A 57,671-nucleotide genomic window follows, 5' to 3' on the forward strand; every position below is an offset into this window, starting at 1 on the left:
TTAGGGAATGCTGCCTTGAAGGCAGCATTCCTTTTTTTATTTCAACAGGAAATTTCTGTTTCCATTTAAATGTACATTTTGGGCATGATGCAGAAAAAGACGATTTTAACTCAAAAATCCATTGAATAAATCAGTTCGGCTATTTATGATAAGCAAGGCAAACAAATGAGAATAAATATCAGTAGAGGGAGCGAACAAGTTATGGCATTTGGTAGAAAAGGCTTGTCCTTATTTTGCGCTATAATGGTGCTTGTAATGGTGCTTGGAGCATGCGGCGGCGGCGAGACGAAGGGAGAGGCTGGTGCAGTACAGACAGAGCAAGCATCGGCATCGCCTGAAAATCAATCCACAGAGCCGCGTACCGTTGAGCATGTGCTCGGCAAAATTGAAGTACCCGCGCAGCCACAGCGCGTTATTGGATTATTCGTCGAAGACGAAATGAGTACGCTTGGCGTCAAACCGATCATGCAATACTCAAGCGGAGCCTATTATCAGACCTATCTCGAAGATTATTTGAAGGATGTTCCGAAGCTGGACACGAGTGCTTTTAATTTTGAGGCCATCATGGCTGCACAGCCGGATCTCATTATTCTCGGGTTCCAGGGCTGGGCAGAGGAAGGCATCTATGAAAAATTATCAAAAATTGCGCCTACCTATGTATTTACTGGCAGTGAAATTCAATATCCGGAAAACTGGCAAAAAAACCTGCTTATTGTAGCAGATCTGCTCGGAAAGACAGAACAAGCAGAAGCCGTTATTAAAAAGCGCGAAGCGGAAACGAAGCTGGCTAAAGAGCAGCTGCAGGTTGCTGCTAAAGGGACAACGGCAGCTATGGTTCGCATTCATGCCAGTAAAGAGCTTAGATTATACGGAGGTCCTGGAGGTCAGGTGGGAACAGCGTTGTATGGAGATTTTGGGCTGGAGCCTGCACCGATTGTTCGCAAGCTGGCTTGGGGAGAAGATAACGATATCCAAACGATTTCTATGGAAATTATTCCGCAGATTGATGCCGATTATATTTTCCTCGCCGTTGATGAAGGAAGAGAGGAACAGGCTGAGGAGCTTAAAGAAAGCAGCCTGTGGAAGAGCATTCCAGCCGTCCAACAAGGCCATGTCTATGAAGTACGCGGCGATGTATGGATCACCAACGGCCCACTTGCCTATGAGAAAAAGCTGGAAGACGTCATGAAGGCGATTATTCCCAGTAAATAATAAAGAAGAAGCTAGTCAGCCTAATGGTTGACTAGCTTCTTCTTTGTCTATTAGAATGATGATAATAATTCTCAATAAAAGCAGGAGGCATCCGTGACTTCAATGAATAGAAGCACTCCGAATAAAGGCTCTGAGGCCATCCCCTTTCATTCATACTTTTTTAGGCTGGTTGATATGGTATCCATAGCTAACAGCAGGGACAGCCAGATGCTCGCAAGCGTAAGTCTGAGCTACAGGCTGATTGTTGTAACTAGCGGCTCAGGCAGCTTATATATAGACGACAGCTGTTATGCAGCTGCCCTTGGCAGTTGTTATGGAATTGTTCCTGGGGCGAAGCTAGACATCGCTGATGATGAAGAAGAGAGGCAGGACTTGCACTATATGTGCATGACCTTTGACATCGTTTGCGCTCAGCCTCATAGCAGCTTGCCGCATCATTTCCCGAATGGCGAAATGATCATTGAGCCTTTCGTTCGTACGCTTGCGATAATGCGCAAGCTGCTCGCTACGAAAAATCATAAAACAGAGGAAGAACAGCTCAGCTATTATTTTCGTTTCCAGAAGCTGATGCATGCCATTCTAAAGCAAAATACGACCATAAATGAAACGACCACCTCCATGCAGGCCGTGGAACGGACCGTTTCTTTTTTGAAAAACCATTTTTATGAGGAGATAAGCACGCAGCAATTAGCCGAGCAGTGCGGGCTAGGCACAAAGCAATACATCCTTCTATTCAAAAAAATAACAGGCTCTAATCCTCATGAATATATAACGGAGCTGCGAATGCGCAAGGCCAAGGAGCTGCTGCTTGTTTCCAGGCAGCCGCTTTCTGACATTGCAGAGCAGGTTGGATTCCGCGACGCCTATTATTTTAACCGGCGTTTTAAGCAGATAACAGGCGTCCCTCCGCGGGTATATGTGAACACGCGCCAATATAAAATTATGTCCATGAGTTATGCTTGTTCGCTGCTGGCGCTCGGCATAAAGCCGGTTGGCGCACCTGCCTATCATTTGGGCTATTATGCTCAACGTTTAGGAGAGGCCATTGCTAGCATTGGGGATAAGTCCACCTTCTATTATGACAAAATGATTGAGCTAAAACCTGATCTTATCATCAGTTGTGACACACTAGGCAATGAAATGCAGCTAAAGCTGGAGCGCATAGCTCCGGTTGTAACGATTCCTTGGATGGGGCTGCACGCGACTGAGCATTTACAGGCAATCGGCGATTTGCTTGGGATGGGCAAGCAGGCGCAAAGCTGGGTTGACGGCTACGAGATGAAGCGGGAGGGGGCGCAAAAGCGGATCAAGCCCTATTTAAATACGAATGAGACCGTGGGACTTATCGTTATTGAAGGGAAAGAGCTATTTGTGCTTGGGGACCGTAATGCAGGCGAGGTCATGTATCGTTCCTTCGGTTTACAGCCGCCTCCGCTTGTTCAAAATTTGCTTGTGGAACGTCCAAACCAATACGGCAGGAAGGTAGCGGCCGAGCAGCTCTGGCAATATGAAGCCGATCGGTTGTTTATCATTGTATATGGGGCGGAGGCTGCCCTAACGTATAAGCAACTGCAGCACAATCCCCACTGGAGGCAATTGTCAGCTGTCCGTCAAGGCAAGGTGCAGACCATTGATCCCGAAAAATGGATTTTTTACGATGTGCTTTCGCTCTCAGGGCAATTGGATGAGGGGATTAATGTGCTTGCTCACCTATGATATGTAAAATAATATCGCGTATAAAATTGGATCAATAAGGAAACCTATAAGCGCTATTATCATTTAAATAAACGCTTTGGGTGGGATTCGAGATGGTTAAGGCGCTGCATCAAGTAAGCTTTCTGCAAATATGCATGATTCTCATGATGACCGTTGGCTTAACGAATCATGTCGTTGTGAATCCTTTAATTTTGGATGCTTCCGGCAGGGACGCCTGGATTTCCGTCTTATTGACAGGTGTATTATTTTTGCCATGGTGCATCTTGCTGGTGCTATTTATGAAGAGATCGGGCCAACAGAAGCTGCACCCTTGGCTGGCGTCCAAAACAAATCCGGTTTTTGCATGGCTAATGATTATTCCGCTCGGTCTGCAATTGCTTTTCATCGGGGGATTCACCTTGATTGATACGGTCAGATGGACGACTACTAATTATATGCCCAGCACGCCAAGATCGGCTTTAATTATCACCCTATGTCTAGTATGCTGTTATTTTGCAATATCCGGCATTCGCATGATTGCGATTGCTGCCGGGATTATGCTTCCCGTAGTTATTTTGCTAGGCTACTTTGTAGCCATTGCTAATACGCCAGAGAAAGATTACCGTCTTTTGCAGCCTGTCCTTGAAAATGGCTGGCAGCCCGCGATTCATGGCATGATCTATGTCGGTGGCGGATTTGTAGAAATGATTATGCTTTTAGCTATCCAGCACCGGATCAAGTCCCGCGTAAAGGCATGGCAGCTTCTCATTTTGGCCGTTCTCTTAATTTATATTACGCTTGGGCCTATTATCGGGGGCATTACGGAGTTTGGGCATGTAGAATCGGCAAAGCAGATGGAATCCCCTTTTGAGCAATGGAGGCTTGTGAAATTCGGCAACATTGAGCATGTGGATTTTTTATCGGAGTTTCAATGGCTGTCTGGAGCTGTTATTCGTACAAGCTTTGCTATGTTTTTATTGGGAGAGCTCATTCCCTTTCGGAAAAAGGAAGGGACGCGGCGACTCATTCTGTTGCTGACACTTGGCTATATTCTCTTGGGGTTCATTCCGATTAATGGTTATTCCTCTTATCTATGGCTCTATCACTATTACTTCCCCGTCACGCTGGCGACGGTTTTGGTTCTTTCAGCCGTATTCCTCGCAATCGCTTTGCTGAAGCGGCAAAGGGAGGGGAACCTGGCATGAACAAAACCAAGCCTCAGCCTGCTGAGCCATGGAACCTGCAGTCGATATCCGCTTTATTTCCCCATTCTGCGGATGTATTGATCCAGCGATTTCAATTTGATGAGGATGTCCGATCAGAGATCATTCTTGTTTATAGCGAAGGGTTATGTGATACTTCCCAAATTGGAAAATATATTCTTCCGGATCTAGAGCAGCTATATCGTAAAAATGGATTTGCACATTTGCAAACGGGGAAGCTATATGGGACGCTGCCGCTCATTCCAGCAGCTGCGGATGCGCTGCCAGAGCAGCTTTGCGAGTGGATTTTCCAAGGTGATTTGCTGCTCCTGTTTAATGAATCAAATGCAATATTTCGAATGACGCTTGGCCATCATCCTCATCGTACACCAGAGGAATCAACAACAGAAGTGTCGATTAAAGGGGCTAGAGACGGCTTTGTGGAGGATGTGGGCATAAATGTAGCGCTCATTCGCAAACGAATTCGCAGCCAATCTTTGTGCTATGAGACGGTAACGCTCGGCAGACGAACGAGAACGAAGGTTGGTCTATTGTACATCGACGACATCATTTCGCCAAATGTGCTGAGCGAGGTTAGAAATAGATTAAACAGCATTGATGTGGATGGGCTGTACAGCATTAATCAATTGGAAGAAATGCTTGTGGAAGAGAAGTATAGCTTATTTCCTTTGCTCGACTTTACGGGACGGCCGGATTATGCAGTAAGCAGCTTGCTCGCAGGCAGATTTATCGTGATTGTGGATGGCAATCCAATGGTTTTAATCGGCCCAAGCACCTTTTTTCTTATGCTGAAATCGCCTGAAGACTTATATTTTAACTTTCAATATGTTTCGTTTGCGCGCTTGCTGCGCATTTTTAGTTTTTTCATTTCTATTTTGCTGCCGGGGCTGTGGATTGCGCTTTCCGCCTTTCATCAAGATCAAATTCCGTTTAGGCTAATGTCGACAATTGCTGCTGCCCGAATTGGACTGCCCTTCTCAGGAGCATTGGAATTTTTAATTTTGCTTCTGCTGCTGGAAATATTCAGAGAGGCTGGCGTTCGCCTGCCAAGCTCCATCGGCCAAAGCTTAACCGTCATTGGCGGATTAATTATTGGCGATTCTGCTATTCGCGCAGGTTTTGTGTCACCGAGCGTCGTCGTTGTGGGCGCAATTACGGCAGTTGCTGGAGCGACACTTGTCAATCAATCGTTAAGTACGACGGTGAGTGTTATCCGTTTTCTGCTATTTGTAGCGGGCTCATTACTGGGAATGTACGGTTTCATATTAGGGATTGTCGTGCTTATCGGTTATATGGGGCGGCTCAGCTCCTTCGGAGTTCCGTTCCTGTCACCGTTTTCTCCTCCCATTATGAAGGATATTTTTGCGGCTGCGCTTCGGCTGCCCTGGGTCAAGCAGAAACAAAGGCCGGAAACATTGCATACGGTTGATTCGGACAAGCAAGGGGAAGATTAGCATGAATGTGTGGATAAAATGGAGCCTGATCGCTAGTTTACTGCTGCTGAGCCCAGGCTGCTTTGATTCAAAGCCGATTCAAAACATGGCTTATGTCACAGCTATCGGCCTGGATTATAAGGATGGGGTTTTTATATCTTACGCGCAGGTGCTTAACTTCTTAAATGTAGCTAAATCCGATAAAAATGAAATAGGGAAAAACATACCGGTATGGATCGGCCGTGGCACAGGAAAGACGGTGACGGAGTCATTGTCTTCGCTGTCCGAAACTTCGCAGATTAGATTGTTCTGGGGACATGTCAAATCGGTTGTGGTTGATGAGGAGCTTCTAAAATCACAAGCGATTGTTCGGCAAAGCTACGAAGCAATCAATCGTTACCGCGAAGTTCGTTACAATATATTGCTCTATTCAACGAAGACGCCGATCGTAGATATTTTTAAGCAAAAATCGATTTTGAATTTGCCTGTCTTGGATACTATTCTGGATACTCCCGAAGATACCCATGCCCAGCGCTCCAACATTGATCCCCAATATGGCTTCAAATTTATTGCCGAATTTAATGAGCCGGGCAATACCGCGATCATTCCTACGATTGGCATAACGAAGGAGGTATGGAAGGAGGATGCCCGGAAAATGCCGATGTTTAAAATTACGGGCGCCTTTTTCATTCGGCAAAACGAGAAATTAAGCTGGTTTTCTGAAACAGAATTGCTCGGAAGAAGATGGGTGCAAAAAGAAAATAAGCGCTCCGTGCTGCTAATTGGCAATCCAGAAGCTCCGACCGCCACGCTCGTCATTATTAAACCGAATTACCGGATACGGTATGTCAAGAACAGCAAGCCATTGCAGTTTAAGATTGAAATTAAGGCGAGAGCCTATGTGGAGGAAATGATTAAAGATGCTTCGGTGAAAGAAATGGAGGTTCTTGCAGCGAAGGCGATTCGCGATGAAATGATGGCCACCTATGAGAAGGGCCTTGCCACTCAAACCGATCTATTAAATTTATTTGCCGAGCTTTACCGCAGTGAACCTAAGCTGTGGCATCAGCTGCATAATAGCAAACAGCTTCTACTAAACCAAAAAACATTGGGCCAAATCGATGTGAAAGTAACGATTACCAATACTGGAAAATACAAAGGGAGGCTGTAACGTTTTCTTGCCAAATAGAGGGGGCTGGCGGGTTTCGGAGCCTTGACGTATGCGGCCAAGAAGTGATATATTATGTCAGATTGCCTGAACGTGTAAATGAAAGGGATGTAAAATATATTGGCTACGAGCGAAGACATTACGAAACCGAAATTATTACCTACCAAAATTTTGAAATGTAAAAACCCCGAATGCAAAGCGTGGGTAAGAGATGAATTCGCCTCGGCAGAGCAAACCTGCCCGATATGCAAAGGACCGATGCTACGAAGCATGAAGCATTTGCCAGCCGTGCAGAACAAGCCAAAGCCGCAGCCTAGAAAACCGAAATCTGACTTTTAATTTCAATTTGAAAAAAAACCGCCCGAACGGCTGCGTGATTTTAGCGCAGCCGTTCGGGCGTCTATTTGGAGGCGCTGCTAAGCATGACACAACACCATTATCCGTTTGATTTTGACCCGTCGCAGCCTTATATGCAGCAGGCGAGCGACTGGATCGCGGATGTTTTTTATGAAAAGCTTCCCGAAGCGGGGCTTGAGCTGCGAGATGAGCAAATTTATATGGCGTTTCAGCTGGAACGGGCTTATGCGGACAAGCAGACGATTTTCGCTGAAGCGGGCGTCGGCACAGGCAAAACTTTCGTTTATTTGCTTTATGCCATTAGCTACGCGCGTTATACCCGCAAGCCGGCTATTATTGCCTGTGCTGATGAATCGCTCATCGAGCAGCTGGTAAAGCCGGAAGGCGATATTGCCAAGCTGTCCCGTCATTTAGGACTGACGATCGACAGCAGATTGGGAAGATCGCCTGACCAGTATGTCTGCTTGAACAAGCTGGATGATGCGCGGGGCGACGCACAATTAGAGGGCGCAGAGCATTTCGACGACATTTACCGCAGCTTGCCGGATTTTGTTCATAAGCCAGAAACGATGCAAAGCTTTTACCCTTATGGCAACCGCCGGGATTATCCGGAGCTCAGCGATGAAGTTTGGGACCATGTTGGTTGGGACGTCTTTCAGGACTGCATGGTATGCAGCCGCAGACATCGCTGCGGACAAACGCTGTCACGCGATCATTACCGCAAATCGACGGATTTAATTATTTGCTCGCATGACTTTTATATGGAGCATGTATGGACCTATGAAGCACGAAAACGCGAGGGACAACTTCCCTTGCTGCCGGAGCACAGCTCAGTAGTATTCGACGAAGGGCATTTGCTAGAGACAGCGGCGCAGCAGGCGCTAACGTATAAGCTCAACCATGCGGTATTTGAGAGCATTATTACGCGATTGCTGGAGGGGGAAATCCGCGAATCGCTGGCGCTGGCCATTGAGGATGCGATTGTGCAAAGCGAGCAGCTCTTTGACCGGATCCAGCAAAGCAGCCGTGCTGTCGCAGCATCAGATCGCCGCGAGCTGCTGTGGGACAACACGCTTATACAGGAAGTAAACCGGCTGCATCAGTTGCTTGATCTCATTGAGGAGGAGCTTGTGTTCGAAAGCGGCTTGTTCACGCTTGATGAATATCAGCTCAAAATCGTCGAGGAGCATTTGGAGATGATTCAATATGCCCTTTCGCTGTTCCGCAAACCCGAAAAGCCGATTAGCTGGGTGATGGAGGACAAATCAGGCATTTCTCTTGTCATTATGCCTAAGATGGTGAAAGAAGTGCTGGAGGAGCATGTGTTCTCTCGCAAAATGCCAATCGTCTTCTCATCGGCTACGCTGTCGGTTGACGGCTCCTTCGAATATACGATGGACAGCCTGGGCATTAAGCAGGCCGAGTCGTTCTCGGTTGCTTCGCCATATGATTATGAGAATAAAATGCGGGTGCTTGCATCCGATTCGGAAGCATTGGATGAATTCGCGAACCAAATGCAGGCAACGGTGAAGCTGCTTGGGGAAGCGGAGGGCGGCACGCTCATTTTGTTCCCTTCTCGTGAGGAGCTCGCGCGCTTCAAGCAGGCGATGAATGACGAGCCGCTTGCGCAGCAAAGACGTTTCCTTTATGAAGGAACGTCGGAGATTAGCCATTTGATTGGGGCATTCCAAGCCGATGAGTCCAGCGTGCTGTGCGCGGTGACGCTGTGGGAAGGACTGGACATACCGGGGCCTTCTTTATCGCAGGTCATTGTATGGTCGCTGCCATTCCCGCCGAACGATCCGGTGTTTGCTGCAAGACGTGCCGATGCCCAGCTGCCTTTCGAGGAAGTGGATATGCCTTATATGCTGCTGAGGTTAAGACAGGGCATGGGGCGTTTGATCCGCACGAGCAGCGATGAAGGAACGGTAGTCATTTTTGGCGAGGAAATGCGCCAACCTGCTGTTAAAGAGCGTATTAGCGCCATTATGCCAAAAGGGGTTAAGCTGTTGGCTCTATAATGGTATAAATTCATAACAAGTTTATTTTCATACGACACCAGAGAGGAATTAAGCTTCAAATGAAAATGAATCAGAATCGTAACCGGCTCAGGCTGGCCTTGCTGCTCGGTTCTTTCTCGGCTCTGGGCCCGCTGACGATTGATATGTATTTGCCGTCGTTTCCGCAAATAGCCGAGGATTTCGGCACGAAGGCTTCACTTGTGCAATTGAGCTTGACCGCCTGTTTAATTGGCCTTGGACTCGGGCAGCTCGTCATGGGACCGATGAGTGACGTTCATGGGCGGCGCAAGCCGCTGCTGTTATCCTTGGTCGTTTATTTAATTGCTTCGCTGGCCTGTGCGCTGGCACCGAATATTACTTTGTTTATCGTCGCCCGTTTTATACAAGGCTTTGCTGCCTCAGCAGGCATCGTTATTTCAAGGGCCATTGTCCGGGATTTATACAGCGGACATGAGCTGACCAAATATTTTGCACTTATAATGCTGGTTAACAATGTTATGCCTTTACTGGCACCTGTTGCGGGAAGCGGAATTATATCCTTCACCACTTGGATCGGCGTGTTTATCGTACTCGGGGCGATCGGCCTTGCCTTGGCACTTATTGCAACGTGGCAGCTCGAGGAAACACTGCCGCGCGAAAAGCGAATTTCAAGTAATTTCGGCGAGCTGCTGCGCAATTTCGGGCAGCTGCTTAAAGATCGCGAGTTCACCGGTTATGCGTTGACGCAAGGTCTGATGATCGGCGGTATTTTTGCTTATGTCTCAGGCACACCGTTTATTTACCAGCATATTTATGGCACCTCGCCGCAAGTATTTGCCTTTTTGTTCGGCACCAACGGCCTCAGCCTTATTTTGGGCTCGCAAATCGTTGGGCGCCTCAGCCACAAATGGTCGGAGCAGCAATTTTTGCTGCTCGGGCTGCTGCTCTCCGCGGCATCCAGCGTTTCATTGCTGATTGCGGTGCTTATGGAGGGGCCGCTGTGGTCGCTCGTCGTTCCTTTATTTTTCTTTGTATGCTCAATCGGTATTACCGCTACTGCTTCGTTTTCGCTGGCCATGGAAAACCAAGCCCATATCGCCGGCAGTGCCTCGGCTTTGCTTGGCTTGCTGCCTTTTGTGCTAGGTGCTGTAGCGGCTCCGCTCGTCGGCATTGCCGGAGAGGAAACAGCCGTACCGATGGGCGTCATTATTTTTACCGCCAGCATGCTCGGGATGGTTGCTTATTTCGGCCTCGTTCGCTCTAAGCAGCGTACTTCAGGAAAATAAGCTAGAGTTGCAAACGTACGAGTGAAGCTAGATTAGCAAGCGACAATAAAATAAAGCAAGCCTTATTCATTAGGTACCTATAGTCAGACACTTTGAAAAAAAGTGGTCAGACTGTAGGTGCCTTTTTTTTGAAATAACAGAGGAAGGCGCCAGCCGTTTCACCTTGAAATATAGGAAAGGATATTCTAACGCAATCCTTTCTCTCTATTTCTCGGACTGAAACGCGCCGCGCCGCCAAAGGAATGCGCGAGCCGTTTCACCTTGATTTTCAAAGTAGTGGTTAAAAATAGGGAAATCAGGAAAACATACACTTTATTCAATCAAGCGCAAAACAAAGGGATGGCGGTGCAAAGTGAAGACATTTCTAGCCTATATACCGGAATACCCCGTCTTCCTTCAGGCGCTGGCCGTGCTTATCGTTCCAGTCATACTCACCGTTCTATTCAACTGGGCGGAGTCGGAAAGGAATTGAGCCATGAATAGGGAAAACAGCATTCAAAGCCGTTTAGAGGCAATAAGAGAACAGCTAATGGAATATGGGGATGTCAGCGAACGGCAATTTGAACTGGGACAGACAGGGATCAAAGCGGCAATTGTGTATTGTTCTGGCTTAACGGATAAGGAGCAAATTGATTTTCATGTGTTAAAAGCGTTAATGTCCTATTCGTTTGATGATCGACCGATATCGAAGGAGCTTATTCAAAATACGCTGCTATCTACAAGCGAAATTATGGAAGTGGAAACGCAGGAAGAGATGTTTTCCAAAGTGCTTACAGGTTTTACAGCCTTAATAATTGATGGGATAAAAGAAATTACATTAATCCATGCGCTGGCGGGCAAAAGCCGCAGCATCGAAGAACCTATTTCAGAGGCATTGGTTCGCGGGCCAAGAGCTGGATTTAATGAAAATATTTCCGACAATATCGCTTTGCTGCGCAAACAGGGTGAAAATAAGGACTTGTGCTTGCTAAAGCTCCAGGTGGGCGAGCGGGCGAAGAAGGATCTGTATATCGGCTATATGAAAGGGATCGCGAATCCTGATCTAGTGGAGGAGGTACGCCGGCGGGTAGCAAAAATCCGCATCGATAACGTACTGGAGTCAGGCTATATAGAGCAGCTAATTGAAGATAACTATTTAAGCCCTTTTCCGCAAATTCAAAACACGGAAAGGCCAGATAGAGTGACAGCAGCTCTAATGGAAGGGAAGGTGGCGATTTTGCTTGATGGTACGCCCTTTGCTCTAATCGCACCTGTAACCTTCAGCATGCTGCTGCAGTCGCCAGAGGATTATTATGAGCGCTGGCTTGCTGGCACGCTGCTAAGGGTTATGCGTTTTTTCGCCGCAATTATGGCCTTGTTTGTTCCGGCTACTTATATTTCCTTCATCTCCTTTCACCCTGGCTTAATTCCAACTAAATTGGTCATTTCCATTATTGCTACGAGAGTAGGCGTACCTTTCTCTTCTCTGGTAGAAGCATTAATGATGGAAATTGCGATTGAAATATTGCGGGAAGCGGGCCTTCGTCTGCCGAAGCCGATTGGTCCGGCGATGGGAATCGTAGGCGGTCTCATTATTGGGGAAGCAGCTGTTCAGGCGGGAATTGTCAGTCCGATTCTCGTCATCGTCGTGGCATTGACCGCGATCTGCTCGTTTTCAATACCGCAATATAGCGCCGGCATTTCTATACGTATGCTGCGCTTTCCCGCGATGTTTTGTGCAGCTGCCTTCGGCATGTATGGCGTTATCTTGTATGCTTTGCTATTAGGTGCCCACATTTCGAGGCTGCAAAGCTTTGGCGTCCCTTATGCCAGCCCGGCAGCTCCATACCGGTTAGGGGAATGGAAGGATTTTCTTATGCGCGCGCCGCTGCGGATGATGAAGCGGAGGCCAAAGCTGCTTTATCCGCAGGATTCTACTAGAAAAAGGTGAGCCAATGAGCGGGAATCAACAGGCTAAAGGCGGCCTTCCCCTGGAAAAACTCACGACCATCCAGGTCGCGGTTATCATTTCTAACTTCATGCTGGGCTCTGGCATTTTATCGCTCCCCCGGGTATCAGCGGAAAAGGTTGGCACGCCGGACGCCTGGATATCGGTCTTTTTGGGCGGGATTGTAGCCATTGCGGCGGGGGTCGTTATGGCGCTTTTATCGCAAGCCTATCCCGGTCAAACCTTTTATGAATACAGTCGAAAAATTATAGGTTCGTGGCTGGGGCATTTGCTAGGACCAGTGATGATTTTATATTTTGCGGCGACTGCTGCTTTTCAAGTGCGTTCTTTAGCCGAGGTTTCCAGCTTTATATTGTTAGAAGGAACACCGCAATGGGCGATCACTTCCGTATTTTTGTGGGTGGGGCTGTATTTGATGCTGGGCGGACTGGGCGCCATTGCCCGGCTGTTTGAGCTGATTTTGCCACTGACGATTTTCATCTACTTACTGGTCACGTTAATGGGGTTTACTATATTTGATTTGGATAATTTGCGTCCGCTATTGGGGCAAGGCATTTGGCCCGTTCTAAAAGGGGTTCAGACGACCTCGCTCGCCTTTACAGGCTTTGAAGTCATTATCCTATTGACAGCCTATATGAAAAATCCCCAAAAAAACATTAAAGCGGTGACCGCAGGCATAGCCATTCCGCTGGTCATTTATATCGTAACTGTTTTTATGGTCATTGGCGCCTTGTCCGTTGATGGCACCTTAACGAAAAACTGGCCTACACTCGATATGGCCAGAAGCTTCGAATTATCCGGATTAATATTCGAACGGTTTGAATTTTTGCTGCTGTTAATATGGATCATGCAAATTTTCTCCAGCTTCACTACCGCCTTTTATTTTTCAGCGTTAGGCATTTCACAGCTTTACAAGCGCAAAATGAAAACCTGTTTGTATGGTCTGCTTCCATTCGTTTATATTTTCGTTGCTGTCCCGAAAAAATTAGACGATGTATTTACGCTTGGGGATTGGATTGGGAAAGTGGCGCTGTATTTGTTTGGGCTCATTCCGATTGTTTTATTGATAGTGACGAAATGGAGGGCGAGCAAGCATGCGAATTAGACATCAAGCCAAGCGCTCGTTCCTTATCGCTTTATGTGCGCTCGTTTTGCCCTTGCAAACGGGCTGCTGGAGCAAGGATGAGATCGAGGATCAAAGCATCTATGTCGGTATGGGCTTGGATCCGGCGAGTGAAACGAAACTGGAAAAAACATTTCGTAAAGAAGGAAGCGACTACCGCAAGCGCAAGCTTCTAACCTATACCCTGCAAATTATTAATGTGCAATCTGAAAGCCAGCATAGCGGCGGACAGGCACCCGTCTCAGCAAGGCCTTATTACAATATTTCTGAAACCGGTGATTCCATGTTTCAGCTCATACGTGAGTTTTCGACGCGAATGGAACGTCCAGTCATTGGCCATCATTTGAAGGTCATTGTCATTAATGAGAAGCTTTCCCGAAAATACAGCATGAATGAGCTGCTTGATTTTTTCCTGCGTGACAATGATATTCGGCCCAGCTGTCTCATTCTAATTAGCAAAGGGAGTGCGCGCGGCACAATGGTAGCGAAAGACAATTCGATTATTCCTTCCTTTCGGCTTACGGGGCTTGTGGATAACCGCTACCGATCCTTGAAAATTTTGGAGCCGATGACATTATCGAAGCTGGAGGGGAAAATATATGGCGAGCAAAGCTATTTGCTGCAAAATGTCATTGCGGCAGATGGGGAGGTCAAATTTTCCGGCGGGGCCGTTATTAAAGGCAAAACGCAAAAATTGCAAGGGCTGCTAACCGAAGAAGAAACGATTGGCTGCGTATGGCTGACTGGAAAGGGCGTGGGAGGCTTGGTTAAAAGCTACCATGAGGACAACCATCAGCCAATTGTCTATGAGGTGAAAAGCATGAAAAGCAAAATTGACGCCAAAGTAGCAGGAGATCAAATTTCCTTCCATGTGAGCATTAAGTCGAAGGGGCGGCTGATCGAAGAATGGTTGAACAATAATGAACCGATTGATCCTGCTTTCAAAAAACAGGCAGAGGCAGGCAGCCAGAAGGAAGTACGGAGACTGACCAATAAGGCTCTGAAGAAGCTGCAGAAGCAATATGGAACAGATGTGCTTGGCTTCGGCAAACAGCTCAGTATTCAGCATCCGCGCAAGTGGGAGAAAATAAAGGACCGTTGGGAAGAGCTGTTTCCTGATATTCCGATTACAGTCAGCATCGATATGGAAATTACCGAATATGGGGCGAAAATTACGCGTTAGTGCCGGTTTAAGCGGCATTTGGCGCCGACTATAGAGCTGAAAAAAACTGCGTGAAATACATATTTCACGCAGTTTCCCTTTACGCGCATTATATTTATCAGCTATGATTAGGAATATATCAAATTTTAGCTGGAAAAATTAGAATTTGAGGAGCTGGAGGTAGCAAGCAGCATGTGGCAGCATGAAATTATCGATACGTATACGCAGGAGCTAGAGCTGTTCTCCATCTGGATGAAAAACAAAGGGATGACGGCGGCGACCCAGCGGGCCTATTTGAGTGACACTCAGCATTTTTTACATATGGTACATCCGAAGGCGCTGGATCAGGTGGGGAAATTGGATATGGTGCGATTTATGTCGGCTTGCCGTGAAAAAGGGGCGGGGGATGAAGCGCGCAACCGCAAGCTATCCTCCTTGCGTTCCTTTTATAAAGCGCTGATCGAGCTTGAGGCTCTCAGCGTTAATCCGGCTGCGCTCATTGCCAAGTCAAAGCAAGAGAAGGGGCGCATTCCTGTCTACCTGGAGGAGGATGAGCTGGAGCAGCTTGTTTCTGCGATTGGCGGAAAATATTACGAGCGAAATCTCGCGATTATGCTGCTCATGTGTTATGCGGGACTGCGGGTAGGCGAGGTTCATCGTCTGGACTTGCAGCATTTTCATTCCGACGGCTCGCTGCATATTCTCGGAAAAGGACGGAAATGGCGGGTCGTTCCGCTGCCGGCACCGCTTCAAGAGGTGCTGCGCCGGGCGATGGAGACGCGAAAGGCGCCGGGGCAATTGAAGGAGCAGGCCATGTTCGTCTCGCAATTCGGCAGGCGGCTGTCCATTCGCATGATTCAGACCGTTGCGGATGAGACGATTGGACTGATGAAGGAAAAGCTGCCAGAGCTTGTGGGCAAAAAAATTTCCAGCCATAAGCTGCGGCATTCCTTTGCTACGCTGCAAATTCGCAGCGGTACGGACATTCGTACGCTGCAGGAGCTTATGGGCCATGCGAGTATAGCGACAACGCAAATTTATACGCATATAGACAATAAACAGCTGCAAAATGCAATGAATAATATTGCGGGCAAAATGAAGGTTGGCAGCAGAAAAGCCTAGCTATTCGGTATAGCAGAATAAGGAAGCGTTGCATCTCTGATGCAGCGTTTTTTTTATGAGAGTGATGTCAATAGAAAGCGAGAAGCACAGAGCCTGTTTTTTCACAAGATAAGTTTACATAATTAAAGTTACGGTAACTTATATGAATATCCTCAAATTTACTTATGAGTAAATAAAAATCAATCTGTTTAATATTTAATAAAAATACTTACATTATTCATAATTTCCTATATAATGAAATCGTTCGACAAAATTAGACGAAAGGAGGTTAATCATGATGGTACTAACATGGATGAAGGAGAGCCGAATGGCAGCAGCTTTTTTCGTATTGCTCCGCTTGTATATTGGGATGAAGTGGCTTTCGGCTGGCTGGGGCAAGCTGACTGGAGAAGGCTTTAGCTCGGCGGGCTTTATGGCGAATGCCGTCGAAAATCCGATCACGGATAAAGCGACGGGCCTGCTTGTTTATCCGGTGTACACGGGGTTTTTGGAGCATTTTGCTTTGCCCAATGCTGGTCTATTTAATCTTATTATTCCCATTGGCGAATTTCTCGTAGGGCTGGGCCTTATATTAGGAGCTTTCACCTCGACGGCCGTTTTATTCGGATTGCTCATGAATTTCATGTTTTTATTAGCGGGCTCTATATCCACGAATCCTTGGATGGTGCTGCTGGGCGGCATTATTCTAATCGGAGGAGCTAATGCTGGCAAGTTCGGGCTGGATCATTACCTGCTGCCCTACATGAAAACGAGGTTTCAACGTATCGCTGGCAAAAGCCGGAACGGCGGAGACAATCCAATTAAGCCGACAGCTGGCTAGAAGGTTATCTCTTCATTTCAGCCAGCTGCCCTGCGCCACTTACATAATAAGCAGCATCAGACTTTAGATTAAAGGTGGCGCAGCGCAATGGCCGAACTGCTGCGTGCTTGCGTTCAAATATACGACACAAATAGACGAAATCAGCCAATCTTTTTTGTATATTGTGAAAAAAATCACATATTAATGTTCTACGATCCCTTATGATAAAGACAGAAACAAACAACACATAAACACATAAGGAGTGAGTGGTCATGTTATACAAATGGCTGAGAGAAAATCGAATTGCAGCAGGTGTGCTTTTACTGCTTAGACTATATGTCGGGTACCACTGGCTGGAATCGGGCTGGGGCAAGCTGACAGGCGGGGGCTTTGATACGGCAGGATTTTTGAATAACGCTGTTCAGAACCCGGTAGCTGACAAGGCGACAGGACTTCCCGTCTACCCGACGTATACCGCATTCATTGAGCATTTCGCACTGCCTAATGCAAAGCTGTTCAATTTTTTAATCCCGCTTGGCGAATTTCTAGTAGGTTTAGGTCTCATCGTTGGTGCACTTACGACAACGGCAGTATTTTTCGGGCTTCTGATGAACTTTATGTTCATGTTCGCTGGAACAATATCGGTTAACCCATGGATGGTGCTGCTCGGTGTTTTCATCATCGTCGGTGGAGCGAATGCTGGCAAATATGGTCTTGACTACTACGTGCTGCCACTGTTGCGCAAATGGTATCAACGTCTTGTTCATCACAAAAATGACGGCGAAAGCACCGGGCTGAAGCCCTCGGCGAGATGACGCTGAGCCCGGGGACAATTAAATAAATGAAGGCTGCATCGTACAAGTCAGTGTTCTCCACGAACCGCTGATGGCTGCGATGCAGCTTTTTTTTGCGTGATAATTACGGATTTTAACAATTTTATTCCTCTTTTGTATGCACAAAGACGTCATATATTGGTATGATGTACAAAACGGGAGGGGGATGAGCCAGATGAGCGCAAATAGCTCCAACGAACGAGGCAGCTTTGCTCGCCCTGCCATTGCACAAGGAGAAGGCATTGCGGCCTTTTTCACCCCAGCTGATTTGGAACGTTTAACCGAGCGGATGAGCATGCACCGTTATGAGTCGGGCAATCATTTATTTTGGGAAGGCGATGCAGCGAGCTACCATTATTTGATTGTTTCAGGAAGAATTAAGCTGACCCGGATGATGGCGGATGGCAAAAGCTTGACGCTTTCTTTTGCCGGGCATGGCGACTTTCTCGGTGAATATGGCGGTGAAGGTGAGCTTTTGCATGGCATGAGCGCAGAGGCCACAGAAGAAGTGGTTGCTGGGCTTATCGCGTCAGACGAATTGGAGCTGCTGCTAAATACTAATGGGAGCATGGCGGTCAGTTTCGCCAAGTGGCTAGGAATCATGCAGCAAATTAGCCAATCAAAGCTGCGTGATTTGACGCAGTTCGGCAAACTCGGGGCGCTCGCTTCGACGCTGATCCGGCTTAGCAATATGTATGGAGTTCTGCGTCCAGAAGGGCTGCATCTCGATATTCGGCTGACTAACAATGAGCTTGCTGAGCTGATTGGAGCGACGCGTGAAAGTGTCAATCGGATGCTCGCCGCGCTTAAGGATGAAGAGGTAATCAAGGTCGTCCGTGGTGAAATTATTATCCTCAAGCTGGATGAGCTTCGTCATCACTGTGAATGTCCGACGGCACCGACCTGTGCGAAGGGTGTTTGCCGTCTGTAAAATAACGCAAGGCAATCGCTAATGGTGGTGCGGGGGGGAAGCGGCTCGCATGCTTCATTAGCGATTTTGTTTTGCCCTTTGATTCTAAAGTTTCAGCCCAAATTGTTTGAGATATATGACAGTAGTTGTCATCTAGCGAACGATATAATGGGAGAGACTAGAAGAAGCAATGAAAAGGGAGCGTGGCTGGTAATGAAACCATTAGCCGGAAAAGTTGCTGTTGTAGCGGGAGCGACAAGAGGAGCAGGCAGAGGAATTGCAATTGGTTTGGGGAAAGCAGGGGCAACCGTCTATTGTACAGGGCGCAGTGTGCGAGGCGGCTTGTCGAATATGAACAGGCAGGAGACCATTGACGAAACGGCGGAGCTCGTTGCTGCAGCTGGGGGTATAGGCATTGCTGTGCGTGTAGACCATACGGTGGAGTCGGAGGTTCGGGCATTGTTCGAGCGGGTTAAAGCTGAGCAGAACGGACAGCTAGACCTGCTTGTGAATGATGTGTGGGGCGGTGATCCATTAACCGAGTGGGGCAAGCCGTTTTGGGAGCATTCGCTGGAGGATGGCCTGCTAATGCAGCAGCGTGCTGTTTTTTCTCATATGATTACCAGTTATTATGGAGCGCCGCTTATGACCGCAAGAAAACAAGGGCTTATTATTGAAATTACGGATGGAGTAGACAACGAGTACCGGGGCAATTTGTATTATAGCTTGGCAAAAACGTCGGTTATCCATTTGGCAAAAGCAATGGCGGAGGATTTGCGCCCTTTTGGAGTAACGGCTGTAGCATTAACGCCAGGTTTTCTCCGTTCGGAAGCGATGCTGGATCATTTTGGCGTGACGAAGGAGAATTGGCGGGATGCAGCCGCGCAGGAGCCGCATTTTCTCATGTCTGAAACACCTGCCTACATTGGCGGAGCGGTTGCAGCGCTCGCAGCTGATCCAGAAGTACATCTCAAAACAGGGAAAGCGCTGAGCACTTGGGGGCTTTCGGAACAATATCGGTTTGACGATGAAGATGGCAGTCGCCCGCATTGGGGAAACTATGCGGCTACTATTGGAACGGATGCAAGCTCGGAAGCGGGCGGCAGAGAAAAGACATAAACGGCAGGAGGGAAATTAACTGCGGGCAGATCGATTGATAGCAATATTGCTGCTGCTGCAAAATCGCGGCAGAATGACGTCGCAGGAGCTTGCGGACAAGCTTGAAGTATCCGGAAGGACGATCCACCGCGACATGGAGGCGTTGAGCGCTACAGGCATTCCTATCGTGGCCGAGCGGGGGACGAATGGCGGCTGGATGCTTGCCGAAGGCTACCGGACGAATTTGACCGGCATGAAGAAGGAAGAGATCCAGTCGCTGCTTCTGTCTTCGCCGACTGGCATTGTCGGAGCTCTCGGAATTAGCGATAACTTTGAAGCTGCTTTTCAGAAGCTGATTGCCGCCTTTCCGTCGAGGTATCAGGAGGAAGCGGAAAAGGTGCGGCAGCGCATTCATATTGACGGCGCGGGCTGGCGGGAAGCAAGCGAGCAGGTTCCGCTGCTCCCGCTTATTCAAGAAGCGATTTGGCTGGAGCGTCAGCTGCTCATTGTATATTCTCGCGGAGCGGAGCAGGCAAAGCGGCTAGTCCAGCCACTTGGGCTCGTAGCTAAAAATAATGCTTGGTACCTTGTGGCGGACACGGAAGGAGGCATGCGCACATATCGCATTTCCCGGCTGCAGGAAGCTGCTATGCAGGAGGAGACGTTCGATCGGCCAGAATGGTTCGACTTAGCCTCCTACTGGCAGCAATCCATTGCGGAGTTCAAGTCTGCGCTGCCGCGTTATCCGGCGAAAATCCGCATGAAGGAAGCAGACTTATCTCGATTTCGCCAGCAATGGTATGTAACGCTTACGAATATAGGCGCTGTTTGCGAGGGGGAGCTTGAGGCGGATGTGCTGTTTAATACGCTGGAATCCGCATGCGAAATTTTGCTGAAATTTGGATCAGCCGTTGAAGCTCTTGAGCCGCCAGAGCTGAGACAGAAGCTGCTTCGAGAGGTAAAGGCAATGGCGAAGCTTTACGCAGATACTCTTGAGGATTATGCTGACAAATAGGCCACTGTAAACAAATGGGCTGCACACTCATATGCTGATCTAAATAAAGATCCTTATTTGTGGAGGCTAATAGATGAATTGGGTTAACCATCAATGGAGAAACACGGTTTTTATGCCAGTATGGGCAACGACCCCACAGCATGCGCTAACGTTAATCAAAGAAGCTGTACAAGGAGAACGAAATGACGAGTTGTTTTATGATGAGCTAATTAGGCTTGCGCCAAATGCCGAGCAGGCAGGGATCATTATGTCCATTCGCAATGATGAGCGCGGGCACAACCAAATGTTTCGGGGGATTTATAGACAACTTACTGGCCAGGAAATTACCGGAGTCAGCAATGAAGCCCATCAGCCGGTGAGCTCCTACCTTGCTGGATTAGAGGAGGCTTTATTAGGGGAACTCGCTGCGGTTGAAAAATACCGCAACATTTGGTTCGGTTTGCCCGTGGGTATATATAAAGACACGGTTTTTGGCATTATTTTAGACGAGATGAAACATGCAAGCAAATACAATTATCTTATTACATTAAATCGAACGAATGGCTAGTTTAGAAAAAAATAAGGCCGGTTGCTCCTGATAGGAGAATGAACCGGCTTTATTTTTTTGCAAGGAGTTCGTTTATTTAGCCCATATTTTTTTAATTCTTGTCTTTCGTACAAACCATAAAACGAGCCCGGCAGCAAGCAACATAACGACCGATATTAGCAAATACCGATGTATCATTTCGGTAACGACGCGCCAATGTTCGCCTATGTAGGTGCCTAAAGTGATGAAAGTAACGGCCCAGAGCATCGCTCCTGGCGCAGCATAAAGGCTGAAGCTTCGAAACGACCATCTGCTGATCCCCGCACTGTAGGCTGTTAAATGACGCACCCCGGGAATAAAATAGCCGATCGTGAGCGCGAATTTCCCAAAACGTTTGAACCAAGCTTGGGTATGGTCTAACCGCTCTTTTGTAATATGAATTTTCCGGCCGTATTTTTCTAAAAATGGATGCCCAAGCTTGTAACCAATGTAATAGCTGATTGTCATGCCAGCAAAACTACCGATTACTGAAACGATAACGGTGGGGATATAATGAAGCCTTCCCTTTGAAATTAAGTATCCCGAAAACGTCATTAAAATCTCATCGGGTACCGGCAAGCCTATAATTCCAAGCACTAACGCACCGAAAATTCCTATATACCCATAGTGAGCAATGAACCATAACAGCTTATGTTGAAACATGAGGTTTCTCCTTTTAAATGGTGGTATAGATAATTAGTTTTTCCTAAAATTATAAATTCATGTTTCTGGCATAATCATGAGGGTGTTCTCTTAAAGAAAAACGAATAAGCGTATTTTGTTTACATAAAAAATAATATGTCGCCTTTTTCAGAATGGCTATTCATGACCCCCTATCATATTCTCTTTTTTCCTGCATATGTTTAGTTTGTTAAGGATAAATTCCAGTCGTATACGGGTGGGGTGTGATGAAAATGAACGCGGATGACATGCAGTGGGTGCGATTGGCTGCCGCTCATTTGCCGATTGGTGCGGAGCTTGCTGAAATTTGTTGCCCGTCGCCACATTACGCAGTTGTAGTGGCAGATTTAAATGGGGACGGTTGCCCCGAGGTAGCAGCGGTGTATCGATTGCATAACGAATATTTTGTTATGATTTTGCAGCATTGTCAGCTTGGCTGGGTTGTAGCCGCTTGTGCGAAAGGAATGGGGTACGGCGTAACAGTGATGACTGCCGCGCCTGTAACCAACTGCTTATGCTGTAATTTAATTATTGGCTGGCAGGTTGGGGCGATATGGTCCACACTGTCTGTGTATGCCTACAGCAATTTCAAGCTTTGTCCCGTGCTGCCGGATGGCATCAACTTCAGCTATTTGGATGTGGAGGATATGCCAGGACCGCACGGAAGGGATGGTCAAGCTGAGCTTGCGCTATGGGCACATGACACGGGGGAAGCTTATGATGTCCACGTCATGCGCTGGTCGAAAGGGATGCTTGTTCCAGCGCCAGATGTGTACCCCTATTACTTCTGTAAAGTTGTCCACTATTATGAACGAATGGTAGCGGAGCATCCAGATTATGGTTTTTATTGGTTCCATCTTGCAGATGCGCAGTTTAAAGCGTGCCAGCTGCAGGCGGCACTAGCCTCTGTCGACAAGGCGCTTAGCTTCCCCCAGCCTTATCCGTCGCTTGAGGTGCTGAAGCAATTAAAGCATGCCATATTGGCTAGCAGCCGAGGGGAGTTGGGCATAGAGGCACCATGGCCAGCAGTAGGTATAACTGCCGATATTGACGGATTTGCTGGCGTTGGAGCTGTAGGCACAATGCTGGAAGCAGCTTCGCCAGTCGGGGTGGACTATAATGTAGAAGCGACATTTGATGCGGAAGATAGGGAAAATGAGCGCAGAGTGGTACTTCTTCCAGCAGCAGTAAAGACGACGAGCGGGACAAAATGGGGCTATATTGATGCAAAAGGCAGCTTCGTCATTGCGCCGCAATTCAGCAGTGCAGATGCTTTTCAGCCGAATGGGCTAGCTGTCGTTCAACTAGGCAACCATAGCGGCCTTATTGACATGTCAGGCGCTTTCCGTATTCGGCCGATTTATGATTTTATCGGCCCGTTCACGGAAGGACGTGCGGTCGTCATTGATAGCGCAGGCTTTAAAATCATTGATGAGCGGGGAAATGTGCTGACGACTAAAGCCTATTCATACATCTCTGCGTTTTCAGATGAACGGGCGATGTTCTACGTCATGAATGAAGCAGACAGCAGCTCCAAATATGGGTATTTGGACCGCAAAGGGACCGAGGTTATTCCGGCACAGTTCGAAAGCGCTGGCGATTTTGCCAAAGGAAAAGCAGTCGTAAAGCTGCATGATCAGGCCTTTGCGTTAATTGATCGAAGTGGACGCAAGCTTGCCGAATATCCGTTTTATGATGTGGGCCAGCTCGGAGAGGGGCTGCTTTCCTATCAGCCGGAGCAAAACGGCAAATACGGGTACATGAATGAGCGCGGCCAATCGGTCATTTATCCGGCGTTTACAGCGGCCATGCCGTTTCAGGATGGACGGGCGATTGTAAATACAGCGGAGGATTTTCGCGCGCTGTACGGCGTCATCGACAAGCGGGGCGGCTATGTTGTGCAGCCGGCCTATAATGATATTCGCCAGCTGGGCGAGCAGCGGCTGGCGCTGGGCAAGGCGAGAAATGCGGATCAGCCGTATCTCGGCTCGCTGTATGCAATTGCCGATCAAGACGGCAAGCTGCTGACGGACTATTTATTCACGGATGTGGCGGATTATAAATATGGGCTGGCTTCCGTAACAGACGGGAAACAGACCTATTTTATAAATACGAAGGGACAGCCTGCTCAAGGGTATCCCCGCCTGTCTGGAAGAGGCGTATTAACGATTATGGATGGCGTTGTGCAGGCGGTAGTCGATAACAGGGAGTCCTATTATACGCGCAGCGGTCGCCTTATTTGGCAAAGCAACACGATCATTCCGCTGCGGGTTCCATTGCGAGTCAAGGAACATAAATATAAGCCGAACGTCGATTATTTAGTGTATTATCCAAGCGTTGAGGGGATGGTCAACCAAGCGGCACAGCAGCAGGTGAACCGCAAGCTGGAGGAGCTGTCGCAGGTCAAGCCGATCCCGGCGAATGTGCAGCTGGAGTATTCGTATGATGGCGATTTTGACGTCACCTGGTTCCATAAAAACCTGCTCGTTTTGCAGTTGAACGGCTACAATTTCCCGTTCGGTGCTGCTCACGGGATGCCGACGATGATTTACAGCCATATCAATGTCATCGACGGGTCGATGTACGAGCTGAGGGATCTGTTTCTGCCAGGCAGCAACTATGTAAAGGTGCTTAGTGATATTGTTGGCGAGCAAATTAAGACAGATCCTCAGTACAGCTATGTGTTCCCGGACACGTATATGGGCATTAAGCCGGATCAGCCTTTTTATGTGACGGAGGATGCGCTGCATCTTTATTTTAACCCGTATGATATTGCTCCGTTTGCTGCCGGGTTCCCGACGTTCCGCATTCCGTATGCCCAAATAAGCTCCATTATTGCAACTGAAGGCGCTTTTTGGCGGTCCTTTCATTGAGAGTAGCGGCTTTTATCGCATAATGGTCGCGCAAGCGGCGAGCATGCTATAATAGCAGGAAGGACTACGGAGCAGAATGGAGCAACGCGCAATGAAGAGGTTTAAAAAGTTTTATGTGGAAATTACGAGCATCTGCAATCTGGCCTGTACCTTCTGTCCCCAGACACAGCGGGCGAAAGGCTTTATCCAGGTCGAGGATTTTGAAAAGCGGCTGGAGCAAATTAAACCGTTTACGGACTATATTTATTTTCATCTCAAAGGCGAGCCGCTGCTGCATCCGAAAATTGACGAGCTGCTGGATCTGAGCCAAAAGCACGGCTTTAAAGTCAATTTGACGTCAAACGGGACGCTGCTTCATAAAGTGAAAGAGAAAATTTTGACAAAGCCGGCGCTGCGCCAAATGAATTTCTCTTTGCATAGCTTTGACGGGCACATTGGCTCGACGAATAAAGAAGGTTATGTTCGAAGCGTATTGGATTTTGCACGTGAGGCAGTTGAGCGGACCAATATGATCATTTCGCTGCGCCTTTGGAATTTGCATACCGACAATGCGACGAATGCGGAGCGCCAGCGCAATCGCGACGTTTTGGCGATGATTGAACAGCAATTTGGTCTGGATTATTTCATTGAGGAGCGGGTTGCGCCCGGTAAAGGACTGAAAATTGCTGATCGTATTTACTTGAATCAGGATCATGAATTTGAATGGCCCGATTTGAAGGCGGAAGAGGATGACGGCAAAGGCTTCTGCTACGGGCTGCGCAATCAGGCAGGCATTTTGGTCGATGGAACGGTCGTTCCATGCTGCCTCGACGGCGAAGGCGTCATTGATTTAGGGAACATTAATGATAAACCGTTCTCGGACATTATTGAGGATGATCGGGCGATTAAGCTGGTCGAAGGTTTCTCCCGCAGGGAAGCGGTCGAGGAGCTATGCCGGAAATGCGGCTATCGCAAGCGCTTCGGAGCTGGGGCATAAGATACGGGTCGAATGCAGCCCAATGCAATACGATGGAGCAAGATTGTGCTTGACACGTCGCATGCAAACGTAAGCGTCATAAACGTCAAACAGAAAAACCGGGATCCTTGATTGAAGGAGTCCGGTTTTTTCGGCGTTCAGCCATAGACTCGGGGAGTATTAAACGAATAAGCAACGTGCTTATAAAATACTTATAAGCAAAAATGAATATCCATGCATTGATGGATATATAGGCCGAAGCGTTTAAGCAAATCATCCGCAACCTGGCGCGGATTTTTGAGGTATCGCAGCTTGGCGATCATGATAAGATTTTCTCGTCCGGTTAAAATTTCGTCCACGGCGGCAAATTGCCCAGTCAGACTGATCGCCTGCCGCACATGGTCGGGTTCTGTTGCAACATCGAATCCATTTACGTAGGCGGTTCCGCTATCTTTTTTGAGCAGCGTGGTGAGAATTTTGACAACGGTTGTTTTGCCCGCCCCGTTGGAGCCGAGCAGGGCGAAAATACTTCCCTTTTCCGCCTCGAAATCTACGCCCTTTAGAACATGCATATTTTCCCCTCCTTATATAACCGTAACTTTAGACAAATCGGCATCCATGCCTTTAAGGGCAGCATAGGTCAGCTTATCCATCATCGCGCCTTCAAAGCAGATGGTTCTAATCGCACGGTAATATTTCTTGGACAAAGAAAAGCCAGAAAGGAACGAAACATTTTTGAGTATCGCGCCTTTAAAAGAAACCTCATTCAGCGCCGACTTGTCAAACTTGACGCCTATGAAGGTCTGCTCATCAAATCGTACCCCTCGCAGATCCGAATATTTGAAGTCCACTCCGTTAAAGGTACATCTATCAAAGATTGTTTTTCTAAGGTCGGTCATCGTTAACTGGACGTCAGTAAGCTTTACATCTATAAATTTTGCTCCGTCCAGACCCGACTTGCTGATGTTGGTGCGTACAAGGATGGACTTGTGGAAGCTTGAATCCTTAAGGTCAATGGCAGAGAGGTTGCAGTCAGTGAGATTGGCATGGTCAAAAATAGCTTCGCCCACATCGCTGCTTGCAAATGTGCTGCCCGTCAAGTCAGCACCCGTAAAGTCGGAGCCACGTAACGCACTTGCGGCGAATTTTCCTTTATGCGCGATAACGCCCGCAAGGTCGCTCTTGGGCAAATAACTCGCACTAAAGTTCGTCACCACTTGCCGTTCCAGCGAGCGGGAGAGGTTAGCGACCTCCAGTATAGTTTGTTCGATGTCGCCGATGCTCTCAATGGTCATATGAAACGCCGTTGCATCATCTTTGCCCTCGGTTTTGAGTTCAGCATATCGCTCCTGCAAATCGGAGTGCAGGTCAGCCTTTAATTCGCTGACGCTTTTTACCCCATCGTATGGCGTAAATACACCGTTCAAATAGTTCGTCAATTTCTGATTCATCTCATCAAATCTCCTTTATAATAAATTTTCTAGCACGCGCTTCGAATACTCCCAATTGCTTATGTTGCGGGCGTAAGTATCCTTGCCCTTGTCGGTAATCCGAAAATACTTGCGCCGTCCTCCCTGAGATTCATCGCCCCAATACCACTCGATATCTCCGTCGGTTTCAAGCCGCCGTACACTGGAGTACATCGTGGCTTCCTTCAATTCATACTCGCCGCCCGAGCGCTCTGCGATCAGTTTGACAATTTCGTACCCATAGCGGTCAGCTTCGGTTAGGAGCCGTAAAATCATCGTATCGGTATGTCCGCGCAGCAGGTCGGATGTTATTTTGCTCTCGCTCATGTAATCACCTCCGCATTTTTATAATACGGCACATTACTATGACTGTCAAGGTAGTGTTTCAAGTGAAATACTTTGTTTAAAAAAATCGATGAGGGAGTAAATCGTGAAGCGGCTTTTGTGGATAATGAACAAAAATATACCGATGCCTGCACCGACTAATACATCGGTGTAGACATCGGTATGAAAGGACGTAGAAACATATAGAAGTTTGCGCAATATGGGAAAATAGCAGTCATGAGGAGAATTTTAAAAATGAAAACCGAAGCTTAAGCTTATGCGTGCGACGAGACCAATATATGCCCGTATGCCCGGAGAAAAGGTAGCTGATGATGCAGCCCAGCAGCAAATAAGGAAAGGCCTCGATGCCAAATAGCTCCATGCCCATTATAGCGGCGGCGAGCGGGGTATTGGCGGAACTGCCAAATACAGCAACGAAGCCAATACCCGCAAGCAGGGGCACAGATACAGACAGCAGGCCGCCAAGCGCACTGCCTAGTGCAGAACCGATGACGAACAGCGGCGTTACTTCGCCGCCCTGAAATCCGGCGCCAAGCGTAACGGCGGTGAACAGGATTTTCAATAGAAAAGCGAATGGTGATAATGCTTCTTGAAAGGCTTGTTCCATTAGTGGGAGCCCAAGGCCAACATAATCTCGCGTCCCTACGACGTAAACGAGCAAAATGATAAGCAGACCGCCGATGAAGCTTTTGAAAGCCGGATTCGGGATATACTGGCTGAATACCGCTTTGAGCTTATGGGTAAGTACGACGAATAACCGTGCCGTCAAACCGAACAATACCGAAGCAAGCACAATAGCTAGCAGCAGCTTTATATTGAAGCCAGGCAGGCTGCCGATGGCATAATGGCTATGATGCGTGCCTAACCCAAGGGCGACGGCGTGTCCAGTAAAGCCGGCCGCCAAAGCGGGCAGCAGCAGCCAGTAGGGGACGAGGCCTATTGCGAGCAGCTCTAAGCTGAATATGGCGCCAGCAAGCGGGGTGCCGAAGACGGAACCGAAGCCGCCGCTTATCCCGCAGATAAGCAGCATCTTTCGCTCTAGCCCACCGAGCCGACAAAGGCGTCCGATATAGCTAGCCATACTGCCGCCCATTTGCACGGCTGTCCCTTCGCGTCCGGCTGAACCACCGAATAGATGGGTGACCATCGTACCGAAAAGAACGAGCGGTGCCATGCGCAGCGGCACTCCGCCATCTTCTGCATGCAGCTGCTCCAGCACAAGGTTATTCCCTTTGCCAGCATCTCCGCCAAGCTTCATATACAGATAGCTGACCAAAGCTCCACCTAATGGAAGAAGCCAGAGCAGCCATGGATGCGCCAGCCGCTGATTCGTTGCTGTATCCAAAAGCGCCAGCAGCAGCGCAGAAGCAGCTCCTGTGAGTATCCCAGTGGAGCCAGCAATGCCTAGCCAAATAAGGAAAATGCGTATTTGCTGCTTCATGAATTATAATACCCCTGACATAATAAGTTGATATTTAAGTCTATATCCCTTTATCGGATGAGTCAATGAATGGCGAACTTCGCCATACCATCAAATAATTGTACGTCATACAATTATTCATTTGAAGCCATACAAGAGCTCTTGATACAATGCTCATATATAGAGCATAAATGAAGGAAGGTTGATGAATATGAAATATTATGTCATTGATGCGTTTGCCAATCACCTTTTTGAAGGGAATCCAGCTGGTGTATGCATTATGGATGCGTGGCTGCCGGATGAGCTCATGCAGAAGATTGCTACCGAGAACAATTTGTCCGAAACGGCGTTTGCGGTAAAGATTGCGGATGATGGTTACCATTTAAGGTGGTTCACACCGGGCGGGGAAATTGATTTGTGTGGCCATGCAACGCTGGCAGCAGCTTATGTGCTTGCGAACTTTTATGATACAGCTCTTATGCGTATTCGTTTCACAACCCTCAGCGGCGACTTAATCGTTGTAAGGGACGGAGAGCTGTACGAGCTGGATTTCCCGAACAAAATGCCCAAGCCCCATGCGCTCACACAGCAGATGGTTGAAGCACTCGGAGTGGTGCCTGTTGAAACATATCTTGATCGCGATTTAATGTTTGTGCTGGAATCGGAGTCTGATGTCAGAAGCCTGAACCCGGATTTCACTAAACTCGCCGCGCTGCCAGAAGGACTCGGTGTGTTGGTTACTGCTAAAAGTGAGCAGTATGATTTCGTATCCCGGTGCTTTTTTCCAAAATTAAAAGTGGAAGAAGATCCTGTATGTGGATCAGCCCATTGCAATTTTATCCCTTATTGGGCTGAGCGTCTGAGCAAGCAGGAAATGACAGCAAGACAGGTTTCTAAAAGGGGAGGCACCTTGTACTGCAAGCTTGCTGGTGATCGCGTGAAGATAAGCGGCCGAGCTGTATTGTATTCGATTGCTGACCTCTTTGTCGATTAAGATGATGAATAGGGTGAAACGGGCATAGCTGGAGTTTATAAAAAATATTACTATTCAGTTGTAGCCGTCAATGGCTATACTTATGGCTATAAACAGAAATGGATAGGAAGAGGAGACTGACATTGATGAGCCCATTGCAAATACAATTGAACCGGGAATACATACTGGAATTTTTGAATCGCTTGCTTCAAACGCCAAGCCCTAGCGGCTACTGCATGGCGATTATGAGGCTGCTGGAGGAGGAAGCTCGCAAGCATGGCTTTGAGCTGGAGCTGACGCCGAAAGGCAATGGAATCATTACGATTCCCGGAACTGGAAATTGTACAGCGGGCACGCTTGCGTTAACCGCCCATGTGGATACGCTTGGCGCGATGGTGCGAGCGATTAAGCCAAGCGGCATGCTGCGCTTTACGCCCATTGGCGGTTATGCCATGCATACAGTGGAAGGCGAATATTGCCTCGTCCATACGCGCGATGGCCGCCAGTATGAAGGAACCGTGCTGTCGACGAAAACGTCTGTCCATGTGTATCCAGAGGCACGGGACTGGAAGCGCAGCGAGGAAAACATGGAAATACGCCTGGATGCGGATACGACGTCTAAAGAAGAGACGAAACGGCTTGGCATCGAGGTCGGCGATATTATTTCATGGGACCCGCGCACAAAAATAATGGACAATGGATGGGTGAAATCACGCCACTTGGATGATAAAGCTAGTGTCGCTGCCTTGTTTGGGCTGTTGGAGTGGTTTGGACGCGAAGGGAAGCGTCCGGAGCGCACGCTTAAGCTGATTTTTTCCACGTATGAAGAGGTAGGACATGGCAACGCCTATATGCCGCCGGATGTGACAGAGCTGATCGCGATTGATATGGGCGCTTTAGGCGATGATTTATCCGCAAGCGAGCGGGATGTATCCATTTGTGCCAAAGATTCCTCTGGCCCGTATGATTATGAGATGACATCAAAGCTCATTGAGCTGGCAAAGGCTTCAGGCATTTCCTATGCGGTAGATATTTATCCGCAATATGGCTCGGACGCATCGGCTGCGCTGAGAGGAGGCAGCAATATTCGGGCCGCGCTAATTGGGCCTGGTGTGCATGCTTCGCATGCCATGGAACGGACGCATGCAGATGCGATTATTAACACGGCAGCATTGTTATTATCCTACATAAGCGAGGGATATTCATGGACAACGAAATCAAGCTAAAGCTGGACACGCAGCAGTTGGGGCAGATTGCCCAGCATCATTTCGGCAGGGAGCTTGCGCATTCGCGCGAGCTTACCGATGGCTGGGCCAATACGGCTTATCAACTGACGCTTGAGGACGGCTTCCAGTCGGTTATAAAGGTAGCTCCTACGGCGGTGGGGGCGCTTATGCGCTATGAGCAAGAGATGATGAAAACCGAGGTGGAGGTTATGAGGCTCGTGTCTCAGGATCGCCGCATTCCAGTTCCTGAAGTGTACGCTTATGATCAATCACGGTCACTTGTACCGACTGATTATTTCATTATGCAGTGGCTGGAAGGAGAGCCCTATAACAAAGTGAAGGAAAGCTTTACCCAGGAACAGCGGGAGCAAATTGAGCTTCAGTTGGGCGAGTACAATGCCTATATTAACAAAATCAGCGGGGAAAAGTTCGGTTATTATCCGCTTAACGAGGCATTTGCAAGCTGGACGGAGGCTTTTTGGGCGATGCTGCAAGGCGTGCTTGATGACGCAACGGATGCGGGCGTTACGCTTCCGGCAGAGCGCGTTGTCATTGAACAGGAGGTAAAGGAGCGCTTGCCTTATCTGGACGCGGTGACTAAACCAAAGCTGCTGCACTGGGATTTGTGGGATGGCAATATTTTTATTAAGGATAAGCAAATTTGCGGCATTATTGACTTCGAACGGGCGATGTGGGGCGATCCGCTGATGGAGCATTATTTTAGCCATTTTAACTTGTCGGAGACGTTTTTGCAGGGCTACGGTCGTGGAGCGCTGACGGCTGAGGAGCAAATAAGACGCAGTTTATATGATTTATATTTGGATCTCATTTTACTAATTGAATGCGCTTTCCGAAAATATAGCGACCAAACGCATCTGGAATGGGCAGAAAGCAATGCAGCTGAAGGCTGGGAGCGGTTTATGAAGCTCCAATAGCTGAAATAGCTGAAAGAATAAGAAGAAGAGCCGGGCAAGGGAATGAAAAGCTTGTAAAAAGCTTGCTTTTCGTTCACTTGGCCCGGCTCTTTTGTGCAATCAGCGTCCGGAGAGCTGCTGCTCCGCAATTTGAATAAGACGGCGGGTAATGGATCCTCCGATGGAGCCCATGTCACGCGTGGTCATATGTCCATAATAACCATCCTGCGGCAATTGAATGCCAAGCTCCTGCGCAACCTCAAACTTCATTTGCTCTAGCGCTGCACGCGCCTGTGGTACAACCAGCTGATTCGAACCTCTAGGCATAAGGGTGACCTCCTCAAGTAATGAGCGGCAGCAATTTTATAAGAAACCAAGCTCTCCTTGGACAAGGTGAAACGGCTGTGGCCGTCCTCTGGCGGCCCGGCGTGTTTCATTCCGAGAAATATAGAGAAAGGATGACGTTAGGATACCTTTCCTATATTTCAAGGTGAAACGGCTGTGGCCGTCCTCTGGCGGCCCGGCGCGTTTCAATCCGAGAAATATAGAGAAAGGATGACGTTAGGATACCTTTCCTATATTTCAAGGTGAAACGGCTATGGCCGTCCTCTGGCGGCCCTGCGCGTTTCAATCCGAGAAATATAGAGAAAGGATGACGTTAGGATATCCTTTCTCTATATTTTAAAGAAAAATGGCTTCCAAGCGCTGGCTTATTGCTATTATGTGGAGGAAGGTATGCGATTATTCACTAATTTATCCTGAATTTACCGCCGTTCAGCTGAACCTTTCCATGCTAAAATGATAGGACGGCAAGGGGGAATCGGCATGTTTAAGCGACCGATGCTGATGACGGCATATGATCAGCCTTTTGATAACGAGCATTTTTTATTTGAGCCGCTCATTGATGGGCAGCGCTTGCTGCTTTCTTTTATTAATAGGAAGGCGCGTTTGTTCACAAAGCATGGGTATGAGGTTACTCGGCAATATCCAGAGTTGCTCAAGCTGCCGCTGTCCCGTCCCGTGGACGTCGTGCTTGATGGAGAGCTTGCTTATATGAACCCAGACACACGGCGACTAGAATTTGCTCCGCTCATTGACCGATATAAGATGACGAAGGAAGCACGCATTCGCGAAGGCGCGATAAAATGGCCTGTTCGTTATTATGTGTTTGATTTGCTTTATTATGACGGAGTAGACTTGCGCAGCAAGCCGCTGCTGGAGCGAAAGAAGCTGCTGCAAGCGCTGCTTGAAGATAATGGTTTTTTTATGAAGCTGCCATATGTAACCGGATGCGGCACACAATTATGGGGTCGAATTGCCGCTTACGAGCTGGAGGGCATGGCTGGGAAAAGAAGCGAGAGCCAATACCTTGCCGGGCGGAGCGCCCATTGGCTGAAAATGACGAATGCGGCGTATTCCCGCATACATATGGACGCGAATACTGTGCTGCATGGCTCTGATTAGGAGCTATGCAGCCTTTTTTCTGGGGCAGAGCCGATTTTTGGTTTGGCTTTGACCCGTTTACACACAAAGTAATCAATAGCATAGGAAGGCAGTATGCCAATGCTGTATCTGACTAAATCAATACCGCTGAAGCCTTGTCCTAGCACAAGCCCTCCGAGCGTCGTATGGCGCACATTTCTAATCCAGTCGGCCTGATACAGCTGGCTGAATTCAATGCCGTAGCTGAAGGCTGCGCTGCAAGCAAGCGACAGGAGCAGGGGACGCCTGACCTGCAGCATGCGGAAGCCGAAGTAAACCATGCTGGCCCATAAAATATCGCCAAAGTGGGCGACGACGAAGGACGGCAGCTGGCTGGCGAAATACCGCGAGCTAAAGCCGAGCGCCATCGCAAGGAGGAAGGCTGCCGCATAATAAATGGTTGGTTTAAGCATCGTTTGTGCTCCTTTACATACTTTATCCTTATTTGAATCCATGCATTTGCTTAAACTCTCCAGGCGTACAGCCCACATAAGCTTTGAACAATGTATTAAAATACGTCGGATTTTCAAACCCTACTTGGCGGGCGATTTCATACAGCTTCATGCCGCCGCCGCGAATGAGCAGCTCCTTGCCTTTATTGATCCGCTCTTTATTGACATATTCCATTGGACGAAGCTTGAACGTCTTTTTGAAAAGCAGGCACAGATGCTGCGGCGTTACATGAAGCAGCTCTGCCAGCTCGGGCAATGTAATCGGGCGATGCAGATTCGCCTCGATATAACGCAGCACAGGATGAAGCCGCTCATTCATTTGCTGCGTGGCAAGACTGCCTTCGGCAAGCTGCTGGCGCAGCCCAAGCAGCACGCCATAAATTTGCTTGGAGCCGAGCATGCCAAGGCCCGGCTCCTTCTCCCGCATAAGGCGGAGCATATCGCTCATCATCTCTAAGACGGGGCGGGAGTCATTAATCGTATAGATGCCAGGGCGGGTCAAGCCTGCCAGCTGGTTTAGCGATTCCGCAAGCGGACCGTCATACGTAAACCAATAGGCTTCCCAAGGCTCTTTGACAGCATGGTAGCTATGGGTAAGCCTTGGAGGGAGCAGGAAGCCATCGCCTTGCTTGACCAGAAAACGTTCCTGCTCGATAATCAGCTCGCCTTCTCCTGAGACAACCTGCGTCCACTGGTAGTCGGGAAAGCCTTCCGGGCGACGAATGCCCTCCTGATGGTCCCAATGTCCCACACCGGTTACATAGACAGGCAGCTGATAATCCGTCGTCGTCAGCGTCGTATAAATAATTTCATTCATGGGAAGCATCCCCTCTTGGTTGCTAATGTTCAAATCTTTAAGTAAAATACGAAAATAGTTTAATGATCTTTACTTTTCTAGCTTTTATAATGTGAATATTATAACTAAACTTATACTGAGTTGAAAGAGGTGCCTTCCTTGTCAAAAAGCAAATTTACGTATCAGGCTCCAGCTAACGGATATCCAGAGTGGAATAACAACCCTACTATTTTTGAGCTTAATCGGTTGGATGCACATGCAACCCGTATTTCCTATACAAGTGTTAAGGAAGCGCTTAAAGGCGAGCGTACAAGCTCCGAGCGTTATGTTTCGCTGAATGGGGATTGGAAGTTTTCCTTTGCGGAAAATGCGGAAGCACGCATCGCTGATTTTTATAAATTGGATTATGACTGCAGCAGCTGGGCTTCCATTACAGTGCCAAGCCACTGGCAGCTTCAAGGGTATGATTACCCGCAATATACGAATGTAACTTACCCATGGGTGGGCAAGGAGGATATTAAACCGCCTTTCGCACCTGTTAAATATAATCCAGTAGGTTCCTATGCAACAACTTTTACCGTTCCTAAGGACTGGGATGGACAGCCTGTGTTTATCAGCTTCCAAGGTGTGGAATCTGCCTTCTACGTTTGGGTAAACGGTGATCTTGTCGGCTATAGCGAGGATACGTTTACGCCGGCGGATTTTGATTTGACGCCTTATTTGCAAGAGGGGGAAAACAAGCTGGCGGTGGAAGTATACCGTTGGTGCGACGCAAGCTGGCTGGAGGATCAAGACTTTTGGCGGATGAGCGGTATTTTCCGTGAGGTGTATTTGTATACGGCGCCTCAGGTCCATATTTATGACTTCTTCGCTAAGGCAGCGCTGGATGCGAATTATGAAGATGGCGAGCTGACGGTAGAGGTGAAGGTTCGTTTCGAGGAGGAAGCGTCCGAGCAGCAAACGGCAGTTGAAGCGATGCTGTATGATGCCTCCGGCGAGCCGGTTTGGCAGCAGCCGCTAAGAGGCGCGGCGATTCGTCAGGAAAAGGGCGAAACCGTAGCAGCATTAGCGCTAAACACAAAGGTTGCGCAGCCGCTCAAATGGAGCGCTGAGGAGCCGCATTTATATACGCTGGTGCTGTCGCTGAAAGATGCAGCGGGCAAGCTGACAGAAGCCGTTAGCTGCAAAGTCGGTTTCCGTACGTTTGAAATTAAAGACGGCTTGATGCAGATCAACGGTCAGCGGATTCTTTTTAAAGGCGTCAATCGCCACGAGTTTTCCTGCGACACCGGACGTGCGCTCAGCTACGAGGATATGGTTACCGATATTAAGCTGATGAAATCGCATAATGTTAATGCCGTACGTACTTCGCATTATCCGAACCATCCGCTGTGGTATGATCTGTGCGATGAATATGGGCTTTATGTTATTGACGAAGTCAATCTTGAAACGCATGGCTCATGGACATATGGGCAAAAAGAGGTTGGGGACGCCGTACCTGGAAACTTCCCGGAATGGACGGCAAATGTACTGGACCGCAGCCGCTCCATGCTCGAACGCGATAAAAACCATCCATCGATCGTTATATGGTCGCTTGGCAATGAATCGTTTGGCGGGGATAATTTCCTGAAAATGGCCGACTATTTCCGTGAGACAGATCCGTCCCGCATTGTGCATTACGAGGGCGTTTTCCATTGTCGCGAAAGCGAAGCGGCTTCGGATATTGAGAGCCATATGTATACAAGCCCAGCTGGTGTAGAAGCCTATGCCAAAAACAACCCGCAAAAGCCATTTATTATTTGCGAATACAGCCATGCAATGGGCAATTCCTGCGGCGGCTTGCATAAATACTGGGAGCTGTTTGACAAATATCCGATTCTTCAAGGCGCTTTCATCTGGGATTGGATCGATCAGGCTATTCGCACGCAAACACCGGATGGCATTACGTACATGGCCTATGGCGGCGATTATGGCGATAGCCCGAACGATGGCAACTTCTGCGGCAATGGTTTAATTTTTGCTGATCGTACCGTTTCCCCTAAGCTGCATGAAGTGAAGGCCTGCTACCAAAACATCAAAATTCATAGCCCGAACTGGGAAGCTGGAACGGTGCTTGTCGATAATAAAAATCTGTTCGTATCGCTTGATGCATACGAGCTGCACTGGAAGCTGAACAGCAACGGCATTATTATGCAAAAAGGCGTGCTGACCGTAGATATCGCAGCGGGTGCCTCTGCCGAGCTGGCCATTCCATTCCAGATGCCGACAGAAGCAGGACTGAATGAAGAAATTACGCTTACGGTAAGAGCTGTCCTTAAGGAAGCTACGCCATGGGCGGAGCAAGGACATGAGGTGGCCTTCGGTCAATTTATTGCGCCTGCACTGCCTGTATCGCCAGTTGCTGTAGAGATTGCATCGCCGCTGTATGGTGCAATAGCTGTAGAAGCTGAGTCGAATGGAGCGCTTGTGTTGACGGGCGAAGGCTTTGACATTCGCTTCAATCAAGCGAGCGGCGAGCTGGAGTCCTACCAAATCGGCGGCTCTGAGCTGCTGTCTTCGCCGATTGTCCCGAATTTCTGGCGTGCATATACCGATAATGACCGCGGAAATGGACATGTCGAGCGCTGTGCGCCTTGGCAGGCTGCTTCGAAGGAGCGCCAATTGATCCGCTTCAGCTGGGAAGCGCTTGGAGATCGCGTGAGAGTAAAATCGCAATATCGCTTAAGTGCTGCTGCTGAGACGCGCTGCGAGCTCGCTTATACGATATATGGCGATGGACTGGTAGAAGCGGAGCTGCTGTTGCAGCCAGGTGAAGGACTTCCGGAAATACCAGAAATCGGCCTGCTTTTCACAATGAATGAAACGTTTGATTCTATCGCTTGGTATGGCAATGGCCCGCATGAATCATATTGGGACCGTCAAACAAGTGCGCGTCTTGGCCGTTTCGGCGGCAAGGTGAAGGATCAGCTTATGCCTTACATTCGTCCGCAGGAATGCGGCAACAAAACCGAAGTGCGTTTCGCAGCAGTAACCGATGCAAACGGCAGCGGCATTTCGCTTCAGGGCGAGCCGCGCTTCGAATTAAATGTGCTGCCTTATACAGCCGATGAGCTGGAAGGGCATGATCATCCTTACAAGCTGCCTGTGAGCGATAAAACAGTCGTTCGCGTCAATTATCGTCAAATGGGCGTTGGCGGAGACGACAGCTGGGGAGCACGGGTTCATCAGGAATATACGCTTCCAGCGAATCGCGATTATCGTTTCCGTGTCTCGCTGCGCGGACAATAATCACATATAGCCACTCTATGGCAAACTGCCGCTATGACCGAACTGGTCACAGCGGCAGTTTTTTTGCATTTAGAGGGAAAATTTGAAGGGGGAATGATACACAGTTTCAACAAAAGCATTGACTAAAACCAAACATAAATATATTATGTCTAGATAAAAGGCGAACAATATTTATTTTTGTCTAAATAATATCTAGAGGAGTTGCAATAATGTTTAGTAATCGATTTTTCCGTACGATCATCCTGTCCAGAGTTTTGCTCCAATTGGGTATTTGGATTAGGAACTTTGCGATCTTGCTGTATGTGACGGAAGTCACGAACAACGATCCCTCAGCCGTATCGCTTATTTCGGTGGCAGAGTTTGCGCCGATTTTTGTCTTTGCCATCATTGGCGGCACGTTTGCAGACCGCTGGAAGCCAAAACGGACGATGATCGGCTGCGATTTCTTGTCCGCTTTTTCCGTCCTCGGCGTATGGATCGCATTGCTTAGCGGCTCATGGCAAGGACTGCTGCTGACGACGCTAGTTTCGGCCGTGCTGTCGCAATTTTCCCAGCCATCAGGCATGAAGCTGTTCAAGCAGCATGTACCACAAGATCAGCTGCAAGCTATGATGGGCATGTATCAGACCATAATGGCTGTATTTATGGTCATAGGACCGCTGCTCGGCACATTTGTATATCAGCACTATGGCATTGAGGTGGCGATTACGGCTGCAGCTGCGCTGTTTTGCGGCTCAGCAGCCGTATTGATGCTTCTGCCGCGCGATGCACAATCTGAGCGTACACAGCAGGAAGCGAGCTTCAGGCAAGAGCTTATGGCGGGACTTCATTATGTGTGGGGCCAGCATGCCCTGCGCTCTCTGGGACTTACGTTTGCAGCAATCGGCCTCGCTTCTGGACTTACCCAGCCGCTGGCTTTGTTTATTGCTATCGATAATTTAGGACAGGATAAGTCGTTTTTACAGTATTTATTAGTGGTTAGCGGGGCTGCGATGCTAGTTGGCGGAGGAGTGGTTATGTCGATCGGGAAAAAGGCAAGTCCGCGCAAGCTGCTCCTATTCGGCTTGTCGGCAAGTGCACTGGCTACGCTGGGCACCGGATGGTCGGAGAGCATTCCGCTAACGCTCGCTCTGCTCTTGGTCGGCGGCTTCTGTGTTCCGCTTATTCAGGTGGGGATTAACACCATTATTCTTCAAAACACCGATGCGGCCTTCATCGGCCGGGTAGGAGGTACGATTACGCCCATGTTTACCGGCATGATGGTCATCGGAATGTCGCTATCCGGCGTATTAATGGCAGCCTTGACGCTGCCCCTTGTATACAGCATAAGCGCGTTCATCTTTGTCATTGCCGTATTTACGGTGAAACTCGGGTATAGGGCAAGGCCAAGTGTTTCAAAAGCGTCAACACAGATTTGAAAATAGGACCTTAATCGCTGAATTATGGTAAAATAAAGCGATCACACGTTTCTTTGGGGAAGGATACCGTATGCTTTATTATTTTGCAGCGCTGCTTGCCGCTGCTTTACTGCTGCTGCTGACAAATCCGAGGAGCGAGTCGAATCGCTGGGCCGCTTTTTTTCTCGGATTTGCGTCCATAGGCGGGCTGGCAGATACGCTTGCCGCAGCAGAGTTGAATACGTTAGCGCATTTCGTTCAAATGCTGAATCACACCTTCACGCCTTACGGCGTACTGGTATTCAGCATCGTTTATTCCGATAAGGTGGCGAACGAGAAGGTGCGCCTGCTGCTTAAAGGACTGCTGCTGCTTCCCGTAGTCGGCATGCTGCTGTTCACGCCGATTACTCCAAAGCTGGAGCTGGATTACCCTATATTGCTAGCCTGGACAGCTCCTTATTATTTAGCCTCCTGCTATCTGCTGCTTGTCTCGTTATGGAGCGAGGAAAATAGCCGCCGGAAGCGGAATCGCTTTATAATTGCCCTTATTATGGTGCCGACGCTGCTGGCGGTGCTTGTTCTTATTAATGTAGCGAACGTCATTTCGCCCGCATTCGATTATTTCCGTTACATTTCGCTCTTCATCTTTTATTCGCTTGCTGTAGCTGTGTTGTGCACATTTGCTTATGGCGTGCTTGGCGTAAAGCTGCGGTTTGAACGCGATCAGTGGGAAAGCACTCGCAAGGCGGTCAGTTCCGGGACGACGATACTTAACCATACGATTAAGAACGAAATCGGGAAAATCGCGATCAGCACAGAAAATTTAAAAAGCGAGCTGTCGACCCAATCGCCTGAGGCAGCGGAGCAGCTGCGCATCATTGAAACGGCTTCAAGCCATATGCTTGCGATGGTGACGAGCATTCACAGCCAGACCAGAAGCATTGTGCTGCGCGAGCAGCCTGTCCGTTTGGATGAGCTGGTCGAGCGCTGCTTGCAGCAGCAGCAGGTGGAAGGAAGGCCCATTCGGCTCAAGCTGCATTCGTTATGCAGGCCAACCGTGCTGTGTGATCCGCTTCACCTGCTGGAAGCCATAAATAATCTGGTGCAAAATGCGATTGAAGCGATTCCCGAAGGAATAGCTGGAGAAATAAACGTGACGCTGAGCTCGCACAAAAAGGCGGTGCGACTGCTCGTGAGCGACACAGGTACTGGAATGAATGAGGAACAGCTGAAGCAAGCGCTGGAGCCTTTTTATAGTACGAAAAACCGCAGCCGCAACTTTGGACTGGGGCTCGCTTATGTGTATAATGTCGTGCATCAAAGCGGATGGACGATCGAGCTGTCCAGCATTCTTAATGAAGGAACAGAAGTGCTGCTGCATGTTCCTGCCCGCAAAGTGATGGAAATCAAGGAGGGAATTCGATGAGCCATATACGGGTGCTGCTTGTGGAGGATGATCCCGATTGGGTGAAGGCGATGACGCTCTTCTTGAACAAGGAAGCGGATTTGCTCATAGTAGGAGCTGCTTCTACGGCGGAAGAAGCGCTCAGCCTGGCTCGAACCTTGTCGTTTGATGTCGCATTGCTTGATATTCAATTAGCTGACCATCAGCAAAATGGCATCTATACGGCTGTAGAAATGCATCGCATCCACGCCGCCAAAATCATCATGCTAACCTCAATGAGCGAGGAGGAAGTGATGACCCAGGCGTTCACGGCTGGAGCGATTAATTATATTGAAAAAACAAATTTTCGCCAGCTGCCGGAAGCGATTCGCAGCGCTTATCATCATCCTGCACCGATGGAGGCGCTGCTTAAGGAATTGGCCAGGTTAAAGCGCGAGGAGCAATTGAAGGATTTAACGTCTGCCGAGCGGGAAGTATTCGAGCTGATTGAGCAGGGCTATACGCAGACGCAAATCGAGCAGAAGCTGTATAAGGCGGAGAGCACGCTGAAAAATCAAGTGAACAAAATGCTTAAGAAGCTTGGCGTCCGCAGCCGCAAGGAAGCGGTGGAGAAGGTACGGCGCAAAGGGCTGACCGCTGGCATGGAGGAATACAAAGAATAACCGCATAAGCGAGGGGAGGGTACTACGATTTGTAGTACCCTTTTTCGTATGCCCGCTACAAAAGTTAGCACTAAGCAAACTTCGTCTTTACTACTACAATGAAGGAAGAACGGAGGGGGCATGATGCAGGCGCCTACAAAAAAACAACCAGGACGAGCGCTGCTGCTCGTTGACGGACAATGCCAGCTGTGCAGCAAAATCTCGCAGTTCGTTATTGCCCATGATCCGGAAGCGTGCTTTCGCTTCGCTGCGCTGCAATCGCCAGCAGGGCAATATGTGCTGGAAGCATATTTGCTGCCTCCGAGCGACTTGGATACCTTCGTCATGATTGAGGATGGCTGCTGCTACACAAAATCGGAAGCAGCACTGCGCGTCTTGCGGCAATTAAACGGTCTTTGGCCGCTGTTATATGGCCTAATCATCCTTCCTGCTTTACTGAGAAACGTTGTTTATGATTGGATTGCGGCTAAGCGCTATGGTTGGTTTGGAGAAGTGGAGCATTGCTTGCTTCCAAACGCCAATCAGCGATCCCTTTTAATAGAAGAAAAAGAGGAGGCAGCTCCCTATGTCAAGTAAGCGAAGAGATAAGTCGATCTATGTCGAAACGACCATTCATACCGATTTGGATACGCTTTGGAACTACACGCAAATTCCGAGCAAGCATGTACAGTGGGATATGCGCTTTACAAAAATTTTATATTTGCCCCGCCATACGGAAGAAGAAATGCAGAAATTTCAATATCAAACACGCATCGGCTTTGGACTTGCGATAGCGGGCACAGGAGCGACTCGGGCAAGGTGGATAGAAAAAGAAGAAATTCAGTCCCGCCTGTCTACCCTTTCCTTCAGCTCGGAGCAGAAGCTGTCGCTGATTAGCAAGGGAAGAGGCTACTGGCAGTATACCGAGCAAGGAGACGACGTCATTTTTCTCACCCGCTACGATTATCAAACGCGCTTTGGAGCTGCCGGTAAAGTGTTTGATCGCCTTCTATTTCGCCCGTTATTCGGCTGGGCAACCGCATGGAGCTTCGATGTGCTCAAAATATGGCTGGAGCAGCACATTCCGCCTGTGGCAACGATTCAGCGCGCATTCATTCATTACGCAAGCCTGGCGCTGCTCGCTGTCTTGTGGCTTTATCAGGGCATTGTGCCCAAGCTGCTTTACCCGGAGACGGGAGAGCTTGCACAGATACAAGCCTCGGGGCTATTTTCAGGCTGGGAGCAGCAGGCACTCGTCCTTCTTGGGCTCGGGGAAGCGGCGCTGGCCATTATTTTCGTTATATTTCATCGTTTCCCGATCCTGTATAGCTTGCAGCTAGTCCTGCTTCTGCTCTTGCCGGCCGTTGCTCTGGCGAACAATCCAGAACTGCTGCAAGCCTCCTATAATCCGGCAACCATAACGATTCCGATGATTGGCCTATGCTTTGTGGCGTGGCGGACATGCAAGGATCTGCCCAATGCGTCGCGCTGTTTACGCAAACCTAAGGCGAAAGCTAAATACTAGAAGGGGGACATTAACGATGGGTTCGATTTATGAGCAAGTATTAGGAGCGGATTTTGCAAAGCTGCATCCCCGCATTCAAGAGCGGTTCGGCTTCAGCAGCACGGAAGGCATAGCTTCGATTGGCGAAGGCGTCATGGAGGAAATTTGGTACAGCAAGCGGGTAGCCATCCCGCTTTATATTGGCAGCTCGCGCCATATTATGTTTCCGCAGGGAGGCAGACAAATTCCGTTCACGATTGGGAATTATGCCTATGCCGACCGATTCGGCCGGGAAACGGTAACATGGAATAGAACGTTTAAATTTCCACAAAAAATACGAAGATTCGACGCTACGATGATTTATAGTCGAAAAAGCAATAAAATTGTCGATTATTTAGGAACGAAACAGCATCTCGCAGTAGACCTCGATATTTCTGCCGTACCGGGAGGAGGCATTCGCATCCGTTCAGGCGAGCAGCGCTTCTATGAGCGATATCTGCAGTTTCGTTTTCCGCGCCTGTTTACTGGCGAAGCCAATGTAACGGAGTGGTATGATGATGAGCAGAAGAAATTTCGAATTTCGGTGCAGGTGGACAATCCGCTGCTGGGTACGATTTTTCGTTATACGGGTTCCTTTCAGGCTTATTTCATCGATACCGGCAAGCAGCCGATTCCGCTTGATGCGAAGCCTCTGCGCGAGGAGCGCAGGGAGTAGATTCACAACTTGTTCAAAGTATGAATGCGTATTTCTCCCGCCTTGCTGGTATGATTAGGATGTGCTTGAAGATCATTTCGCCAGGAGGTAACACAGATGTCAACCCATACGATGAAAACAGCGATCGGCCGGCTGCGCCTGTTCGGCATTACGGAAGGGATTTCGTTCTTGGTGCTGCTCTTTATTGCCATGCCGCTAAAGTACGGTGCAGGCATTGACGAAGCGGTTGCCATTACAGGGATGCTGCATGGCTGGCTGTTTGTCATTTATCTAATCGGCATTGCCAACGCTTTTTTCGTTAAGCAATTATCCTTCTTTCATTCTTTTTTGGCAGTTGTTGCTGCCTTTGTACCATTTGGCCCATTTCTACTGGATCGCAAGCTGCGTTAATAGAGGTAAATGCGATAAATGTCTCAATTGTACATGCAGTCTGGTGCCCCGTACTCGGGGAGCCAGACTTTTTCTTATATTCCGTGCACTTTCAGTAAAATTTTTTTGAAAAACGGTGTCTTAAGCACTAGTACGATTAAACCGAGATATGCTATGTTATTTCTATGATTCATCCAACTCCCAATAGAGAACGAAGAAGTATTTTTTGGAAATCCATCCAAAAGAAGAGGATTTCGCCAAATCGTGTGGAAACTTACTTAACCAGTATTTGAGACATGACGAATAAGAATCCGAGGTAAATGAATGCAAAATTCAGTATTTTTCAAAAGTGTGATAAACTCTGATTCGATCTTGGATTCTATTGGGTTGTTAGGGCAATACCTGGAGACATTGATCGGTTGCCAGCATATTTGTTTATTGCTGCCGCACGATAATGGGCGAAATAAGCTTATACCATATTCTTTCAAAATCAATCAAACGGATCTGAAGCTGCTGCAGCAAATGGCGATAGACACCGATTTATTTTCAGACATGTCCTCGGGCATGCACCTCTGTATAACGATGAGCAGCGCCAAACCTGCGATTAAACTCCTGTCCATGACAACTTTCCAATCGCTATATACCTTTCACCTAAACCGTTCTGTCTATGGCGCAATTTTATTGTGCTTCCGTTCCCCAGTTCAGTTGACAGACGAGCAGCTTCATATCTGCCAGATGGTTACAATGCAAATGGAACAGTTAATCGAGAAAATTTATTTTCGCAAACAGGTGTTGAAGCAGCAATCCTACGAGAATTTGGTCAACACATTGCGGATGAAGGATGGCTTTACGCTTAATCACTGTTATAATGTGGCCTTCTACGCTTCTTTGTTAGGCGCCAAAGTAGGGGTTGATGCTGAGCAGCTGGAGCAGCTCAAAATCTCGGCACTGCTGCATGACATTGGGAAAATTGCCATACCGGATTCGATACTGCTCAAGCCTGATCGACTGACGGATGAAGAATTTTCGGTCATCAAACAGCATCCTGCAATCGGTTACGAACTGCTCAAGGATTTGCCTGATGTTCAGAAAATATTGCCTGTCGTACGATGGCATCATGAGCGTATTGATGGCAGTGGCTATCCGGACGGACTCAGCGGGGATGATATTCCTTTGCTTGTGCGGATTGTCAGCCTGGCAGACGCCTTTGACGCCATGACTTCCACAAGAGTGTACAGGCACTCCCTGCCTGTTTTCGAGGTTCGCAGGCAGCTGGAAATCAACGTAGGCAAGCAGTTTGACGGGCTGCTCGTGCAGGCATTTCTGCAAATGCTTGATGATCATATGATTATGGACAGATTGGTTTGGGATGAGTGATTTTATAGTGAAGAAGGTTGGGGACATATATGCGCAAGAGGATTTTTATTGTCGACGATGAGCCTCACAACATCCATATACTCCGTGTTTTCTTGACATCGCTGAATTATGACATTTATGTAGCCGAGAACGGCAGGCAGGCGGTGGAAATGATTGACGCTGTTGCGCCGGACTTGATTTTACTGGATGTTATGATGCCGGATTTGTCGGGATTTGAGGTTTATAAACGCTGGCTGGACAAAGATGATTTTGATGTGCCGATCATTTTTTTGTCTGCCAATGTGCAGAAGAAGGCGATGCTGGAAGGCCTTCAGCTTGGCGCATTCGATTATTTAACCAAGCCTTATGATCTCGATTTGCTGGAGATGAAGGTGTCGATTGCCTTGCAGCAAAAAATGAAGCTGTTCAATTTGAAGAAGGATAATGAGCAGCTTGCAGAGCTGGCTTATGTGGACGCACTAACGGGGCTTTACAATCGTACATATTTGGAAGTGGTCGCTCAGCAAATTAAAGACGGAGATAAGCATTATGAGTCCGTTCTGATGATTGACATGGATAATTTTAAAACGATTAACGACACCTTCGGCCATATGATCGGCGACCAGACGCTTCGCGACATTGGAAACATCCTGTACCAGGTGCTGTCTCCTTATGTGCATGTGACTTTCCGCTATGGGGGAGACGAGTTTCTCGTTATATTACAGGATAGCGGAGCAGCGCTCGCGGCGGCGGAAGCCATTATTGCGGCTGTTGATCAAATACAGGTCGGCCATCCTTCTCAAAAGCAGATTCAAGTTTCCGTTAGCATCGGAGTGTCTCACAGCTTAGACTGCAATACCCTTCATCAGATGATATCGCAAGCGGACTCTGCATTGTTAGGCTCAAAACGAGGCGGCAGGCACCAAATAACGGTGAAGTAATCTACGATGAATGGATGATGTGAAGTGATGGAATTAAAGAGCTTCAAGAAGCTTTTTCATATGACCAAGATTATTAACTCGCAATATGAGCAGTCCGAAATTTTACAAGTGTTTGTTGATGCAATAGCGAGTGAGATTACCCAGGCCGACCTTGTTGGCTTTTTTCTCAAGCAGCCGGATGGGACGTACAAGGGCTACAAAGGAAATAAAATGCCTGTCGATATAACAGAGCTTATCATTGATCCATTGAAGGACGCTTTCGTTCACGATATTATGGAGAATCGCACGATTGGCTACATTCCCGATACGAGCAAAGACAATCGCATTGACGATACGAAAAAAAATCTGCTGAGCATCAAGTCGATTCTCGGGATTCCGGTTATTGTCGATGATAAAATATTCGGCCTTGTGTTCGTTCATGACTTTGGCAAGCCTATGAATTTAACGCAGGAGCAAATGGACGTAACGGAAGCGTTCGTCAATATGGCCAGCGTGGCGATCCGCAATTTGCAAATGTTCGAGCAGTCGCAGGAGCTGCTGGAGAAGCAGCAATTGCTGCTTGATGCAACGAAGTCGCTGTCCAAATCGCTGTCCGTGCGCGAAGTTTTGAAAACCTGCTTTTATTATATGCAGCGTGCCAGCGGCTCCGATGATGTTGCCATTCATCTGTTCAATGAGAAGGATCGGACAGTCGAGCCTTTCCATCTCTCTTCTCTGAATGTGAAGGAGGAGGACTGGCGCGGGAAGCATCGTGATGTAATCAAGCTGAATATCGACAGCGACAAGCTGTTTTACGAAGTCATTATGCACAAGAAGGCGATTTTCATACCGGATGTTTTTGCGGACGAGCGCCCTAATCATAAAGCGTGCGAAATGTTTGGTATTAAAAGCTTGCTTGCGATACCGCTTGTTGCCAAGGGCAGCGTATTCGGCATTATTGCTATTCCTTCGATTCATAAACCTACAGCGTATGAGGAAGGCAAAATTGAGTTTTGCCATTCCATTGCTGATGTAACGGCAACGGCTTTGTCTAATGCTTTGCATACCGAGCATTTGGATCAGGCGGTAAGCGAGCGCTCGATGGAGCTGCAGCAGGCGAACTTCAAGCTGGAGGGGCTTGTGAAGGAACTCGAATATTTAAACGAGCTGAAAAATGATTTCATTGCGACGCTGTCGCATGAACTGAGAACGCCAATCACTGCAATCAAGGGCACCGTCGATATTTTGGGCAAAGGGCTGCTTGGTCAATTAAACGATGCACAGCATGATTTGCTTGATACGGCGGGCAGATCCATTGAACGTTTATTAAATCAGGTAAACGAGCTGCTTGATTTTGCCAAGATGGAAAATGGGAAATTTGAGCTCAGCTACAAGGTTGTCGATTTTAATGATTTAATTCATGAGGCAGCACGCATCGTCCAGTCGCTGGTCAATAAGAAGAAAATCAACCTGGAAATAGAAATCGAAGAGACGGCCGACATGATTATTCAGGCCGATCGGGAACGCATTTTGCAAATATTGCTGAATTTGTTGTCCAATTCGGTGAAATTCACGCCGCAGCAAGGCCAAATTACGATCCGTGCTTCTTCTGACGATGAACATTTGAAGCTGGAAGTATGCGACAATGGCATCGGCATTCCGCTTGAGAAGCAAAAAAATATTTTCACGAAATTTTACCAGGTTAACAATCAAATTAATGGCACGGGGCTGGGGCTTGCTATCTCCAAGCAGCTGATCGAACTGCATGGCGGTCAAATCTGGTTTGAAAGTAATGAAGGAGCAGGCTCCATATTTACGTTTATGCTGCCAAAAAGGGGGCGGAGATAATGCGTGCTATCGAAGCGGGTCTGCGTTTTTTGATCAAGCAGGGGGTTAAATATATATTTGGCATTCCTGCAGGTTCGATTAATGCCCTTTACGATTGTTTATATGATTTGCCCGAGCTGCAGGCGGTAGTCGCCAAGCATGAGACAAGCTCTGGCTATATGGCGGCAGCTTATACGCGAATCACCGGCATCCCGGCAGTTTGCGTGGGCTCCAGCGGCCCGGGAGCGACTAATTTGGTGACTCCAGCCGCTAACGCATGGAAAGAGAAGCTGCCCGTTATCTTCATCACTGGCTCGGTACCATCGCCGAAGCTTGGCAAAGGGGGCGCGCAGGAGCTCGGAGCTGATCCGATTTTTTCGCCTGTCACAAAGCTCAGCCGGATGGTAATGAATGCGGAGGAGCTGCCGGCAGCTATTGCCGAGGCCTACTGGACGGCGATTAGCGGGGTTCCGGGACCGGTGCACCTGTCAATCCCTATCGACCTGCAAATGGCTGATATAGGCGAAATGGAGCTGCCTGAGCTGCCATTGATACAGGAGCAGATGGTACCTGTAAATAAAGTGCTCATCGATGCGGCCTTGCAAGCTGTGCTGCAAGTTGGCGAGCGAGGAGCAATCTTGCTCGGACATGGGGCGAAAAGCGCCCCGGCGGAAGTGCTCGCATTTGCGGAGCGGACAGGCTGGATGGTCGCCACGACGCCGCGGGGCAAAGGAGCGTTCCCTGAGAACCATCCGCAATCGCTTGGTGTGTACGGACTGGCGGGCAATGATAAAGCGGTTGAATTTCTAAACAGCGATGGACATAAGCTTCTATTAGTGCTGGGGTCAAGCCTCGGCGAGCTTGCAACCTGCAATTGGGAAGCACGGCTGACCGCAGGCAAGCAGCTTATTCATGTCGATTATGATGAGCGGGAGCTTGGACGCTGCTATGCAGCGGACATTGCGCTGCATGGTGAAATTGCGCATGTACTGCGCGAACTTAGCGCAGGGCTTGCTAAGGCAGGAAGCGGCTTGACTGCGGAGCGAAAAATGCTGCTGGAGCAGCTGCATCTTGCACGGTTAGAGGCGGCGGCAGATGCTTCGGCAATGGAGACGTGGAATACACGTACAGCGATCCGTTTGCTTGGGGCAAACGCTCCAGAACAGACCCGCTTTTACATCGATATCGGCGAATTTATGACCTATTCGATTCAAAATTTGCTTATTCGTGAGCAGCAGCAATTCGATATTAATATTAATTTTGGCGGCATGGGCTCTGGCATAGCGGGCTCGCTGGGCGCGAAGCTTGCAGAGCCTGATCGTCCCGTGCTTTGCATAACGGGGGACGGCTGCTTTTTTATGCATGGCCTTGAAGTAATGACGGCGAAAGAATACGGTTTGCCAATCGTTTTCGTAGTCATTAACAATGCTCGATTGGGCATGGTGTACCATGGTCATATGCTGCAATACGAGCGCTGTCTCAGCGATTTCTCGCAGCAGCGCGTCAGCATTGCAGCAGTCGCACAGTCGCTTGGCATCCGCTATGTGCAAGTCGAATCCACGGTGCAGCTTCAAGCCGAGCACGTGCAGCAGTGGTTTGCTGAAGGCAAAAGTGGACCTATCGTCGTAGAAATTATTGTGGATGGCAATGAAATTCCGCCAATGGGCGAACGAGTGAAGTTTTTGCAAGGCGCGACGTATTAAGGCTCAAACAGGAAAATGGTCAATCTGAAAATAAAAACGCTAAGCCATCGAAAGATAGAGGCTTAGCGTTTTTTATTGCGGACTAGGGTGTGCATTCAAACCGGAGTCAGCCTGCAATTCCTTGCTCAAAGCTTATTCGCTGCTGGAGAACCGATGCCAAACTCAATCTGGTGACTCAAGAATTAGACTTGAGAACCGAAACATGCGATTGTTACTGAAAACACGATTGCTTAGAGCACACAGCTGCTCGGGGTCGCTCCCTTTTTTTTGGCGGACTGAGGTTCCACTATTCTGGATTTTGGCCCGGTTTCAGGCTGTAAGCGGACAGGAAAGCCGTTATCCCCCTCATTATCCCGTCAAAATGGTCATTTACAGCACAATAGTGGCTCCTGAGTCCGCAGCCTGTGCCTAACTCGCGATTCTGTTGAAATAGCAGCTGCTGTGTCCGCCAAATCTATCTTTGTTCTATCTTTGTTTAGGGTATATTCACTAGTAGAGGCCATACATACGTCTGACGCTAAATTTGGTCACGATCTCGCTTGCTTAAGTTTGCTTGCACGCCCTAGTTAAATTTTAAACTTATTCACTTCTTCAAAGAGTGCATGGGCATGCTGGGTCAGCTCATTTGATCGCTCAGAAATGCTCGAAATAAATTCAAACTGCTCCTGCGTCGAGGAAGCCACTTCTTCCGTCGAAGCTGCGCTTTGCTGCGACATGGCAGCTACACTGGCAATAACCTCCGAAATTTTGCCGGCATTATCGTCCAACTCCGCCGTCGAGACGGAGACGGCTCGAATTTGGCTGCCAATACCGTCAATGGATTGTTGAATTCGCTCGAACGAATCCCGCGTCTCATATACCGCTGCTACTTGCTGCTCCACATAACCTTCGGCATGGGATACCTCGCTTACGCTCTGACGGCTAGCTGCCTGGATTTCATCCAGCAGCACAATGATGTCGCCAGCGGAGCCAGTAGACTGCTCAGCAAGCTTCCTGACCTCGTCTGCCACGACTGCAAACCCTCGACCGTTCTCGCCAGCCCGCGCTGCTTCAATAGCCGCATTTAAGGCAAGTAAATTCGTTTGGGAGGCAATGCCGCGAATAACCCCGACAATAACTTCGATTTTTTGCGATTTATCTACAAGCAGGGCGATAGACTTGCCAACGCGATCAATCGACTTGCGGTTGTCTGCTGCAAGCTTCACCTGATCATCCACAGCCTGCAAGCCAGCACTCATTGCGCTTCCTGCTTCATTTATCATCGCAACGGATTGTTCCACACTGTGGCTGATGCTGCGGGCAGATTCGCTCATTTCAGACAGCCGCTCGGAGCCTGCATAGACGGAATCGGCCTGCGAGCTTGAGCCTTTCGCCAGCTCTTCCGTTGCCAACGCGATTTGCTGAGATATCCGCTGCGTGTTGTTCGTATGTTCCTCCATTTCAACAGAGACGCTGTGAACCCGGCCAGCTGATTCGGCAACCTGCTGGAGCAGGGCGCTTAATTTATCTGACATGAGATTAAAGGCTATGCCCAGCTCAGCAAATTCATCCTTGCCTTTTAAAGTCACTCTCCCGGTAAAATCGCCTTCCGACATTTGGTGAGATATTATCCTCAGCCTATGCAGCGGTTTGGAGAAGCGCGTAGCTATAAAGTAAGAAGCGGCCATGACGATAAGCAAGGTAGCTGAAATGATAACAATATATTGATTACGGAGCTTGAAATAATTGGCAAAAGCAAGCTTTTCGGAGATGACTGAGCCTACAATCCAGCCGGTGCTAGGTATTTGGTTGTAGTAAAGCAAATACGGTTCACCTTCAAGGCTGAAGGACTGCTGGCCAATTGCATTAGCTTGCATGCCTGCAAGGAGCGGCTTCAGCGCAGCATTTTCCGCTGCGGACGTATTTACTTGCTGTTCATCAGGATGAGCTAAAATCATGCCCTTCTTATCCAGCAAAAACGCATAGCCCAGACCATCCAAATTAATTTTGCTTACCGTTTCCGTAATGGTCGAAAGCAGGAGATCGCCTGCAACGATGCCTTGGATGCCGCCGTTTTTGCCGTTTACCGGCATGGCAATCGATACGGCGTATTGTTTGGACATCATATCCTGGTACGGATCGGAAAAGATGAGCTTATTCGCTTGCTTTGCCTCCATATACCATGGACGCTGGCGAGGATCATAGTCTGCATCCGGCGACCAATCGGAGCCATTCATGAATGTACCGTCAGATTCGTAGCCAAAGTAAAAGTCGGACATGTTTTCTTTATTCGTGCCAAGATTCATAATTGAAAAATAATTTTCAGTAAGCTCGCCTTCCGGAATACCTTCCTGAATGACAAAACCGAGCGTTTCCACTACCTTTGCATTGCTGCTCAGCCAGCTGTCAAGTTGGTTGGCAGCGGAAGCCATCGTTCCTTCGAGCCGGGCATCTACCCCGCGGGCAGATTGCTTCTCAATGTGATAAAGCCCAGCTGCGACTAATGGGGTGGCAGCAAATATAACCGTTAGCACAAACATCAACATTAATTTCATTTTGAGTTTCATTCAATCACCCCTATAGAATTAATAAGATAGTGAAACTGTTACTTAAGGACTATATCGTCAAACCATTTTGTTATTTTGAGGCTAATTGCGCGTGTGGATTGATTTTTACTAAAATTTTACGAATGAACTGTAGAAAAGAATATATGTTCCATTTTTTAATCGGCTAGCGCTTCTGCTGGCAATTAGCAGGGACATATTGGGCAAAGCTGCCGCATACATATAAAGTGGGAGCGAAGTTTCAAGTCACTTGCAGAGGAGAAGCCGGAACGAAGGAGCATTTTGAACAGCAATGGAGGTATGAAAATGAGCGCTGAGCTACTCATTCAATTACTCGTGCTTGTCATCATGATCATCGGGCTGGCGAACAAATCGGGAAAGTCCTGAATGCAAAATGCATAAGGAGGACGGAAAGCCGGAGCATGCGAACTTGCTGCTCCGGCTTTTTGGCGTGTTTATTAGCAAGCAGGCTGGGGCACAGGGGAAGACTTGCTTTTCTAACTGAAAGGTTATATACTTACAAATATAAAGTTACAATATAACTCGAAAGGGTGTTTAGGATGAACGTAAAAGGAATCCACCATCTATCTGCCATGACAGGGAGCGTATCCTTAAACTATAGCTTCTACACGCAAGTGCTTGGCATGAGACTGATTAAGAAGACGGTAAATCAGGATGACACTTCGGCTTACCATCTCTTTTATGGCGATGAGAGAGGCAATCCGGGGACAGAATTGACGTTTTTTGACTTCCCCGGCATTGGAAGCAATCGTCCTGGCGTAAGCAGCATCTCCGGTACGTCGCTGCGGGTGGCGAGCGACAAGGCACTGGAATATTGGCTCCAGCGTTTTGACCAGCATGAGGTTAAACATTCGGATATTACGCCATTTGCCGGACGCAGCGTCATCTTTTTTGAAGATCCAGAAGGGCAGCAGCTTGCTCTTGTCTCGGATGAAACGAATAGCGGTGTTGCGGCCGGAACGCCTTGGGATCGCAGCCCTGTGCCGGTAGAATACGGAATTACCGGTCTTGGTCCTGTAAAGCTGACCGTCCGCAAGCCTGATTCAACCGTTGCCGCCCTTAAGCTGCTGGGCTTTGAAGAAACAAGCCGCGTTCCTGCGCTCGTGGAAGGGCAGGAAGATATTATTATTATGCAGGCTCATGAGGGAGGCTCTGGCTCTGAGGTACAGGTAGAGCCGCGCAGCGATTTGTCGGTTGCTGGCCTTGGCAAAGGCGGCGTTCACCATGTCGCTTTCCGTGTAGAAGATAAGGAAGAACTACTGGCGTGGATCGACGTGCTTAATAAGGCGGGCTTGCAAAACTCCGGCTTTGTAGAACGCTACTACTTCCGTTCGTTATATTTCCGCGAGCCGAATGGCATTTTGTTCGAATTAGCTACAGACGGTCCAGGCTTCGTTACTGACGAGCCTTTCGAGACGCTTGGCGAATCGCTGGCGCTTCCTCCGTTTCTGGAACCGCGCCGTGAAGCAATCGAAGCACGGTTGAAACCGATTGATACGACGCTAAAGTCATAAGGCATAAGGCCTAACGAAATGAGGCTTGCTGAATTGTCATTGTTCTCCAAGTTCTTTTATACTATTGTATAAAGCGATTAGAATGGGGGAATGGCATTGAAGCTGACAGAAGATGCTGTATTGGTCATTGAAGATGAAGATGTGTCCGGGATGTACTGTTATCGCGACCGTGATGGTATAGATTTCGTTGATGGCTTTAAATTTGAATTGCAGCTCCATGACATTGTCGTTAAGGCGGGAAGCATTGCCTCTGTGCAGTTTCCAGAAGATTTGTTCAATCAGCCGGAAGAGATTAGGCAGGCTGTATATACGGCGATTAAGGAATTAGAACAAGAAAATAGGTAAATACTTGCCCAAAAGCTAATAAACACGCAACCCATTTATTAGGTTGGATGGAGCATTCGGAAGCTTTTCCGGATGCTCTATTTTATTTTGCAGACTCGCAATAACGGGCTATTTGTCATATGAAGACAAGAAAATATTATATTTTTTGTAACCATGTAGAAAATGAAGGGTATTTATGGTAAAGTTCCATTAAGGTCCTTTTTGAATGCGCTTCCATTAAGTCGCATCTGTATAGGACAACCTATTAAAAAGGAGGAATTGAAGTGACAAAGAAACGATGGTCAAAAGCTTTTTTAATGTGCTTGGCTTTTACTTTGCTGCTTGGGGGGATAAGCTTGGGGCAGGGGGAGCAGGTTAGCGCAGCAGACAATTATAAATTTGATTTCGGCAATGGCGGCGTGGCCTCTGGCTACATTGGCGTCTCCGCTACGCTCGGCTATTCGGCTTCGACCGGTTATGGCTTCAACACACCAGCCAACATGCAAAATGTAAGCGCTTCCGGTACTGGTGTAGGCAGTGATGCGGTACGCTTCCTGACATTCGGAACGAAGAGTGCTAATACATTTAATGTAGATTTGTCGAACGGCCTGTACGAAGTAAAGGTTATGCTCGGCAATACGTCGAGAGCGAGCGTGGCCGCAGAAGGCGTTTATCAAATTATGAATATGACAGGCAATAATGCGACGGACTCTTTTCAAATTCCAATTACCGATGGGCAGCTTAATATTTTGGTAACGGAAGGCAAGGTGGGCACTGTTTTTACGCTTAGCTCGCTGGAAATTACGAAAATCTCGAACAATCCGGTAACGAACCGGACGATTTATATTGGCGGCGACTCCACGGTTGCGAATTACTATCCACTGGCCAGCAGCGAACAGGGCGGCTGGGGGCAAATGCTGGAGCAATATGTAAACGGCAGCACGTTCAAGGTGCGGAATATGGCGACAGGCGGACAATTCGCAAGAGGGTTCCGGGATGATGGACAGCTGGAAGCGATATTAAAATATATTAAACCGGGCGATTATTTCATTCTCCAGTTCGGCATCAACGATACAACTGCCAAAAATGAAACGACCGAAGCGCAGTTCAAGGAAATTATGCGCGATATGGTTACTCAGGTCAAGGCGAAGGGAGCGACCGTTGTCCTTTCCACGCCGCAAGGCCGCGCTACTGATTTTAATGCGAGCAATGTTCACAGCTCAACGGGAAGATGGTACAGAGCCGCGACAATGGCGCTGGCTGCCGAGGAAAATGTGACGCTTGTTGATCTCAATGTGCTGAGCTCGGCCTATTTCACCTCCATTGGCCCTGCAGCTACGTTGAACCTGTACATGACAGGCGATACGCTGCATCCAAACTACGCAGGTGCCCAGAAGCTCGCCCAGCTTGTGAAAAACAATCTAAGCAGCCAAGGCTTGAGCGGATTTTAAGGAAATAGCCGGTGTGCAGCGAGAAATTCGCGGCATGCCGGCTATTTTTTGTTTATTTTTATCCTGCATAGAGATTTGATATACTACTCAGACAGGAGGCTGAAAAATGGAAAACACTTATGTTGTTGAGCAAGCGGGGATAGAGCAGTTGGATGAAGCGGCTACGCTATTTGACTTATACCGTATGTTTTATGGACAAGCCCCGGATGTGCAGGGAGCGCGACGCTTTTTATTCGATCGCTTTGAACAGCGGGATTCGGTCATCTTTTTGGCTAAGCACTCCGGGAGTGGGGAGGCAGCCGGCTTTACCCAGCTGTATCCTGCATTCTCCTCAATTTCAATGAAGCGTTCCTATATTTTAAACGATCTATACGTTTTGGAATCCCACAGAAAGCAAGGCGTAGCCCAATTGCTGCTGGATCAGGCAAGAAGCTACGCCAGCCTGCTGCAAGCGAAAGGCATTGAGCTCTCTACCTCAATTATGAATGTTCAGGCTCAGCGGCTGTATGAACGCAATGGTTATTCACAAGATGCAGAGTATAAGCATTATTATTTAACGTTATAAACTAATTAGTTAATGCCGTAAATCATATGTGCAAATTCACCAAGCGGCTTGTTGTGCCTTATTTAGTTGAGGCGCTAGCACAGCCGCTCTGGCGGATTTTTTAATATAAGAAGGTATCAGTTTTACACTTATGATCTTCTTATTTTACCCTCTCGAAACGGTAGCTTTGCCGCCAGAGGACGGCGACGGCCGTTTACGCTTGCTGCCCAGCAGATTAGTGCCGACAACCCCTGCAATAATGAACAGCGAACCGATGACATGATACATCGTCAGCTCTTCCCCAAGGAAAAGGGCACCGCCCGCCATAGAAACGATCGTCGATAAATTGGTAAACACGCTCATTTTCGAAGCTTCGATCCGTCCCAAAATGTAATTGGACGTCAGAGAAGTGATGAGCGAGGAAATAACGCCCAAATAGAAAATGGATAGCAGGAATGATCCGCTGCGCAGCGGCGTAAGGAAGCTGCCCAGCGTCCCCGCAGTCGTGTGCTGCACCAATGATATAGAGAGAAACACGCCAAAACCAATCCCAAGCATCAAATACGTAAGTTCAGCTGGGCTAAAATGCTTGGAAAGCGAGCGTGCCAGCACGCTATAGCCGGCAAAAGCGAAGCAGGTCAGAAACAGCAGGGAAATGCCAAGCATATTGGATAAGTCGATGCTGCTGCCCTTCATCATGAAAATGAACACAACGCCAAATACCGAGAGGAAAATCGATAGCTTTTGCAGCAAGGATGTCCTTTCTTTCAGAAAGATGGAGGCGATGATCATCGTCACAACAGGCGTAAAGGCATATAAAATGCCGCCTTCAGCGGAGCTTGCATGCAGCAGGCCAAAAGCCTGAAGGGTGAAAAAGCCGAGCGGATACATCGCTGCGAGCAGCAGCGCTTTAAATAGCGGTTTCCCGCGATAATTCAGCTTAATCATGCCCAGTGCTACAGGGATTGTCATGATGAGAAATGAAAATGCAAACCGGAACGTGAGCGTGTCCAGTGGCTGGGCGCTTCCGAGCGACAGCTTGGCGAATAAAAAGGAGAAACCGATAATGACGGCATTTAATACAGCGAATATATAGGCGAGCTTAATACTTTTATCTTTCATAGGTATGACTTCCTTCCTAAGGTTAAGCGAGGTCGTGTTCGCGAACGGCTCATCTGTTAATTTAAAGATAAACCATTCGGCAGTGCCGCACGATAGCCGATTTCGCGAACTGTATCAATACAGTTGGGCGATATGCGGTATAATGATGGGAGAAGGAAGACAGCTAGAGCAGGAATAGGAACAGGAACAGGGAGGGGCAGCATGAAAAAGTATTTTGCGATTTTGTCCGACATGGAAGGGAAAATTCGCGACGGGCATTACCGTCCAGGCAGCAAGTTGCTGTCTGTTCGCAAAGCTGCGGAGCAGTACGGATGCAGCACGAATACGATTACCCGTGCATATGCAGAGCTGGAGAAGCGCCATGCGATTTATTCTATCCCGCAGAGCGGCTATTATGTGGTGGACAAGGATGGCGGCGGAAGCGGGCAAAATGAGGACGGCATTCAAAGAGAGGGCATTGATTTTTCATCGGCATCGCCGGATTTGTTTGTG

Annotated in this window: 49 protein-coding genes and 2 pseudogenes (1 of these 51 only partly in view); 41 read left to right on the top strand and 10 right to left on the bottom strand. The window is 48.3% G+C overall.

What is annotated here, in order from left to right:
• Window positions 1-201: 201 nt before the first annotated feature.
• The 18 genes and pseudogenes from BBD42_RS24430 to BBD42_RS24515 all read left to right on the top strand — a co-directional run bounded on the left by BBD42_RS24430 (window position 202) and on the right by BBD42_RS24515 (window position 20,931).
• The gene (locus BBD42_RS24430) at window positions 202-1,212 is read left to right on the top strand and encodes an ABC transporter substrate-binding protein (protein WP_172455611.1); all 1,011 of its coding nucleotides are present in this window, start codon (window positions 202-204) and stop codon (window positions 1,210-1,212) included.
• A gap of 102 nt (window positions 1,213-1,314) precedes the next feature.
• Window positions 1,315-2,928: an AraC family transcriptional regulator gene (locus BBD42_RS24435; RefSeq protein ID WP_099520266.1), complete on the top strand. Its 1,614-nt coding sequence runs from the start codon at window positions 1,315-1,317 to the stop codon at window positions 2,926-2,928.
• A 92-nt stretch (window positions 2,929-3,020) separates the two neighbouring features.
• Window positions 3,021-4,112 (top strand): endospore germination permease, encoded by a 1,092-nt coding sequence (locus BBD42_RS24440; protein ID WP_099520267.1) that lies wholly within the window; start codon window positions 3,021-3,023, stop codon window positions 4,110-4,112.
• A complete protein-coding gene (locus BBD42_RS24445) occupies window positions 4,109-5,584 on the top strand; it encodes a spore germination protein (RefSeq protein WP_099520268.1) in 1,476 nt (491 codons plus the stop codon). The genes BBD42_RS24440 and BBD42_RS24445 overlap by 4 nt, the downstream gene beginning before the upstream one ends.
• Window position 5,585: 1 nt before the next feature.
• Entirely contained in the window at window positions 5,586-6,734 is a 1,149-nt protein-coding gene (locus BBD42_RS24450) for a Ger(x)C family spore germination protein (RefSeq protein ID WP_099520269.1), read from the top strand.
• A 168-nt stretch (window positions 6,735-6,902) separates the two neighbouring features.
• Window positions 6,903-7,070, top strand: coding sequence for a cold-inducible protein YdjO-related protein (locus BBD42_RS24455; RefSeq protein WP_231594233.1), 168 nt, complete (start codon window positions 6,903-6,905; stop codon window positions 7,068-7,070).
• Window positions 7,071-7,153: 83 nt separating this feature from the next.
• Window positions 7,154-9,109, top strand: coding sequence for an ATP-dependent DNA helicase (locus BBD42_RS24460; RefSeq protein ID WP_237163213.1), 1,956 nt, complete (start codon window positions 7,154-7,156; stop codon window positions 9,107-9,109).
• A gap of 59 nt (window positions 9,110-9,168) precedes the next feature.
• Window positions 9,169-10,374 (top strand): Bcr/CflA family multidrug efflux MFS transporter, encoded by a 1,206-nt coding sequence (locus BBD42_RS24465; protein ID WP_237163214.1) that lies wholly within the window; start codon window positions 9,169-9,171, stop codon window positions 10,372-10,374.
• Between the two features lie 487 nt (window positions 10,375-10,861).
• Window positions 10,862-12,304, top strand: a pseudogene (locus BBD42_RS24470) (spore germination protein); the annotation flags it as partial.
• A 4-nt stretch (window positions 12,305-12,308) separates the two neighbouring features.
• Window positions 12,309-13,427 carry a spore germination protein gene (locus BBD42_RS24475; RefSeq protein ID WP_099520271.1) on the top strand — a complete coding sequence of 373 codons (1,119 nt, stop codon included), beginning with the start codon at window positions 12,309-12,311 and terminating at the stop codon, window positions 13,425-13,427.
• Window positions 13,417-14,628, top strand: coding sequence for a Ger(x)C family spore germination protein (locus BBD42_RS24480; protein ID WP_099520272.1), 1,212 nt, complete (start codon window positions 13,417-13,419; stop codon window positions 14,626-14,628). The genes BBD42_RS24475 and BBD42_RS24480 overlap by 11 nt, the downstream gene beginning before the upstream one ends.
• Window positions 14,629-14,799: 171 nt before the next feature.
• Window positions 14,800-15,729, top strand: a complete 930-nt coding sequence (locus tag BBD42_RS24485; RefSeq protein ID WP_099520273.1) for a tyrosine-type recombinase/integrase — start codon at window positions 14,800-14,802, stop codon at window positions 15,727-15,729.
• A gap of 277 nt (window positions 15,730-16,006) precedes the next feature.
• Entirely contained in the window at window positions 16,007-16,549 is a 543-nt protein-coding gene (locus tag BBD42_RS24490) for a DoxX family membrane protein (RefSeq protein ID WP_099520274.1), read from the top strand.
• A 251-nt stretch (window positions 16,550-16,800) separates the two neighbouring features.
• Window positions 16,801-17,343, top strand: a complete 543-nt coding sequence (locus BBD42_RS24495; protein WP_056040574.1) for a DoxX family protein — start codon at window positions 16,801-16,803, stop codon at window positions 17,341-17,343.
• 193 nt (window positions 17,344-17,536) lie between these two features.
• Complete coding sequence (locus BBD42_RS24500; RefSeq protein WP_172455612.1) at window positions 17,537-18,292, top strand: Crp/Fnr family transcriptional regulator; 756 nt, start codon at window positions 17,537-17,539, stop codon at window positions 18,290-18,292.
• A 192-nt stretch (window positions 18,293-18,484) separates the two neighbouring features.
• Window positions 18,485-19,390: an SDR family oxidoreductase gene (locus tag BBD42_RS24505; RefSeq protein WP_099520276.1), complete on the top strand. Its 906-nt coding sequence runs from the start codon at window positions 18,485-18,487 to the stop codon at window positions 19,388-19,390.
• A 19-nt stretch (window positions 19,391-19,409) separates the two neighbouring features.
• Window positions 19,410-20,384, top strand: coding sequence for a helix-turn-helix transcriptional regulator (locus BBD42_RS24510; RefSeq protein WP_099520277.1), 975 nt, complete (start codon window positions 19,410-19,412; stop codon window positions 20,382-20,384).
• A 73-nt stretch (window positions 20,385-20,457) separates the two neighbouring features.
• Window positions 20,458-20,931 (top strand): ferritin-like domain-containing protein, encoded by a 474-nt coding sequence (locus tag BBD42_RS24515; RefSeq protein WP_099520278.1) that lies wholly within the window; start codon window positions 20,458-20,460, stop codon window positions 20,929-20,931.
• A gap of 72 nt (window positions 20,932-21,003) precedes the next feature.
• Here BBD42_RS24515 and BBD42_RS24520 read toward each other — a convergent pair whose 3' ends face one another.
• Complete coding sequence (locus BBD42_RS24520; RefSeq protein ID WP_099520279.1) at window positions 21,004-21,612, bottom strand: DedA family protein; 609 nt, start codon at window positions 21,610-21,612, stop codon at window positions 21,004-21,006.
• Window positions 21,613-21,857: 245 nt separating this feature from the next.
• Between BBD42_RS24520 and BBD42_RS24525 the strand changes: the two genes are divergently transcribed.
• Complete coding sequence (locus BBD42_RS24525; RefSeq protein WP_237163216.1) at window positions 21,858-24,503, top strand: WG repeat-containing protein; 2,646 nt, start codon at window positions 21,858-21,860, stop codon at window positions 24,501-24,503.
• Between the two features lie 91 nt (window positions 24,504-24,594).
• Complete coding sequence (locus BBD42_RS24530) at window positions 24,595-25,479, top strand: radical SAM/SPASM domain-containing protein (RefSeq protein WP_099520280.1); 885 nt, start codon at window positions 24,595-24,597, stop codon at window positions 25,477-25,479.
• 230 nt (window positions 25,480-25,709) lie between these two features.
• Here BBD42_RS24530 and BBD42_RS24535 read toward each other — a convergent pair.
• The 4 genes and pseudogenes from BBD42_RS24535 to BBD42_RS24550 form a co-directional block, all read right to left on the bottom strand.
• Window positions 25,710-26,030 (bottom strand): annotated as a pseudogene (locus BBD42_RS24535) (ATP-binding cassette domain-containing protein); the annotation flags it as partial.
• 12 nt (window positions 26,031-26,042) lie between these two features.
• On the bottom strand, window positions 26,043-26,909 hold the full coding sequence (locus BBD42_RS24540) for a pentapeptide repeat-containing protein (RefSeq protein WP_099520281.1): 867 nt from the start codon (window positions 26,907-26,909) through the stop codon (window positions 26,043-26,045).
• 15 nt (window positions 26,910-26,924) lie between these two features.
• On the bottom strand, window positions 26,925-27,254 hold the full coding sequence (locus BBD42_RS24545; protein ID WP_099520282.1) for a PadR family transcriptional regulator: 330 nt from the start codon (window positions 27,252-27,254) through the stop codon (window positions 26,925-26,927).
• Between the two features lie 232 nt (window positions 27,255-27,486).
• Entirely contained in the window at window positions 27,487-28,713 is a 1,227-nt protein-coding gene (locus tag BBD42_RS24550) for a chloride channel protein (RefSeq protein ID WP_099520283.1), read from the bottom strand.
• Between the two features lie 190 nt (window positions 28,714-28,903).
• On the opposite strand from BBD42_RS24550, the gene BBD42_RS24555 reads away from it, so the two are divergent.
• The 3 genes from BBD42_RS24555 (at window position 28,904) to BBD42_RS24565 (ending at window position 31,826) form a co-directional block, all read left to right on the top strand.
• Entirely contained in the window at window positions 28,904-29,686 is a 783-nt protein-coding gene (locus tag BBD42_RS24555; protein WP_099521785.1) for a PhzF family phenazine biosynthesis protein, read from the top strand.
• Window positions 29,687-29,820: 134 nt separating this feature from the next.
• Window positions 29,821-30,891: a M42 family metallopeptidase gene (locus BBD42_RS24560; RefSeq protein ID WP_099521786.1), complete on the top strand. Its 1,071-nt coding sequence runs from the start codon at window positions 29,821-29,823 to the stop codon at window positions 30,889-30,891.
• Complete coding sequence (locus tag BBD42_RS24565; protein WP_099520284.1) at window positions 30,870-31,826, top strand: phosphotransferase family protein; 957 nt, start codon at window positions 30,870-30,872, stop codon at window positions 31,824-31,826. Before BBD42_RS24560 ends, BBD42_RS24565 begins: the two co-directional genes overlap by 22 nt.
• 99 nt (window positions 31,827-31,925) lie before the next feature.
• Here the strand turns inward: BBD42_RS24565 and BBD42_RS24570 are convergent, their stop codons facing one another.
• Entirely contained in the window at window positions 31,926-32,132 is a 207-nt protein-coding gene (locus tag BBD42_RS24570; RefSeq protein WP_056040551.1) for an alpha/beta-type small acid-soluble spore protein, read from the bottom strand.
• Window positions 32,133-32,630: 498 nt separating this feature from the next.
• On the opposite strand from BBD42_RS24570, the gene BBD42_RS24575 reads away from it, so the two are divergent.
• Window positions 32,631-33,269: an ATP-dependent DNA ligase gene (locus BBD42_RS24575; RefSeq protein WP_172455613.1), complete on the top strand. Its 639-nt coding sequence runs from the start codon at window positions 32,631-32,633 to the stop codon at window positions 33,267-33,269.
• On the opposite strand, the gene BBD42_RS24580 is transcribed toward BBD42_RS24575, so the two are convergent.
• Both BBD42_RS24580 and BBD42_RS24585 read right to left on the bottom strand, forming a co-directional pair.
• A complete protein-coding gene (locus tag BBD42_RS24580) occupies window positions 33,266-33,700 on the bottom strand; it encodes a ribosomal maturation YjgA family protein (RefSeq protein WP_099521787.1) in 435 nt (144 codons plus the stop codon). The genes BBD42_RS24575 and BBD42_RS24580 overlap by 4 nt on opposite strands.
• A gap of 28 nt (window positions 33,701-33,728) precedes the next feature.
• A complete protein-coding gene (locus BBD42_RS24585; protein WP_172455614.1) occupies window positions 33,729-34,556 on the bottom strand; it encodes a helix-turn-helix transcriptional regulator in 828 nt (275 codons plus the stop codon).
• 138 nt (window positions 34,557-34,694) lie between these two features.
• On the opposite strand from BBD42_RS24585, the gene lacZ reads away from it, so the two are divergent.
• The 12 genes from lacZ to BBD42_RS24645 all read left to right on the top strand — a co-directional run bounded on the left by lacZ (window position 34,695) and on the right by BBD42_RS24645 (window position 49,660).
• Complete coding sequence (gene lacZ / locus BBD42_RS24590; protein ID WP_099520287.1) at window positions 34,695-37,823, top strand: beta-galactosidase, LacZ type; 3,129 nt, start codon at window positions 34,695-34,697, stop codon at window positions 37,821-37,823.
• 209 nt (window positions 37,824-38,032) lie between these two features.
• Complete coding sequence (locus tag BBD42_RS24595; protein WP_099520288.1) at window positions 38,033-39,241, top strand: MFS transporter; 1,209 nt, start codon at window positions 38,033-38,035, stop codon at window positions 39,239-39,241.
• Between the two features lie 70 nt (window positions 39,242-39,311).
• Window positions 39,312-40,646, top strand: coding sequence for a sensor histidine kinase (locus BBD42_RS24600; RefSeq protein ID WP_099520289.1), 1,335 nt, complete (start codon window positions 39,312-39,314; stop codon window positions 40,644-40,646).
• Window positions 40,643-41,287 carry a response regulator transcription factor gene (locus BBD42_RS24605; RefSeq protein WP_099520290.1) on the top strand — a complete coding sequence of 215 codons (645 nt, stop codon included), beginning with the start codon at window positions 40,643-40,645 and terminating at the stop codon, window positions 41,285-41,287. Before BBD42_RS24600 ends, BBD42_RS24605 begins: the two co-directional genes overlap by 4 nt.
• Window positions 41,288-41,407: 120 nt before the next feature.
• Window positions 41,408-41,863 carry a thiol-disulfide oxidoreductase DCC family protein gene (locus BBD42_RS24610; protein WP_099520291.1) on the top strand — a complete coding sequence of 152 codons (456 nt, stop codon included), beginning with the start codon at window positions 41,408-41,410 and terminating at the stop codon, window positions 41,861-41,863.
• Window positions 41,853-42,791: a DoxX-like family protein gene (locus tag BBD42_RS24615; RefSeq protein WP_099520292.1), complete on the top strand. Its 939-nt coding sequence runs from the start codon at window positions 41,853-41,855 to the stop codon at window positions 42,789-42,791. Before BBD42_RS24610 ends, BBD42_RS24615 begins: the two co-directional genes overlap by 11 nt.
• A 16-nt stretch (window positions 42,792-42,807) precedes the next feature.
• Window positions 42,808-43,485, top strand: coding sequence for a DUF4166 domain-containing protein (locus BBD42_RS24620; protein ID WP_099520293.1), 678 nt, complete (start codon window positions 42,808-42,810; stop codon window positions 43,483-43,485).
• 96 nt (window positions 43,486-43,581) lie between these two features.
• A complete protein-coding gene (locus BBD42_RS24625) occupies window positions 43,582-43,875 on the top strand; it encodes a DUF3817 domain-containing protein (protein ID WP_099520294.1) in 294 nt (97 codons plus the stop codon).
• 729 nt (window positions 43,876-44,604) lie between these two features.
• The gene (locus tag BBD42_RS32370; RefSeq protein WP_237163218.1) at window positions 44,605-45,231 is read left to right on the top strand and encodes an HD-GYP domain-containing protein; all 627 of its coding nucleotides are present in this window, start codon (window positions 44,605-44,607) and stop codon (window positions 45,229-45,231) included.
• 29 nt (window positions 45,232-45,260) lie between these two features.
• Window positions 45,261-46,151: a GGDEF domain-containing response regulator gene (locus tag BBD42_RS24635; protein WP_099520296.1), complete on the top strand. Its 891-nt coding sequence runs from the start codon at window positions 45,261-45,263 to the stop codon at window positions 46,149-46,151.
• Window positions 46,152-46,211: 60 nt separating this feature from the next.
• The gene (locus BBD42_RS24640; RefSeq protein ID WP_172455615.1) at window positions 46,212-47,978 is read left to right on the top strand and encodes a sensor histidine kinase; all 1,767 of its coding nucleotides are present in this window, start codon (window positions 46,212-46,214) and stop codon (window positions 47,976-47,978) included.
• A complete protein-coding gene (locus tag BBD42_RS24645; protein ID WP_099520298.1) occupies window positions 47,978-49,660 on the top strand; it encodes a thiamine pyrophosphate-binding protein in 1,683 nt (560 codons plus the stop codon). Before BBD42_RS24640 ends, BBD42_RS24645 begins: the two co-directional genes overlap by 1 nt.
• A gap of 566 nt (window positions 49,661-50,226) precedes the next feature.
• On the opposite strand, the gene BBD42_RS24650 is transcribed toward BBD42_RS24645, so the two are convergent.
• On the bottom strand, window positions 50,227-52,206 hold the full coding sequence (locus tag BBD42_RS24650) for a methyl-accepting chemotaxis protein (RefSeq protein ID WP_099520299.1): 1,980 nt from the start codon (window positions 52,204-52,206) through the stop codon (window positions 50,227-50,229).
• A 557-nt stretch (window positions 52,207-52,763) separates the two neighbouring features.
• Between BBD42_RS24650 and BBD42_RS24655 the strand changes: the two genes are divergently transcribed.
• The 4 genes from BBD42_RS24655 (at window position 52,764) to BBD42_RS24670 (ending at window position 56,078) form a co-directional block, all read left to right on the top strand.
• A complete protein-coding gene (locus BBD42_RS24655) occupies window positions 52,764-53,738 on the top strand; it encodes a ring-cleaving dioxygenase (protein WP_099520300.1) in 975 nt (324 codons plus the stop codon).
• 96 nt (window positions 53,739-53,834) lie between these two features.
• Window positions 53,835-54,083 carry a hypothetical protein gene (locus BBD42_RS24660; RefSeq protein WP_099520301.1) on the top strand — a complete coding sequence of 83 codons (249 nt, stop codon included), beginning with the start codon at window positions 53,835-53,837 and terminating at the stop codon, window positions 54,081-54,083.
• Between the two features lie 296 nt (window positions 54,084-54,379).
• Window positions 54,380-55,513, top strand: a complete 1,134-nt coding sequence (locus tag BBD42_RS24665) for a rhamnogalacturonan acetylesterase (protein ID WP_099521788.1) — start codon at window positions 54,380-54,382, stop codon at window positions 55,511-55,513.
• Window positions 55,514-55,619: 106 nt separating this feature from the next.
• On the top strand, window positions 55,620-56,078 hold the full coding sequence (locus BBD42_RS24670; RefSeq protein WP_099520302.1) for a GNAT family N-acetyltransferase: 459 nt from the start codon (window positions 55,620-55,622) through the stop codon (window positions 56,076-56,078).
• A 144-nt stretch (window positions 56,079-56,222) separates the two neighbouring features.
• Here the strand turns inward: BBD42_RS24670 and BBD42_RS24675 are convergent, their stop codons facing one another.
• A complete protein-coding gene (locus BBD42_RS24675; protein WP_099520303.1) occupies window positions 56,223-57,179 on the bottom strand; it encodes a DMT family transporter in 957 nt (318 codons plus the stop codon).
• 201 nt (window positions 57,180-57,380) lie between these two features.
• On the opposite strand from BBD42_RS24675, the gene BBD42_RS24680 reads away from it, so the two are divergent.
• Window positions 57,381-57,671, top strand: partial view of an aminotransferase-like domain-containing protein gene (locus BBD42_RS24680; RefSeq protein ID WP_099520304.1) — the 5' portion only. Its footprint extends 1,068 nt past the window's final position; 291 of the gene's 1,359 nt are visible here — the first part of the coding sequence; it begins with the start codon at window positions 57,381-57,383; the stop codon falls past the right edge of the window.

The sequence above is a fragment of the Paenibacillus sp. BIHB 4019 genome (genome assembly GCF_002741035.1).
Lineage (GTDB): Bacteria > Bacillota > Bacilli > Paenibacillales > Paenibacillaceae > Pristimantibacillus.

What these genes read in the sequence shown, in the direction of transcription:
- BBD42_RS24635 (WP_099520296.1), top strand. Translation starts at nt 45,261, where the DNA reads ATGCGCAAGAGGATTTTTATTGTCGACGATGAGCCTCACAACATCCAT.
- BBD42_RS24545 (WP_099520282.1), bottom strand. Translation starts at nt 27,254, where the DNA reads ATGAGCGAGAGCAAAATAACATCCGACCTGCTGCGCGGACATACCGAT.
- BBD42_RS24485 (WP_099520273.1), top strand. Translation starts at nt 14,800, where the DNA reads ATGTGGCAGCATGAAATTATCGATACGTATACGCAGGAGCTAGAGCTG.
- BBD42_RS24450 (WP_099520269.1), top strand. Translation starts at nt 5,586, where the DNA reads ATGAATGTGTGGATAAAATGGAGCCTGATCGCTAGTTTACTGCTGCTG.
- BBD42_RS24475 (WP_099520271.1), top strand. Translation starts at nt 12,309, where the DNA reads ATGAGCGGGAATCAACAGGCTAAAGGCGGCCTTCCCCTGGAAAAACTC.
- BBD42_RS24585 (WP_172455614.1), bottom strand. Translation starts at nt 34,556, where the DNA reads ATGAATGAAATTATTTATACGACGCTGACGACGACGGATTATCAGCTG.
- BBD42_RS24440 (WP_099520267.1), top strand. Translation starts at nt 3,021, where the DNA reads ATGGTTAAGGCGCTGCATCAAGTAAGCTTTCTGCAAATATGCATGATT.
- BBD42_RS24525 (WP_237163216.1), top strand. Translation starts at nt 21,858, where the DNA reads ATGAAAATGAACGCGGATGACATGCAGTGGGTGCGATTGGCTGCCGCT.
- BBD42_RS24600 (WP_099520289.1), top strand. Translation starts at nt 39,312, where the DNA reads ATGCTTTATTATTTTGCAGCGCTGCTTGCCGCTGCTTTACTGCTGCTG.
- BBD42_RS24620 (WP_099520293.1), top strand. Translation starts at nt 42,808, where the DNA reads ATGGGTTCGATTTATGAGCAAGTATTAGGAGCGGATTTTGCAAAGCTG.
- BBD42_RS24640 (WP_172455615.1), top strand. Translation starts at nt 46,212, where the DNA reads ATGACCAAGATTATTAACTCGCAATATGAGCAGTCCGAAATTTTACAA.
- BBD42_RS24465 (WP_237163214.1), top strand. Translation starts at nt 9,169, where the DNA reads ATGAAAATGAATCAGAATCGTAACCGGCTCAGGCTGGCCTTGCTGCTC.
- BBD42_RS24605 (WP_099520290.1), top strand. Translation starts at nt 40,643, where the DNA reads ATGAGCCATATACGGGTGCTGCTTGTGGAGGATGATCCCGATTGGGTG.
- BBD42_RS24675 (WP_099520303.1), bottom strand. Translation starts at nt 57,179, where the DNA reads ATGAAAGATAAAAGTATTAAGCTCGCCTATATATTCGCTGTATTAAAT.
- BBD42_RS24515 (WP_099520278.1), top strand. Translation starts at nt 20,458, where the DNA reads ATGAATTGGGTTAACCATCAATGGAGAAACACGGTTTTTATGCCAGTA.
- BBD42_RS24495 (WP_056040574.1), top strand. Translation starts at nt 16,801, where the DNA reads ATGTTATACAAATGGCTGAGAGAAAATCGAATTGCAGCAGGTGTGCTT.
- BBD42_RS24665 (WP_099521788.1), top strand. Translation starts at nt 54,380, where the DNA reads ATGTGCTTGGCTTTTACTTTGCTGCTTGGGGGGATAAGCTTGGGGCAG.
- BBD42_RS24555 (WP_099521785.1), top strand. Translation starts at nt 28,904, where the DNA reads ATGAAATATTATGTCATTGATGCGTTTGCCAATCACCTTTTTGAAGGG.
- BBD42_RS24490 (WP_099520274.1), top strand. Translation starts at nt 16,007, where the DNA reads ATGGTACTAACATGGATGAAGGAGAGCCGAATGGCAGCAGCTTTTTTC.
- BBD42_RS24540 (WP_099520281.1), bottom strand. Translation starts at nt 26,909, where the DNA reads ATGAATCAGAAATTGACGAACTATTTGAACGGTGTATTTACGCCATAC.
- BBD42_RS24480 (WP_099520272.1), top strand. Translation starts at nt 13,417, where the DNA reads ATGCGAATTAGACATCAAGCCAAGCGCTCGTTCCTTATCGCTTTATGT.
- BBD42_RS24575 (WP_172455613.1), top strand. Translation starts at nt 32,631, where the DNA reads ATGTTTAAGCGACCGATGCTGATGACGGCATATGATCAGCCTTTTGAT.
- BBD42_RS24615 (WP_099520292.1), top strand. Translation starts at nt 41,853, where the DNA reads ATGTCAAGTAAGCGAAGAGATAAGTCGATCTATGTCGAAACGACCATT.
- BBD42_RS24670 (WP_099520302.1), top strand. Translation starts at nt 55,620, where the DNA reads ATGGAAAACACTTATGTTGTTGAGCAAGCGGGGATAGAGCAGTTGGAT.
- BBD42_RS24505 (WP_099520276.1), top strand. Translation starts at nt 18,485, where the DNA reads ATGAAACCATTAGCCGGAAAAGTTGCTGTTGTAGCGGGAGCGACAAGA.
- BBD42_RS24655 (WP_099520300.1), top strand. Translation starts at nt 52,764, where the DNA reads ATGAACGTAAAAGGAATCCACCATCTATCTGCCATGACAGGGAGCGTA.
- BBD42_RS24610 (WP_099520291.1), top strand. Translation starts at nt 41,408, where the DNA reads ATGATGCAGGCGCCTACAAAAAAACAACCAGGACGAGCGCTGCTGCTC.
- BBD42_RS24500 (WP_172455612.1), top strand. Translation starts at nt 17,537, where the DNA reads ATGAGCGCAAATAGCTCCAACGAACGAGGCAGCTTTGCTCGCCCTGCC.
- BBD42_RS24565 (WP_099520284.1), top strand. Translation starts at nt 30,870, where the DNA reads ATGGACAACGAAATCAAGCTAAAGCTGGACACGCAGCAGTTGGGGCAG.
- BBD42_RS24550 (WP_099520283.1), bottom strand. Translation starts at nt 28,713, where the DNA reads ATGAAGCAGCAAATACGCATTTTCCTTATTTGGCTAGGCATTGCTGGC.
- BBD42_RS24460 (WP_237163213.1), top strand. Translation starts at nt 7,154, where the DNA reads ATGACACAACACCATTATCCGTTTGATTTTGACCCGTCGCAGCCTTAT.
- BBD42_RS24595 (WP_099520288.1), top strand. Translation starts at nt 38,033, where the DNA reads ATGTTTAGTAATCGATTTTTCCGTACGATCATCCTGTCCAGAGTTTTG.
- BBD42_RS24650 (WP_099520299.1), bottom strand. Translation starts at nt 52,206, where the DNA reads ATGAAACTCAAAATGAAATTAATGTTGATGTTTGTGCTAACGGTTATA.
- BBD42_RS32370 (WP_237163218.1), top strand. Translation starts at nt 44,605, where the DNA reads ATGGAACAGTTAATCGAGAAAATTTATTTTCGCAAACAGGTGTTGAAG.
- BBD42_RS24520 (WP_099520279.1), bottom strand. Translation starts at nt 21,612, where the DNA reads ATGTTTCAACATAAGCTGTTATGGTTCATTGCTCACTATGGGTATATA.
- BBD42_RS24580 (WP_099521787.1), bottom strand. Translation starts at nt 33,700, where the DNA reads ATGCTTAAACCAACCATTTATTATGCGGCAGCCTTCCTCCTTGCGATG.
- BBD42_RS24430 (WP_172455611.1), top strand. Translation starts at nt 202, where the DNA reads ATGGCATTTGGTAGAAAAGGCTTGTCCTTATTTTGCGCTATAATGGTG.
- BBD42_RS24530 (WP_099520280.1), top strand. Translation starts at nt 24,595, where the DNA reads ATGAAGAGGTTTAAAAAGTTTTATGTGGAAATTACGAGCATCTGCAAT.
- BBD42_RS24645 (WP_099520298.1), top strand. Translation starts at nt 47,978, where the DNA reads ATGCGTGCTATCGAAGCGGGTCTGCGTTTTTTGATCAAGCAGGGGGTT.
- BBD42_RS24570 (WP_056040551.1), bottom strand. Translation starts at nt 32,132, where the DNA reads ATGCCTAGAGGTTCGAATCAGCTGGTTGTACCACAGGCGCGTGCAGCG.
- BBD42_RS24445 (WP_099520268.1), top strand. Translation starts at nt 4,109, where the DNA reads ATGAACAAAACCAAGCCTCAGCCTGCTGAGCCATGGAACCTGCAGTCG.
- BBD42_RS24435 (WP_099520266.1), top strand. Translation starts at nt 1,315, where the DNA reads ATGAATAGAAGCACTCCGAATAAAGGCTCTGAGGCCATCCCCTTTCAT.
- BBD42_RS24625 (WP_099520294.1), top strand. Translation starts at nt 43,582, where the DNA reads ATGTCAACCCATACGATGAAAACAGCGATCGGCCGGCTGCGCCTGTTC.